This is a genomic window from Streptomyces sp. NPDC001231, from assembly GCF_042896885.1.
Taxonomy (GTDB): Bacteria; Actinomycetota; Actinomycetes; order Streptomycetales; family Streptomycetaceae; genus Streptomyces.
Window position 1 is genome coordinate 1 of record NZ_JBIAXS010000023.1, and the last position, 56893, is coordinate 56893.

General features: G+C 71.2%; 50 protein-coding genes and 1 pseudogene (1 of these 51 cut by a window edge). 33 read left to right on the plus strand and 18 right to left on the minus strand.

The window, feature by feature from the left end:
* Nucleotides 1-197 precede the first annotated feature (197 nt).
* Nucleotides 198-545 (plus strand): DUF6204 family protein, encoded by a 348-nt coding sequence (locus tag ACFY3J_RS25865; protein WP_141356765.1) that lies wholly within the window; start codon nucleotides 198-200, stop codon nucleotides 543-545.
* On the opposite strand, the gene ACFY3J_RS25870 is transcribed toward ACFY3J_RS25865, so the two are convergent.
* From ACFY3J_RS25870 to ACFY3J_RS25920, 11 genes are all read right to left on the minus strand, one after another.
* Nucleotides 523-1068, minus strand: a complete 546-nt coding sequence (locus ACFY3J_RS25870; protein WP_384185003.1) for a GNAT family N-acetyltransferase — start codon at nucleotides 1066-1068, stop codon at nucleotides 523-525. The genes ACFY3J_RS25865 and ACFY3J_RS25870 overlap by 23 nt on opposite strands.
* 41 nt (nucleotides 1069-1109) lie before the next feature.
* Nucleotides 1110-2033: an LD-carboxypeptidase gene (locus ACFY3J_RS25875; RefSeq protein WP_384185000.1), complete on the minus strand. Its 924-nt coding sequence runs from the start codon at nucleotides 2031-2033 to the stop codon at nucleotides 1110-1112.
* Nucleotides 2030-3982: an LpqB family beta-propeller domain-containing protein gene (locus ACFY3J_RS25880; protein WP_384184998.1), complete on the minus strand. Its 1953-nt coding sequence runs from the start codon at nucleotides 3980-3982 to the stop codon at nucleotides 2030-2032. Before ACFY3J_RS25880 ends, ACFY3J_RS25875 begins: the two co-directional genes overlap by 4 nt.
* Nucleotides 3983-3998: 16 nt before the next feature.
* A complete protein-coding gene (locus ACFY3J_RS25885) occupies nucleotides 3999-5303 on the minus strand; it encodes a M20/M25/M40 family metallo-hydrolase (protein WP_384184995.1) in 1305 nt (434 codons plus the stop codon).
* On the minus strand, nucleotides 5296-6129 hold the full coding sequence (locus ACFY3J_RS25890; protein ID WP_384184993.1) for a M55 family metallopeptidase: 834 nt from the start codon (nucleotides 6127-6129) through the stop codon (nucleotides 5296-5298). Before ACFY3J_RS25890 ends, ACFY3J_RS25885 begins: the two co-directional genes overlap by 8 nt.
* A gap of 151 nt (nucleotides 6130-6280) precedes the next feature.
* Nucleotides 6281-7414, minus strand: a complete 1134-nt coding sequence (locus ACFY3J_RS25895) for a glycosyltransferase (RefSeq protein ID WP_390841832.1) — start codon at nucleotides 7412-7414, stop codon at nucleotides 6281-6283.
* Nucleotides 7411-10287 carry a CDP-glycerol glycerophosphotransferase family protein gene (locus ACFY3J_RS25900; protein WP_390841833.1) on the minus strand — a complete coding sequence of 959 codons (2877 nt, stop codon included), beginning with the start codon at nucleotides 10285-10287 and terminating at the stop codon, nucleotides 7411-7413. Before ACFY3J_RS25900 ends, ACFY3J_RS25895 begins: the two co-directional genes overlap by 4 nt.
* Before the next feature lie 153 nt (nucleotides 10288-10440).
* Complete coding sequence (locus tag ACFY3J_RS25905) at nucleotides 10441-11166, minus strand: class I SAM-dependent methyltransferase (RefSeq protein ID WP_390841834.1); 726 nt, start codon at nucleotides 11164-11166, stop codon at nucleotides 10441-10443.
* Nucleotides 11167-11313: 147 nt separating this feature from the next.
* Entirely contained in the window at nucleotides 11314-13812 is a 2499-nt protein-coding gene (locus ACFY3J_RS25910) for a SpoIIE family protein phosphatase (RefSeq protein WP_384184981.1), read from the minus strand.
* 150 nt (nucleotides 13813-13962) lie between these two features.
* The gene (locus tag ACFY3J_RS25915) at nucleotides 13963-16353 is read right to left on the minus strand and encodes an MFS transporter (protein WP_384184978.1); all 2391 of its coding nucleotides are present in this window, start codon (nucleotides 16351-16353) and stop codon (nucleotides 13963-13965) included.
* A gap of 157 nt (nucleotides 16354-16510) precedes the next feature.
* Nucleotides 16511-16954 (minus strand): SRPBCC family protein, encoded by a 444-nt coding sequence (locus ACFY3J_RS25920; RefSeq protein ID WP_390841835.1) that lies wholly within the window; start codon nucleotides 16952-16954, stop codon nucleotides 16511-16513.
* Between the two features lie 205 nt (nucleotides 16955-17159).
* Here ACFY3J_RS25920 and ACFY3J_RS25925 point away from each other — a divergent pair, with 205 nt between their 5' ends.
* From ACFY3J_RS25925 to ACFY3J_RS25935, 3 genes are all read left to right on the plus strand, one after another.
* Complete coding sequence (locus tag ACFY3J_RS25925) at nucleotides 17160-18215, plus strand: Rv2578c family radical SAM protein (protein ID WP_384184972.1); 1056 nt, start codon at nucleotides 17160-17162, stop codon at nucleotides 18213-18215.
* 134 nt (nucleotides 18216-18349) lie between these two features.
* Nucleotides 18350-19945, plus strand: coding sequence for an alpha/beta hydrolase (locus ACFY3J_RS25930; RefSeq protein ID WP_390841836.1), 1596 nt, complete (start codon nucleotides 18350-18352; stop codon nucleotides 19943-19945).
* Between the two features lie 101 nt (nucleotides 19946-20046).
* Nucleotides 20047-20445, plus strand: coding sequence for a RidA family protein (locus ACFY3J_RS25935; RefSeq protein WP_390841837.1), 399 nt, complete (start codon nucleotides 20047-20049; stop codon nucleotides 20443-20445).
* Between the two features lie 93 nt (nucleotides 20446-20538).
* Here the strand turns inward: ACFY3J_RS25935 and ACFY3J_RS25940 are convergent, their stop codons facing one another.
* The gene (locus tag ACFY3J_RS25940) at nucleotides 20539-21114 is read right to left on the minus strand and encodes an adenylosuccinate lyase (protein ID WP_384184963.1); all 576 of its coding nucleotides are present in this window, start codon (nucleotides 21112-21114) and stop codon (nucleotides 20539-20541) included.
* Between the two features lie 374 nt (nucleotides 21115-21488).
* On the opposite strand from ACFY3J_RS25940, the gene ACFY3J_RS25945 reads away from it, so the two are divergent.
* The 9 genes from ACFY3J_RS25945 (at nucleotide 21489) to pssA (ending at nucleotide 32600) form a co-directional block, all read left to right on the plus strand.
* Nucleotides 21489-23294: a 3-hydroxyacyl-CoA dehydrogenase family protein gene (locus ACFY3J_RS25945; protein ID WP_390841838.1), complete on the plus strand. Its 1806-nt coding sequence runs from the start codon at nucleotides 21489-21491 to the stop codon at nucleotides 23292-23294.
* A gap of 136 nt (nucleotides 23295-23430) precedes the next feature.
* Nucleotides 23431-24249: a TetR family transcriptional regulator gene (locus ACFY3J_RS25950; protein WP_384184957.1), complete on the plus strand. Its 819-nt coding sequence runs from the start codon at nucleotides 23431-23433 to the stop codon at nucleotides 24247-24249.
* A 475-nt stretch (nucleotides 24250-24724) separates the two neighbouring features.
* On the plus strand, nucleotides 24725-26068 hold the full coding sequence (gene ccrA, locus ACFY3J_RS25955; protein WP_390841839.1) for a crotonyl-CoA carboxylase/reductase: 1344 nt from the start codon (nucleotides 24725-24727) through the stop codon (nucleotides 26066-26068).
* Between the two features lie 9 nt (nucleotides 26069-26077).
* On the plus strand, nucleotides 26078-28126 hold the full coding sequence (locus ACFY3J_RS25960) for a protein meaA (RefSeq protein ID WP_384184951.1): 2049 nt from the start codon (nucleotides 26078-26080) through the stop codon (nucleotides 28124-28126).
* Nucleotides 28123-29148: an HpcH/HpaI aldolase/citrate lyase family protein gene (locus ACFY3J_RS25965; protein WP_390841840.1), complete on the plus strand. Its 1026-nt coding sequence runs from the start codon at nucleotides 28123-28125 to the stop codon at nucleotides 29146-29148. The genes ACFY3J_RS25960 and ACFY3J_RS25965 overlap by 4 nt, the downstream gene beginning before the upstream one ends.
* Nucleotides 29149-29153: 5 nt before the next feature.
* On the plus strand, nucleotides 29154-29723 hold the full coding sequence (locus ACFY3J_RS25970) for a MaoC family dehydratase (protein ID WP_384184944.1): 570 nt from the start codon (nucleotides 29154-29156) through the stop codon (nucleotides 29721-29723).
* 3 nt (nucleotides 29724-29726) lie between these two features.
* Entirely contained in the window at nucleotides 29727-30932 is a 1206-nt protein-coding gene (locus tag ACFY3J_RS25975) for an acyl-CoA dehydrogenase family protein (protein ID WP_384184941.1), read from the plus strand.
* 170 nt (nucleotides 30933-31102) lie between these two features.
* Nucleotides 31103-31759, plus strand: a complete 657-nt coding sequence (locus ACFY3J_RS25980) for a phosphatidylserine decarboxylase (RefSeq protein ID WP_281156604.1) — start codon at nucleotides 31103-31105, stop codon at nucleotides 31757-31759.
* A gap of 22 nt (nucleotides 31760-31781) precedes the next feature.
* On the plus strand, nucleotides 31782-32600 hold the full coding sequence (gene pssA / locus ACFY3J_RS25985) for a CDP-diacylglycerol--serine O-phosphatidyltransferase (protein ID WP_100566767.1): 819 nt from the start codon (nucleotides 31782-31784) through the stop codon (nucleotides 32598-32600).
* Between the two features lie 624 nt (nucleotides 32601-33224).
* Here the strand turns inward: pssA and ACFY3J_RS25990 are convergent.
* Nucleotides 33225-34367, minus strand: coding sequence for a glycerate kinase (locus ACFY3J_RS25990; RefSeq protein WP_390841874.1), 1143 nt, complete (start codon nucleotides 34365-34367; stop codon nucleotides 33225-33227).
* Nucleotides 34368-34571: 204 nt separating this feature from the next.
* Here ACFY3J_RS25990 and ACFY3J_RS25995 point away from each other — a divergent pair, with 204 nt between their 5' ends.
* From ACFY3J_RS25995 to ACFY3J_RS26010, 4 genes are all read left to right on the plus strand, one after another.
* Nucleotides 34572-35654: an ADP-ribosylglycohydrolase family protein gene (locus ACFY3J_RS25995; protein WP_384184936.1), complete on the plus strand. Its 1083-nt coding sequence runs from the start codon at nucleotides 34572-34574 to the stop codon at nucleotides 35652-35654.
* Between the two features lie 204 nt (nucleotides 35655-35858).
* A complete protein-coding gene (locus tag ACFY3J_RS26000) occupies nucleotides 35859-36401 on the plus strand; it encodes a DUF3558 family protein (protein WP_390841841.1) in 543 nt (180 codons plus the stop codon).
* Nucleotides 36402-36492: 91 nt separating this feature from the next.
* Nucleotides 36493-36984, plus strand: a complete 492-nt coding sequence (locus tag ACFY3J_RS26005) for an NUDIX domain-containing protein (RefSeq protein ID WP_390841842.1) — start codon at nucleotides 36493-36495, stop codon at nucleotides 36982-36984.
* Nucleotides 36985-37147: 163 nt separating this feature from the next.
* Nucleotides 37148-37693, plus strand: a complete 546-nt coding sequence (locus ACFY3J_RS26010; protein ID WP_390841843.1) for a recombinase family protein — start codon at nucleotides 37148-37150, stop codon at nucleotides 37691-37693.
* A gap of 44 nt (nucleotides 37694-37737) precedes the next feature.
* Here the strand turns inward: ACFY3J_RS26010 and ACFY3J_RS26015 are convergent, their stop codons facing one another.
* A complete protein-coding gene (locus ACFY3J_RS26015) occupies nucleotides 37738-38046 on the minus strand; it encodes a hypothetical protein (RefSeq protein WP_384184929.1) in 309 nt (102 codons plus the stop codon).
* A gap of 126 nt (nucleotides 38047-38172) precedes the next feature.
* Nucleotides 38173-38898: a DUF4241 domain-containing protein gene (locus ACFY3J_RS26020; protein WP_390841844.1), complete on the minus strand. Its 726-nt coding sequence runs from the start codon at nucleotides 38896-38898 to the stop codon at nucleotides 38173-38175.
* 723 nt (nucleotides 38899-39621) lie between these two features.
* Here ACFY3J_RS26020 and ACFY3J_RS26025 point away from each other — a divergent pair.
* From ACFY3J_RS26025 to ACFY3J_RS26045, 5 genes and pseudogenes are all read left to right on the plus strand, one after another.
* Entirely contained in the window at nucleotides 39622-40107 is a 486-nt protein-coding gene (locus tag ACFY3J_RS26025; protein WP_384184923.1) for a MarR family winged helix-turn-helix transcriptional regulator, read from the plus strand.
* Nucleotides 40108-40202: 95 nt separating this feature from the next.
* The gene (locus tag ACFY3J_RS26030; protein WP_384184920.1) at nucleotides 40203-41732 is read left to right on the plus strand and encodes an MFS transporter; all 1530 of its coding nucleotides are present in this window, start codon (nucleotides 40203-40205) and stop codon (nucleotides 41730-41732) included.
* Nucleotides 41733-41774: 42 nt separating this feature from the next.
* Complete coding sequence (locus ACFY3J_RS26035) at nucleotides 41775-41969, plus strand: hypothetical protein (protein ID WP_384184917.1); 195 nt, start codon at nucleotides 41775-41777, stop codon at nucleotides 41967-41969.
* A gap of 127 nt (nucleotides 41970-42096) precedes the next feature.
* Nucleotides 42097-42302, plus strand: a pseudogene (locus ACFY3J_RS26040) (transposase family protein); the annotation flags it as partial.
* 332 nt (nucleotides 42303-42634) lie between these two features.
* Complete coding sequence (locus tag ACFY3J_RS26045) at nucleotides 42635-43168, plus strand: GNAT family N-acetyltransferase (RefSeq protein WP_376407329.1); 534 nt, start codon at nucleotides 42635-42637, stop codon at nucleotides 43166-43168.
* Between the two features lie 486 nt (nucleotides 43169-43654).
* Here ACFY3J_RS26045 and ACFY3J_RS26050 read toward each other — a convergent pair whose 3' ends face one another.
* The gene (locus ACFY3J_RS26050) at nucleotides 43655-44392 is read right to left on the minus strand and encodes a VOC family protein (RefSeq protein ID WP_390841845.1); all 738 of its coding nucleotides are present in this window, start codon (nucleotides 44390-44392) and stop codon (nucleotides 43655-43657) included.
* Nucleotides 44393-44800: 408 nt separating this feature from the next.
* On the opposite strand from ACFY3J_RS26050, the gene ACFY3J_RS26055 reads away from it, so the two are divergent.
* Nucleotides 44801-45553, plus strand: coding sequence for an NAD-dependent deacetylase (locus ACFY3J_RS26055; protein ID WP_384184908.1), 753 nt, complete (start codon nucleotides 44801-44803; stop codon nucleotides 45551-45553).
* On the opposite strand, the gene ACFY3J_RS26060 is transcribed toward ACFY3J_RS26055, so the two are convergent.
* Both ACFY3J_RS26060 and ACFY3J_RS26065 read right to left on the minus strand, forming a co-directional pair.
* A complete protein-coding gene (locus tag ACFY3J_RS26060; RefSeq protein WP_384184905.1) occupies nucleotides 45550-46032 on the minus strand; it encodes a methylated-DNA--[protein]-cysteine S-methyltransferase in 483 nt (160 codons plus the stop codon). The two genes, ACFY3J_RS26055 and ACFY3J_RS26060, sit on opposite strands and share 4 nt — an antisense overlap.
* A 12-nt stretch (nucleotides 46033-46044) precedes the next feature.
* Nucleotides 46045-47550, minus strand: coding sequence for an AlkA N-terminal domain-containing protein (locus ACFY3J_RS26065; protein WP_390841846.1), 1506 nt, complete (start codon nucleotides 47548-47550; stop codon nucleotides 46045-46047).
* Between the two features lie 155 nt (nucleotides 47551-47705).
* Between ACFY3J_RS26065 and ACFY3J_RS26070 the strand changes: the two genes are divergently transcribed.
* From ACFY3J_RS26070 to pqqE, 10 genes are all read left to right on the plus strand, one after another.
* Nucleotides 47706-48287 carry a DUF488 family protein gene (locus ACFY3J_RS26070; protein ID WP_390841847.1) on the plus strand — a complete coding sequence of 194 codons (582 nt, stop codon included), beginning with the start codon at nucleotides 47706-47708 and terminating at the stop codon, nucleotides 48285-48287.
* A 53-nt stretch (nucleotides 48288-48340) separates the two neighbouring features.
* Nucleotides 48341-49735: a LytTR family transcriptional regulator DNA-binding domain-containing protein gene (locus ACFY3J_RS26075; protein ID WP_390841848.1), complete on the plus strand. Its 1395-nt coding sequence runs from the start codon at nucleotides 48341-48343 to the stop codon at nucleotides 49733-49735.
* 72 nt (nucleotides 49736-49807) lie between these two features.
* Entirely contained in the window at nucleotides 49808-51958 is a 2151-nt protein-coding gene (gene katG / locus ACFY3J_RS26080) for a catalase/peroxidase HPI (protein ID WP_390841875.1), read from the plus strand.
* 197 nt (nucleotides 51959-52155) lie between these two features.
* Nucleotides 52156-52617, plus strand: coding sequence for an MSMEG_3727 family PQQ-associated protein (locus ACFY3J_RS26085; protein WP_384184894.1), 462 nt, complete (start codon nucleotides 52156-52158; stop codon nucleotides 52615-52617).
* A 19-nt stretch (nucleotides 52618-52636) separates the two neighbouring features.
* Complete coding sequence (locus ACFY3J_RS26090) at nucleotides 52637-54337, plus strand: PQQ-dependent dehydrogenase, methanol/ethanol family (protein WP_384184891.1); 1701 nt, start codon at nucleotides 52637-52639, stop codon at nucleotides 54335-54337.
* 46 nt (nucleotides 54338-54383) lie between these two features.
* A complete protein-coding gene (gene pqqA / locus ACFY3J_RS26095) occupies nucleotides 54384-54497 on the plus strand; it encodes a pyrroloquinoline quinone precursor peptide PqqA (protein ID WP_384184888.1) in 114 nt (37 codons plus the stop codon).
* Between the two features lie 127 nt (nucleotides 54498-54624).
* Nucleotides 54625-55509 (plus strand): pyrroloquinoline quinone biosynthesis protein PqqB, encoded by an 885-nt coding sequence (gene pqqB / locus ACFY3J_RS26100; protein ID WP_390841849.1) that lies wholly within the window; start codon nucleotides 54625-54627, stop codon nucleotides 55507-55509.
* A gap of 4 nt (nucleotides 55510-55513) precedes the next feature.
* Entirely contained in the window at nucleotides 55514-56212 is a 699-nt protein-coding gene (gene pqqC, locus ACFY3J_RS26105) for a pyrroloquinoline-quinone synthase PqqC (protein ID WP_384184883.1), read from the plus strand.
* 5 nt (nucleotides 56213-56217) lie between these two features.
* Nucleotides 56218-56547 carry a pyrroloquinoline quinone biosynthesis peptide chaperone PqqD gene (gene pqqD / locus ACFY3J_RS26110; RefSeq protein ID WP_384184880.1) on the plus strand — a complete coding sequence of 110 codons (330 nt, stop codon included), beginning with the start codon at nucleotides 56218-56220 and terminating at the stop codon, nucleotides 56545-56547.
* Nucleotides 56540-56893, plus strand: the start of a protein-coding gene (gene pqqE, locus ACFY3J_RS26115) for a pyrroloquinoline quinone biosynthesis protein PqqE (RefSeq protein WP_384184878.1). The gene runs 771 nt beyond the window's last position; the window shows 354 of its 1125 coding nt (coding positions 1-354); its start codon is at nucleotides 56540-56542; the stop codon falls past the right edge of the window. The genes pqqD and pqqE overlap by 8 nt, the downstream gene beginning before the upstream one ends.

Sequence of the window (56893 nt, forward strand, 5' to 3'; positions counted from 1 at the left end):
CGTGAAAGGGAGGTCGTCGTCATGTCCGGCAGATTCCCATGTGGGTGAACCACTCGATCCCCGAACGATCACCGAAGGTTTAATTTCAAGCTGAGCGGGCGCGGCGATATTCCGTGGTCGGCGCGTCGCGGGCGCCGTAGAGTCGGCCGGTCGAACCCTGTGGCCCCTGGCCGAGCGTGGAGAAGTACGGAGATCCGATGAGCGAGCAGCACACCTACCGGGTGATCGTCCGGGGCACCTGGGACGCACTGACCGACGAGGCCCGGGAACGGCTGCGCGCGGAGGCGGACGAGCACGGCATGCTCAGCATGCGGTTCACCGAGGAGGGCTCGCTGTCTTACGAGCCGTCCCCGCTGAAGCACTTCTCGATGCGCTACGTCGTGGTGTGCGACGCGGAGGACGGCGAGGAGATGGCGGCCGCGATCGCGGAGGACCGCGCGGAGACCGCCCTGCGCGGCCTCGGATACGGCTTTCGCGACCTGCGGTCGACCGTCACGGACCTGGACACCATGAAGGTCAACTTCAAGCGCGCATCTCGGCGGTGAGCGCCCACCGCTCGTGGTCGCGCCAGGCCCCGTCGATGAAGAGCATGTCCGGCGAGAAGCCCTCCAGGCGGAAGCCGCAGGCGCGCGCCAGCGCGATCGAGGCGGTGTTGAGCGGCTGCACGTTGATCTCCAGCCGGTGCAGCCGCATCGGGCCGAAGGCGTACCCGATGACGAGGTCGAGGCCCTCGCGCATCAGGCCGCGCCCGGCGGCATGCGCGAAGGCGCCGTAACCGAGCGCTCCCGACCGGAAGGCGCCGTGCACGATGTTGTTGACGTTCACGAACCCGGCGAGGGCGCCCGCGTCCATCTCGCAGACCAGGAAGCCGGCCCTCGCCGGGTCCTCGATCAGCCGCCGGGCGTAGGCGGCGTACGCCTCGGCGGTGGCCGGCGGGAAGAGCCACGGGTGGTGCAGGTCCTCGCTCTCCCGGACCCGGGCGGTGAACTCGGCGCCGTCCTCCCGGGTGAAGGGGCGGATGCCCACGCGGGGCCCCTCGGCGAGGAAGCGGGCTGCGGTGTGCGGCATGCCGTCACCCTACGCGCGGCACCCGCCCGGCCGCGGCGCGGTCAGCGCAGGGCGGGCTCGTCGAGCGTCAACGTCCCCTCGTCGGCGTCGAGTTCGGCCGCGACACCGAAGGGAACCGTCAACGCGCCCTCGCAGTGCCCGAAGCCGAACTCCTCGGCGACGGGCACCCCGAGTCCGCCGAGCCGGTCGGCGAGCAGGGCCCGCACCCGGTCCGGGGTCTCGCAGTCCTTCCAGGAGCCGAGCAGCACCCCGCGCACCCCGTCGAGCCAGCCGGCCCGCAGCAGCTGGGTGAGGTAGCGGTCCAGGCGGTAGGCCTCCTCGCCCACGTCCTCCAGGCACAGCAGACCGCCGGCCGCGCCGGGCCGCGCGTGCGGTGTGCCGAGGTCGGCGGCGAGCAGGGCCAGACAGCCGCCGAGGGTGACGCCCCGGGCCCGCCCGGGGACCAGGGCCGGTCCGCCGGAGACGATCGTGCGGACCGTCTCGGGCGCGAACAGGGTCGCTCGCAGATGCCGCTGCGCCCGGTCGTTCTTGACGAAGTCGACACCGGCGGCCATCGGCCCGTGCAGCGTGACCAGGCCCAGGCGGGTGGCGAACGCCTCGTGCAGCGCGGTGATGTCGCTGAAGCCGACGAACACCTTCGGGCCGGCCGCCCGCATGGCCTCCCAGTCGAGCAGGTCCACCATGCGCTGCGCGCCGTAGCCGCCGCGGGCGCACAGCACCGCGTCCACGGACGGATCGCACCAGGCGCCCTGGAGGTCGGCGGCGCGGTCGCGGTCCGTACCCGCCAGGTAGTCGAACGTGCCGTGCCGGGCCGTCACGTGCGGTGCCACCACCGGATCCAGGTCCCAGCCGCGCAGCACGTCCAGGCCCGCCTGCAACCGCTCCTCGGGCACGGGCCCGCTGGGCGCGACGACGGCCACGCGGGCGCCGGGGGCGAGCCGGGTGGGGCGGACGAGTTCCTTCACGTGCCGAGCTCCAGGGTGGGGATGCCGGCCGGGTCCAGGCCGAAGACCTGAGCGTACAGCGACAGCTCCGCCTCCAGTGCCCGCACCATGGTGTCGGCCCGGCGGAAGCCGTGCCCCTCGCCCTCGAACGCGATGTACGCGTGCGGCACCTGCCGGCCGGCCAGCCGGGCGAGGAACCGCTCGCACTGGGTCGGCGGGCAGATCACGTCGTCCAGGCCCTGGAGCAGCAGGAAGGGCGCCGTGATCCGGTGGGCGTGCTCGGCGGGCGAGCGCTCGGCGTACCGGCCGGGCACCTCGGCGAGCGGCCCGACCAGGGACTCCAGGTACTGCGACTCGAAGTCGTGGGTCTCCCCGGTGCCCCAGGCGGTCAGGTCGAGGATCGGGTAGCTGATCGTGCCGCAGGCGTACACGTCGGTCGTGGTCAGGGAGGCCGCCGTGGTCCAGCCGCCCGCGCTGCCGCCCCGGATCGCCAGCCGGGCGCGGTCGGCGGTGCCCTCGTCGGCGAGGGCGAGCGCGACGGCCGCGCAGTCCTCGACGTCGACGACGCCCCACTGCTCGCGCAGCCGGTTGCGGTACTCGCGGCCGTGCCCGGTGGATCCGCCGTAGTTGACCTCGGCGACCCCGATGCCGCGCGAGGTGAAGTAGGCGATCTCCAGGTCGAGCACGAGAGGCGTCCGGCTGGTGGGTCCGCCGTGCGCCCACACGACGTACGGGGGCAGCTCACCGGCGGGCGCCACGCAGTCGGGGTGGTGCGGCGGATAGATGTGGGCGTGGACCTCCCGGCCGTCCGGCCCGGTGAAGGTGCGGATCCGCGGCTCGGGGTAGTAGGCGGGGTCGACCGGGTCGTCGTGGGCGGCGCCGATCACCCGCGTCCGGCCCGTGCGGGTGTCCAGCTCGACGACCTCGTACGCGCTGCGGGGACTGGCGGCGACCGCGACGACCCGGTCGCCGTGCGCCGCCGGTGCCGCGTCGAACTCCGTCCAGGGGCCCGCCGTGTCGACGACCTCGCCCGTCTCCGGGTCGAGTACGCCGAGGGCGGTGGCGCCGCGACCGTGCACGACCGCGATCAGACCGCTGTCCAGGGGCGCGAACCAGCGCTGGCCCAGCCTCCACAGCGGGCCGCCGAACTCCTCCTCGCGGCAGCACAGGGGCTCACCGTCGCGGTAGAGGTTCCACCAGCCGCTGCGGTCGCTCGCGTACAGCAGCGAGCCGTCGGCGGCCCAGTCCGCCTGGGCGATGGACTCCTCGGGGCCGCCGGCCACCGTGCGGGGCGCGCCGAACGAGCCGTCGGCGCGCACCTGAGCCACCAGCAGCTCCGTGCCGTCCCACGGCATCCTCGGGTGGTCCCAGGCCAGCCAGGCCGCCCGCCGTCCGTCGGGCGAGAGCCGGGGGCCGGTCACGAACCGGTGCCGGTCGTCGGAGAGTTCGCGCACCGCGGCCCGGTCCCCGGCCGCCGACCCGTCCAGCGGTACGGCGGCCAGGACGCGCCGTACGTCGGTGGGCGCCTCCCCGGTGAACTCCTCCAGCACGCACCACACCTCGCCATGTTCCAGGCGCAGTTGGGGTTCGGCCCAGCGCAGTCCGCCGCCCACCGCCGAGAGCGGGGTGAGCGGGCGCGGCTCGCCGCCGGGTTCGTACCGGTACAGGCGCTGGTCGGCGAAGTTCACGAACACCAGCAGCGGCACGCCGTCCACGACGGCTCCCGCCCAGGGCCGGCCGCCGTACTCGATGACGCGGCTGCGCACGTTCCACGGCTCGGGCAGCACCGTGGACTGCGAGCCGTCGGCGTGCCGCCGTACCAGCGCCCGGCGTCCGCCCTCGGCGGGCCGAGGCTCGGTCCACCACACCTCGTCGCCGACGAATCCCGGGAACTCCGGCCTGCCGTCGTGCGCGGCGGCGAGCGCCGCGTCGATGGGCGAGGGCCAGGAACCGCAGGGCAGGGTGCGCATGTTTTCCCCCATCGACTCAGGCGGTCCGCAGGAAGCGGTCCAGGACGCGGACGCCGAAGTGCAGCGCCTCGACGGGGACGCGCTCGTCGACTCCGTGGAACAGGGCGTTGTAGTCGAAGCCCTCGGGCAGCTTCAGCGGCGAGAACCCGTACCCGGTGATGCCCAGCCGGGAGAACTGCTTGGCGTCGGTGCCGCCGGGCATGCAGAACGGCACGACATGGCCCTCGGGCGCGAACTCCCCGACGGCGGCCCGCATCGCCGCGAAGGCCGGCGAGCCGACCGGCGACTGGAGCGCCACCTCGCGGTGCAGGAACTCCCAGTCCACGTCCGGGCCGGTCAGTTCGTCGAGGGTGGCGCGGAACTCCTCCTCGCCGCCGGGCAGATACCGCCCGTCGACATGGGCGACGGCCTCCCCCGGGATCACGTTGACCTTGTAACCCGCCTCGAACATGGTGGGGTTGGCGCTGTTGCGCAGCGTCGCCTCGACCAGCCGGGCGGCCGGCCCCAGCTTGTCCACCAGCGCGTCCACGTCCCGCAGGTCCTCCTCGATGCCGTACAGGGCGGCGAGTTCGGTGAGGGCCGCGCGCACGGTCGGGGTGAGCCGCACGGGCCACTTGTGGGCGCCGATCCGGGCGATCGCCGCGGCGAGCCGGGTCACCGCGTTCTCCCCGTTGACCCGGGAGCCGTGGCCCGCCCGTCCGCGTGCGGAGAGCCGCAGCCAGGCGGTGCCGCGCTCACCGGCGGCGATCGGGTAGATCTGCCGCCCGGTGCCGTCGTGGAAGGTGTACGCCCCCGATTCGCTGACGCCCTCGGTGCAGCCCTCGAACAGACCCGCGTGCCGCTCGGCGAGGAACCCGGCGCCGTCCTCGGCGCTCGCCTCCTCGTCGGCGGTGAAGGCGATCACCACGTCCCGCCGCGGCCGCAGCCCCTGCCGGGCCCAGGCGCGGACCACGGCGAGGATCATCGCGTCCATGTTCTTCATGTCGATCGCGCCCCGGCCCCACACGACCCCGTCGCGGACCTCGCCGGAGAACGGGTGCACGCTCCAGTCCTCGGCACGGGCCGGCACCACGTCCAGGTGACCGTGCACCAGCAGCGCGTCCGCCGACGGGTCGGTGCCCTCGATCCGCGCCACGACGTTGGTCCGCCCCGGGGTGCGCTCCAGGAGCACCGGTTCCAGGCCCGCCCCGGCGAGCCGCTCGGCGGCGTACTCGGCCGCCGGACGCTCCCGGCAGTCGCCGCCGCCCCGGTTGGTGGTGTCGATGCGGATCAGGTCGGACGTGAAGCCGACGACCTCGTCCAGCGCCTGCGCGTCAGCCATACTGCTCCTCGATCGCGGACGAGGCGATCGTGGTGACCGCCTTGAAGGTGCGGATTGCCTCGTGCATGGTGGCGCTGGTGTAGGCCACCTTGCGCTCACCGATCCGGTTCACTCCCGGCACGACGGTGCAGGCCATGGCGAGGTGCTCGGCGTCGAACTCGACCGCTACGGTGAACGGGCCTCCCCTGTACGGTTCGTGACGGACCGCCAGCCCGGCCGCCTGCTTGGCCGCCGCGCGGATGTCGGCGGCGGTGCGGGCCGGCGTACGGCACACGGCCGCGTACCGCGACACATGGTCCTTCACCGCGACCTTGAGCGCCCCTGGCGCGTACCCGAGGGCGTCCTCGCAGGCCACGTCGTCCCCGGTGACCAGCACCACCGGCACCCCGTACTCGGCGACCACATGGGCGTTGAGCAGCCCCTCGCTGGCCCGTACGTCGTTCAGCCACACCCCCGTGATGGAGTTGGCGAGATAGGTGTGGGCGAGGACGCCCTCCATGCCGGCGCCCGCGTGATAGCCGACGAAGGCGATGCCGTCCACGTCACCGTGCTGCACGCCCTCCACCATGGACAGCGACTTGTGCCGTCCGGTGAGCATCTGCGCCCGCTCGTCCAGCCGCTCGAGCAGCAGGTTGCGCATGGTCCAGTGCGCCTCGTTCACGAGGACCTCGTCGGCGCCCCCGTCGAAGAAGCCGCGTACGGCCGCGTCGACGTCCGAGGTGAACATCGCCCGGCACCGCTCCCACTGCGGCGTTCCCGGCAGCACGTCGGCAGGCCAGGTGACACCGGTCGCGCCCTCCATGTCGGCGCTGATGAGGATCTTCATGGAGCGTCACGTTACGCGCCGATCAGCGAACCGGCTACGGAGAGGCGGTGAAAGCCGGCGGGTGGGCGAACGGCGGGGACACACCCCTCTCGCCTCCGGCGCCCCGGGCACCGGGGGATGCCGGGGGCGGGCGTGACGGGCGGTGCGGCCCTCAGCGTTCCAGGAAGTCGAAGAGGTCTTCCCAGCTCTGGGTGATGACGTCCGGGTCGAACCGGTGGGCGCTGCGCAGGGCCTCGTCGCCCATCGTGTCGCGCAGCCGCTCGTCGGCCATCAGGCGCACAAGGTGACGGGCGAGTTCGGAGGTGTTGCCGGGGCGGGCGAGCAGGCCGTTCTCCTCGTGGGCGACGATCTCGCGGACGCCGGGCGCGCAGTCGAACGCCACGCACGGCACGCCGGTCGCCATGGCTTCCAGCAGGACCAGCGGGAAGCCCTCGCCACGCGAGGCCTGGACGAAGACGGAGGAGGCGCGCAACGCGCCGGGCACGTCGTCGGTCTGCCCGGCGAAGTCGACGGAGTCCTCCAGGCCGAGTTCCGCGCACTGCCGCTTGAGCTCCGCCTCTGCCTCTCCCCTGCCGTAGATGCGCAGGGTCCAGCCGGGCTGCTTCGGCACGGCCTCGGCCCAGGCGTCCAGGAGCATGTCGACGCCCTTCTCATGGGAGAGCCGGCCGACGTTCACGACGACCTTCTCGGTGCGTGGCGAGGGGGAGTCGGGCACGATGGACAGCGGGTTGGGCATGAAGCCGACGTTGTTCATGCCCTCGACCCCCCAGCGGTCGGCGTCCTCCCGGGTGAGTGCCAGCAGCCGGTCGACGTCCTTGAAGTACTTCTTCACGCGCGCGAAGCGGGACGACTTGCGGGACGTCTCGTAGGACTCGTGGGTCATGCCGATGATGCGGTGCCCGGCGGTGTCCGCGAGGGCCACCCACTCCATCGCCCACACCTGGGGGACGATGATCATCGCGCCGGGCCGGGCGTCCTGGAACAGCGACGAGAGCCGGCTCGCGGCGGTCCGCATGTGGGTCTCGTGGCGGCGCAGCGCCGGGTCGAAGCGGCCGAGCAGGCGGCGCGGCCTGGGCCGGCCCGGCGGACGCCGGGCGTACAGCGTCACGGTCCGGAACGGCGGCTGGTCGCCGAGGGCCATCGGATGGTTGGGCGGGGCGATGCCGACGACGGTGACCCGGTGTCCGCGCCCGGCCAGCAGCCCGGCCATCTGGATCTGCCAGCGGCACACACCGCCGAGTTCGTTGACCTCGTTGGCCACGAAGAAGATGTCGCGCTCGGTCATCGGGTCTCTCCTGCGGGGCCGAAGAACCGGTCCACGATCTGCGCCGCGGCGTCGCCGCGGTCGTACTCGCCGTACTTGTCCACGAACTCCTTCAGCCGTGCCTCGTATTTCGACTGCACGGTGCTCAGGTCGCCGATCACCGCGAACAGTTCGCCGTCGGTGCGTGTGACGGGGCCCGGTGCCTCGGCGAGCAGGTCGAAGTAGGTGCCGCGGGTGTCCTGGGCGTACTCCTCCCAGTCGTGGGCGTGGAACACGATGGGACGCCGGAGCAGCGCGTAGTCGAACATCACCGACGAATAGTCGGTGATCAGGCAGTCGGCGAGCAGCAGCAGCGGGGTGATGTCCGGTTCGGCGCTGACGTTGATCACGCGTCCCGCGACCGACGGCGGCAGGGTGAGCTGGTTCAGGTAGTGCGCTCGGACGAGGAGGGTGTGGTCGTCGCCGAAGCGGGCGGCGAAGTCCTCGATGTCGAAGGGGAACTCGAAGTCCCGTACGCGGCCGTCGGGATGGGTGCGGAACGTCGGCGCGTACAGCAGCACCCGCCGGTCCGGGGCGAGGCCCAGCCGCTCGGCCAGCCGCTGTGCGTCGGCGGGCAGCGGTGCCCCCTCACGGACCCGCACCAGGGCGTCGTTGCGCGGGTAGCCGGTGCGCAGCAGCTTCTCCTCGGGGATGCGGTAGGCGCGGGCGAGGGTGCGCACGTCGTGCTCGCCGCGGACCACGAAGTGGTCGAAGCGGTCCAGCGCCTGCTGGTAGGAGCGCTGCTCCGGCTCGGACAGCATCCGGTAGGTGGGCTCGTCGAAACCCATCCGCTTCAGCGCCGAGCCGTGCCAGGTCTGGATGTACGTCGTCCCGGGGCGTTTGGCGAGCCGCAGCGGGTAGCCCTGGTTGTCGATCCAGAACTCCGCCTGGGCGAGCGCCTTGAGGTAGCGCCAGGACCAGCGGCGCACGAGCTCCACGTCCTGCGGGAAGCCCGTGGGGCGCTCGCCGGCGTACGACCAGATCGGGGTGATCGGCGTCTTGCGGCGGCGCAGTTCCTCGAAGATGGCGCGCGGGCTGTCGCTGTACTGCTTGCCGAGGTGGCTCTCGAAGACGACCGTGCCCTTGCGGACGGGCAGCCTGCGCAGCATGCGGTCGTAGACCTGGAGCTTGCGGGTGCCGGAGTTCAGGTCGCGGCGCACGGCCCGCAGCGTGCGGTAGGCGCGCTTGGCGGCCCGCGCGGGGCGCCCGTGCAGATTGCGCTCCACGGCGGCGCGGCCGGTGCGGGCGAGCCGGCCCTGCTGGGTGAGCCGGAAGGCCAGGTGGCCCTTGGCGGACACCTGCGCCTCGACCCGGTCGGCCATGAGTCGGGTCAGGCGGGGCCGGACGGGCAGGGACTCGGCGTTCTCCAGGTCGACGGCGCCGACGGTGAGCCGGCTGGTGGTGCGCTTGCCGCCGGCGGTCAGGTGCAGCCGGACGTCCCACACGTCGTCGATGATGCCGAGTGGTCTGAGCCGCCGGGCCAGCGGCACCTGGGCCCGCCAGGCGATCACGTCGCCCTCGTGGCGCGGGGCGGGCACCGGGAAGCGGAAGGTCTGGAGGCTGCGGCGGCGGGCCCGGAACTCCAGCTCGGCGCCGAGCTCGGCGCCGGGGTCGATGGTGTGCAGCGGGTTGACGATCTCGCCGGCGAGCACCACGTCGCCGCCGTGGACCGCGTACTCGGTGAGCCGGTTGCGCAGGGCCATCCGGTTCAGCGGCCTGGCGTGGTAGCCGAGGGTCGTGACGTCCAGGACGGCGCGCATGTCGGGGTCGTCGAGGTAGCGGTCGCTCCAGTAGACACGGCCACCCCGCTCGGCCAGCGGTGCGGAGATCTTGTGCCGGTTGATGAGGGTGTCGATGGCCGGCATCAGGTCCGTCCAGTCCTCGCGCAGCAGCAGCTGGGCGCAGATGGCGTGGACGCGGTCGAGCTCGGCGTAGGCGGCCTCGGGGAAGTCCTGGACGTAGCCGCGGGCGAGTTCGGCGAAGCGGTGGCGGTAGTCGTCGTCGAGGAAGGGCAGATCCCGCAGGTACAGCACCAGGTCGTGCTTGAGGAACTTGATGTCCTTGCGCAGCTTCAGCTCGTCCTGGCCCTGGCGGTCCAGGATGGCGTCGATGCGGCGGTGGATCTCGACCCGGTCGGCGAAGTTGCTGATCTCGCCGCGCCGGTTGCTGATCGACTTGACGGCGGTCTTCTGGACGACGTTCCAGTGGTAGACCGTGTTGGGGATGAGGGTGATCCGCTGCGCGGCCAGATAGGCCTGCGCGGAGAAGAGCAGGTCCTCGTAGTGGATGCCCCGGGGGAAGGCGAGCTCGTTGTCGATCAGGAACCGGCGCCGGTAGCACTTGTTGGTCGACAGGGTGTCGAAGACGAACAGGTCCGGCAGCTCGGCGACGGAGTCCAGCGTGCGGGTGCTCTGGTACAGCCAGGGGTACCAGAGCACGCGCTTGTCGTGCCGGCTGTCGGTGTGAACCCGGACACACAGGCCGGAGACGAGGTCGGCGTCGGTGCGGTCGGCGGCCTCGATCATGTTGCGGCAGGCGTTCCGCTCCAGGGTGTCGTCGCTGTCCAGGAACATCACGTACCGGCCGCGGGCCACCTTGACGCCCTGGTTGCGGGGCTCTCCGCAGCCGCCGCTGTTCTCCGGGAGCCGGATCGCCCGCACCCGGTCGGGATGGGCCGCGGCGAGCGCCTGCGCCACCTCGTGGGAGCCGTCCGTCGAGCAGTCGTCGGCGATGACCACCTCGACATTGCGAAGTGTTTGCTCGAGGACGGAACCCACGGCTGTCGGAAGTCGCTCTTCGTCGTTGTAGACGATGACGACGACACTGACGTCCGGCTCCGGCGCGACGATCGACACGGCCACCTCTCGTCTCTGTTCCGTTCGGTCTGCGGGGGGGGTGGGCGTAACCCTACAGCGTGTAGGGACAACTTCGGCCCCCACCCCCTTCAAACTACGCCAATGCGACAATACGCCGTCCCACTGACACGCAGAGCACGACCGCCGAGCCGGTCAGTGGGTGCGGCCCGCCACGAACCACCTCGACGGCAGCTCGATACGGATCCCGTCGGAGGTGAACTCGGTCGTGAACAGGGGCATTTCGCCGCCCGCCAGGACGGTGAGGCCGGCCGAGCGGAGGTACTCCGGCACGGCGGTGTCGGCGACTTCGCCGGGCGTGATGCCATGCCGGAGGACCGGGGCGAGCTTGGGCGGCGGACCTGCGGGGTCCCGCGCGAGCCCGCCAAGTACCAGGCGGGCGGACTCGGACGGTTCGACGAGGAAGACCCGGCCGCGCGTGCCGACGACGGCGGCGATGCCGTCGGCGAGTGCCTGCCGGTCGTCCGGATCGCACTGGTGCAGCACACCCCGCATGTACACGTTTACGTCACCCAGCTCGGCGTGCAGCGTCTCCGCCTCGCTCTTGTCGGTGGCGTCCAGCACCCGGTACGCGGCCCGGCCGGCGCGGTCGCCGCGCCGGGCGTGTTCGACGGCCGCCGTGGCGATGTCGACGCCGACGACGCGCCCGAAGCGCTCGGCGAGGTAACGGGTCTGCGTGCCGTTGCCGCACCCCAGGTCGACCAGGGGCAGCTCCGGGTCGGCCAAGTGCGGTCGGAGCAGCGGCAGATGGAGACCGGCGGTCACCTCGGGCCCGGCGTCCCAGAACACCGACCCCGGCTCCTCGGACACCTCGTTCCAGAACCCCTCCCACGCCTGCCGGTACCGGCTCGTCGCACTCATGCCCAACTCCCCTGCAAGACAGCCTTGTTCCGTCACAACCGACGGGTCCCTCCGGTCTACCGGCCAAGGCCCGCACCCCACAACCACCGGCTGCGAGAGCGGAACCGGGAGCACGGGACCCTCGAACGGCGGCGTGCCGGGGGCGGGTCAGCGGCGAGGCAGGGGGAGTTCGAACCAGACCGTCTTGCCGGTGTTCGTACGGCTCGTGCCCCACTCCCGGGCGAGGGTGCTGACCACCCGCAGGCCCCGGCCGGACGCGTCGGCCGGCCCGGCGCTCAGCAGGGTGGGCAGGTCGTGGTCGTCGTCCTCCACCTCGCACAGCAGGGTGTCGCCACGGACGAGGCGCAGTTCGACGGGTCGGCCGCGGGAGTGCCGTACGGCGTTGGTGACCAGCTCGCTGACCATCAGCTCGGTGGGGTCGGTGAGCCGGGCCAAACCCCACTCGCGCAGGTGCTCACGGACCACGGCGCGGGCCCGGCCCACCTCGGCGGGATCGCGGGCCAGGCGCCACTCGGCGACGTCGTCCGGCTCGATGCCGTTCAGGCGGGCCATCAGCAGCGCCACGTCGTCCTTGCGGCCCCCGCGCGTGTTCAGGGCGCGGATGATCGTGTCGCAGGCGTCGTCCATGGACGCGGCCGGGTGGGCGGCGGACTCGCACAGTGTGGCGAGACCCACACCGATGTCCTCGCCGCGCACCTCGACCAGCCCGTCGGTGCACATCACCAGCCGGTCGCCGGGCCGCACGGGGACGCGTACCGCCTCGAAGGGCACCCCGCCGACGCCGATGGGCGCCCCCGTGGGCAGGTCCAGCAGCTCGCTGCGGCCGTCGCCCGCGCGCACCAGGACGGGCGGGATGTGGCCGGCGTTGGCGAGGTGCACCTCGCCCGCGATCGGGTCGTACACGGCGTACAGGCACGTCGCCAGGTAGGTGTCGCCGAGCCGCTGCGCGAGGTCGTCCAGATTGCGCAACAGTTGGGCGGGCGGCAGGTCGAGCGCGGCCATGGTCTGCACGGCCGTGCGCAACTGACCCATCATCGCGGCCGAGTTCAGTCCGTGCCCCATGACGTCGCCGACGACCAGGGCGGTGCGGGCCCCGGGCAGCTTGACCGAGTCGAACCAGTCGCCGCCGACCCGGCCGAGCAGTGTGCCGGGCAGATAGCGGGTGGCGATGTCGCAGCCCGCCATCCGCGCCGGGATGCTCGGCAGCATGCTGTCCTGGAGGGTCTCGGCGACGCTCTCCTGGTACGTGTACATGCGCGCGTTGTCGAGCACGAGGCCTGCGCGGGCGGCGAGTTCGGCGCCGGTGACCCGGTCCATGTCGTTGAACTCGGCGCGCTCCGGGTGGCGCAGCAGGATCATGAAGCCGAGGACGACGTCGCGCGCCTTGAGCGGTACGACGAGCATCGAGCGGTGGGTGATCAGCGGCCGGATGTCGCGCTTCTCGAACTGCGAGGCGATGGCGTGGCCCATCTCCTCGCTGATCCGCGGCACGAGCACGGGCTCGCCGGAGGTCATGCACTGGAAGAACGGCGTGTGTGCCGGGAACGGCATGGCCTCGCCGACCGGCACGACGTCGTCCCAGCGGCCCGGTTCGTCGTTGTGCTCGACGGCCACCCGGTGCCACATGGTCCTGGTGTCCGGCACGCCCTCCGGGAACCCCTCCCCGGCGACGACCTGTTCGCGCAGATAGGTGCCGGCGACGTCGGTGAAGCGCGGGACGACGGCCCGGCTGACCTCGACGATGGTCCGCGCGAGGTCGAGCGAGGTGCCGATCCTGCCGCTGACCTCGTTGAGGAACTCCAGGCGCTCGCGCACGGCGGCGTACTCGAGGTCCTCGCCCTCGTCGTCGGCCGCTTCCCCCGGTGAGAGCAGTCCCCGGGCCGCCGCCCGCGTGGCCCGCTCGCGGCGCGCCCTGCGCTCGACGCGCCGCGGCACACCCCAGTCGGGGGTGACGGGCACCCGGTCGTTCCGGCTGAACTCCAGTACCGGATAGCCCAGTTCGAGCATCTGCGCGACGATGCGGGCGCTCTCGCCGACGCTCATGCTGGGCAGGATCTCGGGCAGCCGGCGCGCGAGTTCGTCGGCGCCGGGGAAGTCGGTGTGCAGGGCGAAGGCCGGCGCGATGCGTTCGAACGCGCCCGCCTCCCCGGCCCGGTCCGCGTCTGCGTGCACGTCCCCGTGCCCGTCGCCGTGGCGCAGCCCGTCCGCGTCGGCGGCGAGCACGAGGAGCCGCTCCCGCCCCGGGCCGACCAGCGGGTACGCCCACCACAGGACGTCCACCCGGTCCCTTTCCGGCCCGGCGAGCCGGGCCCGGCCGGCGGCCGGGTAGGACAGCCGCCCGTCCAGCGAGGACTCCAGACCGGGCCCGAGCCCGTCATAGCCGTCGTGGGACCGGTAGGGAGCGCCGTCCGCCTCGTCGGGCAGGGCGCCGGAGACGGGCAGCAGGTCGGACACCGGCCTGCCGATCGCCTCTTCCTTGGCTCTGCCGAGCAGTCGCCCCGCACCCCTGCTCCAGTGCGACACCAGGCCGTCGTGGTCGACCACGACCACGGCCAGTGGGATCCGTCCGGCCGGGACGTCCGCCGCCACCGCGCGGCCACCGGCTCCGCGGCCCGCAGGTACGTCCCTTTCGGTGCCACGGTCCATGACCCCAGGCCCCTCTCCCCACGGCTCCCCAAGATCTGTTCCCCCGGGGACCACGGTACGGGGACGGCCCGTCACGATGTGCGGCAACAAGCGAATTGGCGTCAGGGGGGAGCCCACCGGTGCGCGGTGCGCTCCCCCCTGACGAGCTGCTCAGTCCTCGTGCCCGAGCTGGAGATCCCGTTCCGTGCGTCCTCCGCCCGCCACCTGGAGCACCGTGGCGACGGGCGGGTAGCCGGCCGCGATCACGGTGTACTCGCCGGAGGACAGATCGACGAACCGGAACGTCCCGTCGGGTCCGGTGGTGAGCGTGTCGACGACGTTGCCCGCGGCGTCGAGGAGGGTGACGCGCGCGTCCTCGACGGGCCGCCCGCCGCTGGCCCGGACGGTCCCGCGCAGCACGGCCCCGCCCGCGAGCTCGACGTCCTGGCGGGTCTCCCGCGCGGCCTGCACGCTGACCGGCAGCGCGGCCGGGCGGAAGGCGGGGGCGCTGGCGGCGAGGGTGTACTCCCCGGCGACGAGTTCGGTGATGGCGTAGCCGCCCTCGCGCCCGCTGCGGGTGCTGGCGACGACCTCGCCGTGCACATTGGTCAGGGTGACGGTGGCGTCTCGCACGGGGCTGCCGTCGGCGGTGCGCACGGTGCCCGTGAGGCGCCCTGCGCCGCCGAGGACGACGTCGAGTTCGACGGGCCGCTCGCCGACGGTCACGGAGACGGCCTGAGGCTGGTGCCCGCCGGCCGCGGCGATCAGGACGTACGAGCCGGTGCCCGGCGTGGACAGCGCGTACCGCCCGTCGTCGCCGCTCGCGCCCCGGCCGATCTGCTGTCCCGCGACGTCGATCAGGGTGAGCGCCGCGCGGGGCACGACCGTGCCGTCCGGATGCTGCACGGTGCCGCAGACGGGCACGCCGGCGGCGAAGGGTGAACGGGCCTGCGGCACGGTGGGGTTCAAGGGCGCGGTCTCCGGGTCGGTCACGTGGGCGTTGTGGGACACCAGTGGTTTCTCCTTGAGGAAGAAGGCGATGAGCAGGCCGAGGACGAGCACCGGCACCAGGTAGAGGAAGATCCGCGGCATGGCGTCCGCGTACGCCCCCACGTAGGCGTCGCGCAGGGCGGGCGGCAGTGCCCGCACGGCCTGCGGGGTGATCGACTCGGGGTCGGGGAGGGCGGCACCCGCGCGCGTGGGGACACGGTCGCGCAGGGCGTCGGTGAGCCGGCCGGCGAACAGGGTGCCGAAGACGGCGGCGCCCACGCTGCCGCCGATCTGCCGGAAGTAGTTGTTGGCGCTGGTCGCCGTGCCGAGGTCGGCGGGGCGCACCGAGTTCTGCACGGCGAGCACCAGCACCGGCATCACCAGGCCGATCCCGGCGCCGAGTACGGCCATCCAGACGCTGTACTGGAGCCGCGACGTGTCGACTTCGAGCCGGGACAGCAGCCACATGCCGAGGGCGGACAGGGCGCTGCCGAGGACGGGGTAGATCCGGTAGCGGCCGGTGTGGCTGATGAGCTGCCCGGAGACGATGGACGCGCCCACGATGCCGCCCATCATGGGCAGCATCAGCAGTCCGGACTCGGTGGCCGAGGCGCCGTCGACCATCTGGAGGAAGGTGGGCAGGTAGCTGGCCGCCCCGAACAGCGCGACGCCGACGACGAGTCCGACCAGGCCGCTGACGTTGAACACGGAGTCGCGGAACAGCCTGAGCGGGATGAGGGGCTCGGCGGCGAAGCGCTCGGCGACGACGAAGAGCGCGGTGGCGGCGACGGCGCCCGCGCCCAGCCCCAGGATGACCCGTGAACCCCAGGCGTACTCGGTGCCGCCCCAGCTGGTCAGCAGCACCAGGCAGGTGGAGGCGGCGGTCAGCAGCAGGGCGCCCGGCACGTCGAACCGGGCCTTCACCCGTGGTCTGGGCAGCTTCAGCACGACGGTGATCACGGCCAGGGTGACCAGGCCGAACGGCACGTTGATGTAGAAGCACCACCGCCAGGACAGGTGGTCGGTGAAGTAGCCGCCGAGCAGCGGCCCGGCGACGGAGGCGAGGCCGAAGGCCGCGCCGATCAGTCCCATGAACCGGCCGCGCTGCCGGGGCGGCACGATGTCCGCGATGATGGCCTGCACACCGATCATCAGTCCGCCCGCGCCGACGCCCTGCACGGCGCGGAAGGCGATGAGCTGGTCCATGGTCTGCGCCCGTCCGGCGAGCGCGGAGCCAGCGACGAAGACGGCGATGGCGAACTGGAAGACGCCCTTGCGGCCGATCAGGTCGCCGAGCTTGCCGTAGACGGGCAGGCCGACGGTGGCGGTGAGCAGGTAGGCGGTGATCGCCCAGGACATCCGGTCCAGGCCGTGCAGCTCGCCGACGACCTTCGGCAGCGCGGTGGCGACGATCATCTGGTCGAGCGCGGCCAGCAGCAGCGCGAGCATCAGCCCGACGAAGACCAGCCGCACCCGGCGGGGGCCGAGCCGCGGGGCGGGGGCCGGCGGCGGGGCGGGGATTCTGGGGGGCGCCGCGACCGGCTCGTCCTGCACCAGAGTGATCCCGCCCACGTACCGCTCCCTCGTCGCACCTGCCGCACGATTGCCGCGCAATGCGACAACTGTGGGCAAGGCGACGAGTTACGGCGGGCCTCCGGTCCGGGGGGAGATCCACTCGAACCGGTGAGATGTCAACGACGCCCGTCGGCAGAGGAGTTGCTCCAGAAGGCTACTTCTCGACCTCGGTGGCGAGCTTGGCGAGCATCGCGTCGTAGATCCGGGCGAGGCCCTTGGGGGCGAACGTCCTCTCGAAGAAGCCGCCGATGCCCCCGGCCCCCTTCCAGGTGGTGGTGACCACGACGCGGGACTTGCCCTCGCCGGCCGGGGTGACGCGCCAGACGGTGACCATGGAGGAGTTGCGGTCCTTCTCGACCAGCTCGCCGTCGGTGGGCTCGGACACCTCCATCAGGCAGTCGCGGACCCGCTTGCTCGTGGCCTGGAGCTTCCAGTGGACGAGGGTGCCCTCGCCGTCGCCGCCCTCGCGCACCTCGTACTCGCTGAAGTGCTCGGGCAGCACCTTCGGGCGGGTGCCGCTGTAGTCGGCGACCGCGTCGAACACCGTCTCCGCGTCGGCGGCGACGACCCGCTCCGTAGTGGCCTCGACCTGCGCCATGGCTTCCTCCAGGACATCCGTTCTCAGGCTTGGGGCAAGCCAATCACCCCGCCGCCCGGGGCCCCAAATCGGAGCCCCGGCAAGTGATCGAACACGGCACAGCGGGCGATCGGAAAAGGCGTCCGTGCGGTCACCCGCACGATCAAGGGAACATGTGTTCTATTCTGTGGTGAGCACTACCGGTGAGCACTACCGAGGAGGCGCCATGCGCTGGGACAACCTCACCGTGGACCCGGGGAACTCCGGGGACTCCGGTCACAGCCGGGCCGACGCCGCGCTCTTCGGGGCGGACGCGGTCACCACACGTACCTTCGACACTCCCGAGTTCCGCGGGATCACCTTCCACGAGATCCGGGCCCGCTCGATCATCAACCGGGTGCCGGGTGCCTCGCGCATGCCCTTCGAGTGGACGGTCAATCCGTACCGCGGCTGTACGCACGCGTGCGTGTACTGCTTCGCGCGCAAGACGCACAGCTATCTGGACCTCGACACGGGCATCGGCTTCGACACGCAGATCGTGGTCAAGGTGAACGCCCCGGAGCTGCTGCGCCGCCAGCTGGCCTCGCGCCGCTGGCACGGCGAGCACATCGCCATGGGCACGAACGTGGACTGCTACCAGCGGGCCGAGGGCCGCTACCGGCTGATGCCGGGCATCCTGAGCGCGCTGCGCGACCACGCGAACCCCTTCTCGATCCTGACCAAGGGCACGCTGATCCTGCGCGACCTGGACCTGCTCACCCAGGCGGCCGAGGTCACCGACGTGGGCGTCTGCGTCTCGGTGGGCTTCACCGACACCGAGCTGTGGCGCACCGTCGAGCCGGGCACCCCCGCGCCCGAGCGGCGCCTGGACGTCGTACGCACCCTCGGGGAGCACGGCATCGGCTGCGGGGTGCTGATGGCGCCGGTGATCCCGTTCCTGAGCGACCGGCCGGCTCAACTGCGGGACACCGTAAGGGAGATCGCGGCAGCCGGGGCCACCTCCGTCACCCCGCTGGTGCTGCATCTGCGGCCCGGCGCCCGCGAGTGGTTCATGGCCTGGCTCGAACAGCACCACCCACACCTCGTGCGCCGCTACGAGCGGCTGTACGCCGAGGGCGCCTACGCCCCCAAGTGGTACCAGCGCCGGATCACCCGTCAGGTGCACGAGCTGGCACGGGAGTACGGGATCGGCCCGGCGCGCGCGGGAGCGGCCCGCCGCATCCAGCCGGCCGGGCCGACGCCGCCCCCGATGCCCGAACCGACTCAACTCACGCTGATTTGAGATCGTTCGAGCGCATCACCCGGCCCAATTGGGTCAAGAATTGTCAGAACGCGTTCTTCCGCTAGTTCTTTCCGGGACGATGCGGCGAGTACCGCGAGACCGCGGTCCGCAGCCTCTCCGTCCTGGGAGGACCAATGAGAAAAAGCGCTGCCGTGCTGTGCGGTGCCGCCGTCGTCATGGCCGGATCCCTCACGGCCGTCCCCGCCGACGCGAGCACGCCGCATCCCGCAGCCGCCGCATCCGCCGCCAAGGTCACCTGGAAGAAGTGCGGCACCACCAGTTATCCGACGCTCCAGTGCGGGTCCTTGAAGGTGCCGCTCGACTACAGACATCCGTCCGGGAAGAAGATCACGCTGGCGCTGTCCCGCGTCCCGCACACCGCCAAGACCTACCAGGGCCCCCTGCTGGTCAACCCCGGCGGTCCCGGCGGCAGCGGCCTCTCGCTCGCCGGTTTCGTCGCCTCCTCCCTGCCCAAGGACGTCGCGGCCCAGTACGACGTCATCGGCTTCGACCCGCGGGGCGTGGGCAGGAGTTCCCCGGCGCTCGACTGCAAGCCGGGTTCCTTCAACCCCGTGCGCCCGGACTCGGTGCCGAGCACGCCCGCGATCGAGAACGCCAACCTCGCGCGCGCGAAGTCCTTCGCCGCCGCCTGCGGCAAGAAGTACGCGAGCGTGCTGCCGCACATCAACACGGTCAACTCGGCGACCGACATGGACGCGATCCGCAAGGCCCTCGGCGCGAAGAAGATCAATTACTTCGGTTACTCCTACGGCACCTATCTCGGCGCGGTGTACGCCAAGCTCTTCCCCGAGCGGGTGCGCCGGCTGGTCCTCGACTCGATCGTGGACCCGACGGGCGTCTGGTACGAGGACAACGTCCGGCAGGACTACGCCTTCGAGGGCCGTCAGCAGGCCTTCATGGCGTGGATCGCGAAGCACGACTCGACCTACAAGCTGGGCACGGACCCGGCGAAGATCGAGGCCAAGTGGTACGCGATGCGGGCGGCGCTCGCCAAGAAGCCCGCGGGCGGCAAGGTCGGCGCCTCCGAACTGGAGGACACCTTCATCCCGGGCGGCTACTACAACGGCTACTGGCCCTACCTCGCCCAGGCGTTCGCGGCGTACGCGAACGACAAGAAGACCGGGCCGCTGGTCGAGGCGTACAAGAACTTCGCCGCCGTGGACGCCTCCGGCGACAACGGCTACAGCGTCTACACCTCCGTCCAGTGCCGTGACACCTCGTGGCCGCGAGACTGGCGGCAGTGGCGCAAGGACAACTGGGCCGTGCACGCCAAGGCGCCGTTCATGACCTGGAACAACGCCTGGTACAACGCGCCCTGCGCCTTCTGGCCGGTCTCCTCCAAGCGCCTGGTGAGCGTCGCCAACAGCAAGCTGCCGCCGGTGCTGCTGTTCCAGGCGACCGACGACGCGGCCACCCCGTACGGGGGCGGTGTCACGGTGCACCGGCTGCTGCGGAACTCCAGCCTGGTGGTGGAGCAGGGCGGCGGCAACCACGGCATCACGCTGAGCGGGAACGCCTGCCTGGACAAGCACCTGGCGACGTACCTGACCAACGGCAAGGTGCCGCGCGGGCACGGCGTCGCGGACGCGGTGTGCCGGCGGCTGCCCGACCCGAAGCCGCTGAGCGCGGCGGCGTCCGCCGCGGCCGCCTCCCCGTCCGGCGCCGCGCGCGGGGCGGCGTTGCACGACCTCGTCCGCTTCCGCGGCTGAGCGGCCGAACCGGCTCCGCCGGGCCGCCGCACGCGGTCTGACGGTCCGTCGGGGGCGGTGACCGGTTCATGGTTGTCGGACGCATGGTCCACCATGGACGCATGAGCGAGCCAACCAGGATTCCCGCCCCCGACGGGGTCGCCCCCGCCGCGCACTACTCCCATGTCGTCATGGGCACCGGCCGTTTCGTCGCGATCTCCGGCCAGGTCGCCCTGGACGAGAACGGCGAGCTCGTGGGCGAGGGCGACCCGGACGCGCAGGCCCGGCAGATCTTCGAGAACCTCCGCCGCTGCCTGGCCGCCGCCGGCGCGACCTTCGACAACGTCGTCAAGTTCACCTACTTCCTCACGGACACGGCCCACCTCCCGGCGATCCGCGCCGCCCGCACGGCCCACCTGGCCGACGACCGCCTGCCCGCCTCCTCGGCCGTCCAGGTCGCGGCCCTGGTCCGCCCCGAGTTCCTGATGGAGGTCGAGGCGTTCGCCGTAGTGCCCGAGTGAGGTGTTCCCGTCGCACCGCCTGGGCGACCCGGGCGAGGTGTTCCCGCGCGCGGCCGCCGGACCCTGCCGCGTGCTCCCGCGGGTCCCGGCCGCTCACCCGGACTTCGGGATGCGGGCCAGGGCGTCGACCGCCGCCTCCGCCAGGGCCGGGTGGGCGAGGGCCTCGGTGAGGACGGGGCGGGCCCGCACGTCGCCCAGCGTGCCCAGGCCCTCCACACAGGCCAGGGCCACCCGGCGGTAGGGGTCGTGCGGGCGGAGCCGGCGTTCCAGCGTGGTGATCAGGGCGGGCACGGACTCGGGGGCCCGCAGCTCCACCAGCAGCCGTACCGGATGCAGCGCGTAGGCGACACGCAGCTCGTTGGTGGCCAGGGCCGCCGCGGCGCGGGCGGTGCGGGGATCGCCGAGCCGGGCCAGCGCGTACGCGGCACCGACGCAGCGCGGCGGGTCGCGGTGGTTCAGCAGCAGCACCAGGGACTCGAAGGCCCGCCGGTCCCCCGCGAGGCCGAGGCGGAACGCGGCCAGCTCCCGGGCCCACAACGGCTGCCCGGGCGCCGTGAGCACCTCGGCCAGCTCGCCCGGGTCCCCGGTGGCCACCAGATGTTCGTACGCCGCCGATCCGCCCGTCTCCTGCCGTAAGCGCTCCGTGAGCGATCGCAACTCTTCGTCCACGAGGGCCAGCCTAGGAGCGTGGCCCGCCACGCGGGACGTACATCACAAACTCAGGGGGGTGGCGCGCTCGTTACCCACCGGTTAGGCTCAGACGAGCGAGACACCCTCTCGCACCCTCTCGCAGTGGCCTGGTGACGCAGCCACCGCGAGTGTTGTCGGTTCGGTACCCCGAGTACCGCAGTACGACCCGGCTTCGGGACAGAGCCGGTCGGCTTCGCCGGCTGCCGGGCGCGCAGGCGCCCGCGGCGAAAGGCACCGGGCCTGTGCGCATTCGGCCCGACAGCACCCGCAACCCCCTCCTTCCGCACCCGTGGCGCCCGTCGGCGCACCCGGGGCGCGTTCCCAGTCGTCACCCTCATTCCTGGAGTCCCGCGATGGCCACTCCCCTCTCCGACATCTCCCTGTCCCCGCTGAAGACGATCGCCGTCGTCGGCCTCGGCACCATGGGCACCGGCATCACCGAGGTCCTGGCCCGCGCGGGCCGCGAGGTCGTCGGCATCGACATCAGCGAGGCGGCGGCCGCCAGGTGCGTCGCCGCCCTGGCGAACTCCACCGCCCGCGCCGTGGAACGCGGACGCCTGACCGACCGGGAGCGCACGGACGCGCTCGCCCGCGTGCGCACCTCCACCGACCTGGCCGCGGCGGCCGACGCCGACCTGGTCATCGAGGTGGCGCCGGAGTCGTACGAGACCAAGCAGCAGATCCTCCGGGAGCTGGACGGCATCGTGCGGCCGGGGGCGATCCTGGCCACCGGCACCAACGCCCTGTCGGTGACCCGCCTGGCCGCCGACTCGGCCCACCCGGAACGGGTGCTCGGCCTGCACTTCTTCAACCCCGCGCAGGCCATGAGGCTGGTCGAGATCGTCTCCTCGGTGCTGACCGCCCCGCAGGCCGTCGAGGCGGTCACCGACCTCGCCCTCGAACTGGGCAAGGAGCCCGTCGCGATCGGCGACCGGCCCGGATTCGTCGCCGACGGGCTGCTGTTCGGCTACCTCAACCAGGCCGCGGCGATGTTCGAGGCAAGGTACGCCACCCGCGAGGACATCGACGCCGCGATGCGGCTCGGCTGCGGACTGCCGATGGGCCCGCTGGCACTGCTCGACCTGATCGGCGTCGACACCGCGCGCACGGTCCTGGAGGCCATGTACGCCGAGTCGCGCGACCGGCTGCACGCCCCCGCGCCGATCCTGAAGCAGCTCAGCGAGGCCGGTCTGACGGGCCGCAAGGCGGGCCGCGGCTTCTACACCTACGAGGCCCCGGGCAGCGGCACCGTCGTGCGGGACGCGCTGACCCCGCCGGCCGGTGACGTCCTCGCCCCCGGCCGCCCCGTGCGCTCCGTCGGCGTCGCCGGCTCGGGCACCATGGCCTCCGGCATCGCCGAGGTGTTCGCGAAGGCCGGGTACGAGGTCGTGCTGGCCGCCCGCAGCGCGGAGAAGGCGCAGGCCGCCAAGGCCCGTATCGGCAAGTCGCTTTCACGCTCCGTCGACAAGGGCCGGCTGACCGCCGAGGCCGCCGCGCAGACCCTGGACCGGATCACGGCGACCGGCACCCTCGACGACTTCGCCGAGGTGGACCTCGCCGTCGAGGCCGTCGCCGAGGACCTGTCGGTCAAGCAGCAGCTGTTCGCGGCGCTGGACAAGGTCTGCAAGCCGGGCGCGATCCTGGCCACCACCACCTCCTCGCTTCCCGTGGTCGCCTGCGCCCGCGCCACCTCGCGCCCGCACGAGGTGATCGGCATGCACTTCTTCAACCCGGCGCCCGCGATGAAGCTGGTCGAGGTCGTCCGCACGGTGCTGACGGAGGACGACGTCCACGCGACGGTCCGCGAGGTCTGCGTCAGGATCAAGAAGCACGCCGTCGACTGCGGGGACCGGGCGGGCTTCATCGTCAACGCCCTGCTGTTCCCGTACCTCAACAACGCGATCAAGATGGTGCAGGAGCACTACGCGTCCCTGGACGACATCGACGCGGCGATGAAGCTCGGCGGCGGCTACCCCATGGGCCCGTTCGAACTGCTCGACGTCGTCGGCCTGGACGTCTCGCTGGCCATCGAGAGGGTCCTGCACCGCGAGTTCCGCGACCCGGGCCTGGCCCCGGCACCGCTCCTGGAGCATCTGGTGGCCGCGGGCTGCCTCGGCCGCAAGACCGGCCGTGGCTTCCGCGAATATGCCCGGCACTGACCGGTCCGGCGACCGGTTCACGGACGGGCGGGAGTGGGGCGGCCTGCTGGAACCGGCGGCCGCTACCCCGTCCACCGAGGACGGGGGAACCCGGGGACGTGCGCACCGGGCTGCGCGGATGCAGTACGTTCGGGTCATGCCCCAGCCCGCCAAGTCCACACGTACACCCGCCACGACCGACGCGCCGGAGAGCGCCGCCGGCTCCCGCGCGGCCGCCCAACGGCTCAAGATGCGCCGGGAGCTGGCGGCCGCCGCGATGGAGCTGTTCGCGACCAAGGGGTACGAGGCGACCACGGTCGACGAGATCGCCGCGGCGGCCGGGGTCGCCCGCCGCACCTTCTTCCGGCACTTCCGCTCCAAGGAAGAGGCCATCTTCCCCGACCACGACGACACCCTGATCCGCGCCGAGGCCGTCCTCAACGCGGCCCCCGCGCACGAGCACCCGCTCGACACGGTGTGCCGGGGCATCAAGGAAGTCATGAAGATGTACGCGGCGCAGCCGGAGATCTCGGTCGCCCGCTACAAGCTGACCCGCGAGGTGCCCACGCTGCGCGAGGCGGAGATCGCCTCAGTGGCCCGCTACGAGCGCCTGTTCACGCGTTATCTGCTGGGCCACTTCGACGAACGCGTGCACGCCGACGACGCCAACGACGACCCGCTGCTCGCGGAGGTCGCCGCCTCGGCCGTGGTCACCGCACACAACCACGTGCTGCGGCGCTGGCTGCGGGCCGACGGCCAGGGAGACGTCGAGGCGCAGCTCGACCACGCCTTCGCGATCGTGCGCAAGACGTTCGGCACCGGGATCGGGGCCGGCCGCGCCGCGGCGCCCGCGTCCGACGCCGGGCCCTCGGCCGCGGTGTCCCAGCAGGGCGAGGTACTGGTGGCGGTCGCCCGCACCGACGCCCCGCTGGAAGAGGTCATGCGGACCATCGAGGAGGCGCTGAAAGCGCGCTGAAGGACCTCGCGACGGGCGGCGAGAGCCGCGTACCGCCTCGCGACCACGAGAGCCGCGTAACTGACGGCCACCCCACGGGGTGGCCGTTTTTGCATGTCGGAGTCCCTTTTCGCCCGTCTCGGCGGCCCCGTTCGATCGATCATCGCTCATTTGTTGCGTAAAGTTTTCGTCTGAGCGAGAATTCTGGCACTCAGTGCCTTGCCAGGTGACACGCGGTGTCATACGTTGAAGGTGTCCGGGCGGCCGGCGCGCGGAGAACCGCACGCACGCCGGCTGTCCCAGCAAGCCGATGGCGGCTCGCACGCCCGGACGCCTGCGTCACAGGCAACCTCCCGCGCCACAAAGCGCTGCCGAAAAGCCCCACCCGCCGAACCGACGGCACCCGGCCGGACCGACGGCCCCCTCACCCCCTCAGCAGCACCGACGTAACCCTCAGCGCCCCTCCCTCAGGGCGCTCGACGCCGGAGGCAACACCGTGACCGTGAAGGACATCCTGGACGCGATCCAGTCGCCGGACTCCACTCCCGCCGACTTCGCCGCCCTGCCACTGCCCGAGTCGTACCGCGCGATCACCGTGCACAAGGACGAGACGGAGATGTTCGACGGGCTCTCCACCCGCGACAAGGACCCGCGCAAGTCCCTACACCTGGACGAGGTGCCACTGCCCGAGCTGGGCCCGGGCGAGGCCCTGGTGGCCGTCATGGCCTCCTCGGTCAACTACAACTCCGTGTGGACCTCGATCTTCGAGCCGCTGTCGACGTTCGGCTTCCTGGAGCGCTACGGCCGCACCAGCGAGCTGGCCAAGCGGCACGACCTGCCGTACCACATCATCGGCTCCGACCTGGCCGGCGTCGTCCTGCGCACCGGCCCCGGCGTCAACGCCTGGCAGCCCGGTGACGAGGTCGTCGCGCACTGCCTGTCCGTCGAACTGGAGTCGAGCGACGGCCACAACGACACGATGCTCGACCCGGAGCAGCGCATCTGGGGCTTCGAGACCAACTTCGGCGGCCTCGCCGAGATCGCGCTCGTCAAGTCCAACCAGCTGATGCCCAAGCCCGGCCATCTGAGCTGGGAGGAGGCCGCCGCCCCCGGCCTGGTGAACTCCACCGCCTACCGCCAGCTGGTCTCCCGCAACGGCGCCGGCATGAAGCAGGGCGACAACGTGCTCATCTGGGGCGCGAGCGGCGGACTCGGCAGCTACGCCACGCAGTTCGCCCTCGCCGGCGGCGCGACCCCCGTCTGCGTCGTCTCCAGCGAGCAGAAGGCGGACCTCTGCCGCGCCATGGGCGCCGAGGCGATCATCGACCGCACCGCCGAGGGCTACCGGTTCTGGAAGGACGAGCACACCCAGGACCCCAAGGAGTGGAAGCGCTTCGGCAAGCGCATCCGCGAACTCACCGGTGGCGAGGACGTCGACATCGTCTTCGAGCACCCCGGCCGCGAGACCTTCGGCGCGAGCGTGTACGTCACCCGCAAGGGAGGGACCATCGTCACCTGCGCCTCCACCACGGGCTACACCCACGAGTACGACAACCGCTACCTGTGGATGTCCCTGAAGCGCATCATCGGCTCCCACTTCGCCAACTACCGCGAGGCCTGGGAGGCCAACCGCCTGATCGCCAAGGGCAGGATCCACCCGACGCTGTCCCGGGTCTACTCCCTGGAGGACACCGGGCAGGCGGCGTACGACGTGCACCGCAACCTGCACCAGGGCAAGGTCGGCGTGCTGTGCCTGGCGCCCGAGGAGGGCCTGGGCGTGCGCGACGAGGAGATGCGCGCCGAGCACATCGACGCCATCAACCGCTTCCGGAACGTCTGAGAGGCGCACATGAGTGAGCGTCAGACACCGCGGGCGCACGCGGACAGAGACCGGCCGTGGCTCATGCGCACCTACGCCGGCCACTCCACGGCCGAGGCCTCCAACGAGCTGTACCGGCGCAACCTCGCCAAGGGCCAGACCGGTCTGTCGGTGGCGTTCGACCTGCCGACGCAGACCGGCTACGACCCCGACCACGTGCTCGCCCGCGGCGAGGTCGGCCGGGTCGGTGTGCCGGTCGCGCACCTCGGCGACATGCGCCGGCTGTTCCAGGACATCCCCCTGGAGCAGACGAACACCTCGATGACGATCAACGCCACGGCCATGTGGCTGCTGGCGCTGTACCAGGTCGTCGCGGAGGAGCAGGGCGCGGACATCACCAAGCTCCAGGGCACGACCCAGAACGACATCGTCAAGGAGTACCTGTCCCGCGGCACCCATGTCTTCCCGCCGGGCCCGAGCCTCCGGCTGACCACGGACATGATCGCGTACACGGTCTCCCACATGCCCAAGTGGAACCCGATCAACATCTGCAGCTACCACCTCCAGGAAGCCGGCGCCACGCCGGTGCAGGAGATCGCGTACGCGATGTCCACCGCGATCGCCGTCCTGGACGCGGTGCGCGACAGCGGCCAGGTGCCGCGGGAGCGCATGGGCGATGTCGTCGGCCGCATCTCCTTCTTCGTGAACGCGGGCGTCCGCTTCGTCGAGGAGATGTGCAAGATGCGGGCGTTCGGCCGCGTCTGGGACCGGATCACCCGCGAGCGGTACGGCATCGAGGACCCCAGGCACCGCCGCTTCCGCTACGGCGTCCAGGTCAACTCCCTCGGCCTGACCGAGGCGCAGCCGGAGAACAACGTCCAGCGGATCGTCCTGGAGATGCTGGCCGTCACCCTCTCCAAGGACGCACGCGCGCGCGCCGTGCAGCTGCCGGCCTGGAACGAGGCCCTCGGCCTGCCCCGGCCCTGGGACCAGCAGTGGTCGCTGCGCATCCAGCAGGTGCTGGCGTACGAGTCCGACCTGCTGGAGTACGAGGACATCTTCGAGGGCTCGAAGGTGATCGAGGCGAAGGTGGCGGAGCTGGTCGAGGCGGTCCTCGCCGAGATCGAGCACATCCAGGAGCTGGGCGGCGCGATGGCCGCCGTGGAGTCCGGTTACCTGAAGTCGCAGCTGGTTGCCTCGCACGCCGAGCGCCGGGCCCGGATCGAGTCGGGCCGGGAGAAGATCGTCGGCGTCAACATATTCGAGGGCACCGAGCCGAACCCGCTCACCGCCGATCTGGACACCGCGATCCAGACGGTCGACCCGGCGGTCGAGGCCCGTGTGACCGCCTCGCTCCGGCACTGGCGCGACACCCGCTACCAGCCGCCGTTCAACCACCCGCGCCCCTGCAAGGCGCTGGAGCGGCTGAAGGATGCGGCCAAGGGCACCGGCAACCTCATGGAGGCCACGCTGGAGTGCGCCCGCTCGGGTGTCACGACCGGCGAGTGGGCCGGGGCCCTGCGCGAGGTGTTCGGCGAGTTCCGGGCGCCGACCGGGGTGTCCTCCGCTCCGGTGGCCGTGACCGCCGAGGAGGGCTCGGCCCTGTCCGAGGTGCGGCGCAAGGTGGACGCCACCGCCCGAGACCTGGGCGTGGGCAAGCTGCGCTTCCTGGTCGGCAAGCCGGGCCTGGACGGGCACTCCAACGGCGCCGAGCAGATCGCCGTACGGGCCCGCGACGCCGGGTTCGAGGTGGTCTACCAGGGCATCCGGCTCACCCCCGAGCAGATCGTGGACGCGGCCCTCGCCGAGGACGTGCACGCGGTCGGCCTGTCCATCCTGTCCGGCTCGCACGCCCAGCTGGTGCCGGACGTGCTGGAGCGGCTGCGCCAGGCCGGCGCGGCCGACATCCCGGTGATCGCCGGCGGGATCATTCCGAACGGTGACGCCGAGCAGCTCAGGGCCGCGGGAGTGGCCGCGGTCTTCACCCCGAAGGACTTCGACATCACCGGGATCATCGGCCGTATCGTCGACGAGATCCGGAAAGCGAACAAGCTCGACCCCCTGGAGGTCCCCGCATGACCGCCCGCCCGTCGCCCGCCACCACCCCTTCAGCGAGCGGCTCCGCCGCGCCCCTTCCCGTTCCCCAGGTCGACCGCCTACGTCCGCGGCGCTCCTGCCTGGCCGTACCGGGCTCGAACCCCCGTTTCCTGGAGAAGGCGCAGGGCCTGCCCGCCGACCAGGTGTTCCTCGACCTGGAGGACGCCTGCGCGCCGCTCGCCAAGCCGGAGGCGCGGCACACCATCGTCAAGTTCCTCAACGAGGGCGACTGGACGGGCAAGACCAGGGTGGTCCGGGTCAACGACTGGACGACCGAGTGGACGTACCGGGACGTCGTGACGGTGGTCGAGGGCGCGGGCCAGAACCTGGACTGCATCATGCTGCCGAAGGTGCAGGACGCCCAGCAGGTCGTCGCGCTCGACCTGCTGCTGACGCAGATCGAGAAGACCATGGGCTTCGAGGTGGGCCGCATCGGCATCGAGGCGCAGATCGAGAACGCGCGGGGCCTGAACAACGTCAACGAGATCGCGCAGGCCTCCGGGCGTATCGAGACGATCATCTTCGGCCCGGCCGACTTCATGGCGTCCATCAACATGAAGTCGCTCGTCGTGGGCGAGCAGCCGCCCGGCTACCCGGCGGACGCCTACCACTACATCCTGATGAAGATCCTGATGGCCGCGCGCGCCAACGACCTCCAGGCGATCGACGGCCCCTACCTTCAGATCCGCAACGTCGACGGCTTCCGCGAGGTGGCGGGGCGGGCCGCCGCCCTCGGCTTCGACGGCAAGTGGGTGCTGCACCCCGGCCAGGTGGAGGCCGCCAACGAGGTCTTCTCGCCGTCCCAGGAGGACTACGACCACGCGGAGCTGATCCTGGACGCGTACGAGTACTGCACGTCCGAGGCGGGCGGCAAGAAGGGCTCGGCGATGCTCGGCGACGAGATGATCGACGAGGCCAGCCGCAAGATGGCGCTGGTCGTCGCGGGCAAGGGCCGCGCGGCGGGCATGCGGCGCACCAGCACGTTCGAGATCCCGGAGGGCTGAGCGGCATGCAGTTCGGACGGACCTTCGAGGAGTTCGAGGTCGGGGCGGTCTACAAGCACTGGCCGGGCAAGACGGTCACGGAGTACGACGACCACCTGTTCTGCCTCCTGACCATGAACCACCACCCGCTCCACATGGACGCCAACTACGCCGAGAAGACGACCGACTTCGGCAAGAACGTCGTCGTGGGCAACTACATCTACTCCCTGCTGCTCGGCATGTCCGTCCCGGACGTCTCCGGCAAGGCCATCGCCAACCTGGAGATCGAGTCGCTCAAGCACGTGGCTCCGACCTTCCACGGCGACACGATCTACGGCGAGACGACCGTGCTCGACAAGTGGCCGTCGAAGTCGAAGAGCGACCGCGGCATCGTCCACGTCGAGACCAGGGGCTACAAGCAGGACGGCACGCTGGTGTGCACCTTCCGGCGCAAGGTGATGGTGCCGACCGAGACGTACACCAAGGAGCGCGGCGGCGAACAGCCGGGCCGCCCGCCCGTCTCCCACCACCACCCTCAAACGACGCCCCTGCGGGGCGGCACACCCAATTCGGAACCCAGGGAGCAGGGGAAGTAGGCCATGGCCCGACTCGCCCAGACCGCCGGTCTGACGGACGTGCAGCAGGAGATCGTCTCCACCGTCCGGGACTTTGTCGACAAGGAGATCATCCCGGTCGCGACCGAGCTGGAGCACCGCGACGAGTACCCGCAAGCGATCGTGGACGGCCTGAGGGAACTGGGCCTGTTCGGTCTGATGATCCCCGAGGAGTACGGGGGCCTGGGCGAGTCGCTGCTGACGTACGCGCTGTGCGTGGAGGAGATCGCCCGCGGCTGGATGTCGGTGTCCGGCATCATCAACACGCACTTCATCGTCGCGTACATGCTCAAGCAGCACGGCACGCAGGAGCAGAAGGACCACTTCCTGCCCCGAATGGCGGCCGGCGACGTCCGCGGCGCCTTCTCGATGTCGGAGCCGGGCCTGGGCTCCGATGTGTCGGCGATCACGTCGAAGGCGGTGAAGGACGGCGACGAGTACGTCCTGACCGGCCAGAAGATGTGGCTGACGAACGGCGGTACGTCGTCACTCGTGGCGGTCCTGGTCAAAAGTGACGAGGGCCACCCCGAGGGCACCGCGCCCCACAAGTCCATGACGACCTTCCTGGTGGAGAAGGAGCCCGGCTTCGGCGAGGTCCGCCCCGGACTGACCATCCCCGGCAAGATCGACAAGATGGGCTACAAGGGCGTCGACACCACCGAGCTGATCATGGACGGGCTGCGCGTCCCGGCCGACCGGGTGCTCGGCGGCGTCACCGGCCGCGGCTTCTACCAGATGATGGACGGCGTCGAGGTCGGCCGCGTGAACGTGGCGGCCCGGGGCTGCGGCGTCGCCCAGCGCGCCTTCGAGCTGGGTGTGGCCTACGCCCAGCAGCGCCACACCTTCGGCAAGCCGATCGCCCAGCACCAGGCCATCCAGTTCAAGCTGGCGGAGATGGCCACCAAGGTCGAGGCCGCCCACGCCATGATGGTGAACGCGGCCCGCAAGAAGGACTCGGGCGAGCGCAACGACCTCGAGGCCGGCATGGCGAAGTACCTGGCCTCCGAGTACTGCAAGGAGGTCGTGGAGGACGCCTTCCGCATCCACGGCGGCTACGGCTTCTCCAAGGAGTACGAGATCGAGCGCCTGTACCGTGAGGCACCCATGCTGCTCATCGGTGAAGGCACCGCCGAGATCCAGAAAATGATCATCGGTCGCAGGCTGCTCGAAGAGTATCGGTTCCAGGGCTGAATGTCCGGCTACGGGGTGTTTTCTCCGAGAAGAAGATCACACCCCGTCAGCGGTGTTCGGCTGCCGACTCGGCAGCTCGGCTTACCCAGTTGTGGCCCTTAACCGCTACGATCGCGGAAAGCCGCCGTCCCCCGTCGAAAGCGCGGCATCATCCGCTACGAAGGTCATCCATGCCCCACAGCCAAACCTCTGCACATCGTGACAGCCTGGCCGGCGTACGCCTTGCGCGCGGAGCATCGCCGTGGCTTCTTCCGACCGTCGCCACCGCAGCCGTCAGCCTTCTCCGCGCCCGCCGCTCGGGTGCCGCCAAGGCCGTAGCCGTTCCCGCCACCGCGCTGGCGGCGGGGATGCTGTGGTTCTTCCGCGACCCCGAGCGCGAGATCGCCCAGGGCCGGGTCATCTCGCCCGCCGACGGTGTGGTGCAGAGCATCATGCCGTGGAAGGACGGCCGCACCCGCGTCGCGATCTTCATGAGCCCGCTGAACGTCCATGTCAACCGCGCCCCGCTCTCCGGCACGGTCACCTCGGTCGAGCACGTCCCCGGCGGGTTCGTTCCGGCTTTCAACAAGGAGAGCGAGAACAACGAGCGGGTCGTCTGGCACTTCGACACCGAGCTCGGCGACATCGAGATGGTCCAGATCGCCGGCGCGGTGGCACGCCGCATCGTCCCCTACATCCCGTCCGGCACCAAGGTCGAGCAGGGCGAGCGGATCGGTCTGATCCGTTTCGGTTCGCGCGTCGACCTGTACCTGCCCGAGGGTGTGGACGTCGCGGTCGAGGTCGGCCAGAAGACCGTGGCTGGGGTGACTCGCATTGACCGTCATTGATCCCGAGACCCAGGCCGGCTGGGTGCCGGAGGCGGACGAGGTGGACGAAGAGGAGGAGATGCCCCTCTCGTTGCGCCTGTCGATAGCGGACACCCTCACCCTGGGCAACGCGACCTGCGGCTTCATGGCGGTGTACTTCACCACCACCGGCATCCTGATCCCGCACCTGACCGGCAACGACGAGTCGGCGGGCATGGCCCGGCACAGCGCCGCCACGGCGGTCATCCTGATGCTGTGCGCGGCGGTCTTCGACCTGTTCGACGGCCTGGTCGCCAGGAAGCTGCGCTCCTCCCCCATGGGCGCGGAGCTGGACAACCTCTCCGACCTGATCAGCTTCGGCCTGGCCCCGGCGTACTTCGTCCTCGTCTACGGCATGGTCGCGGACGACGCCCACCAGAGGGTGGCGGCCCTCGGTGCGATCGTGGTGCTGCTGGCGGTGGTCCTCCGGCTCGCGAGATTCTCCTGCGTGACGCTGAAGGACGGCATGTTCCAGGGCATGCCCTCCCCCTTCGGCGCGCTGACGGTCGTTTCGATCGTCCTCCTCGAGCTGCCCTTCGTGGCCACGCTGCTGGCCATCCTCGGCACCGCGTGGCTGATGGTGAGCCGCGTGGAGTACCCGAAGCCGAGGGGCCGCCTGGCGGTGGCCATGCTGTCCTGGATCGTCCTGTCCATGGGCCTCCTGGCAGCCTGGGCCTTCGACGCCCCGAGCGGCCAGCTCCTCCTCCAGACCGGCTGCGCCCTGCAACTGGTCATGGGCGCGGTGATCCCCCTGTTCGCCACGGCCCGCCGAGTGAACAACTTCCGCGACAACCGCCGCGAGGCACGGGCGGCCCAGCCGTAGCGCTCCGCTGTCGGCCGCCGATTGGGAAGGGCCCCGAACCGTGAGGTTCGGGGCCCTTCCCATGTCCCCGTGTCACGGGACACCGCCGGGCTTCCGGGGGGCCGGGACCGTGGGGCGGAGCGGGGCACGAGGGCGCGGGGAGGCGTCGAGTACCCCGGTGGGGGTGCAGGTGCAGGGGGCGCATCCCTGCAGGTGCAGGGGGGCGCGTTCCAGCCGGGCGGCGAGGGCACGTCTCAGCCGGGGCCGCTCGGCCGCTCGGCCGCAGCCTGGGTGGGGCGGGGTGCAGGGGCGCAAGGGGCGATGCCAGCCGAGACGCAGGGCAGGGTCTGAGGCGGAGCCCCGGCGGGGTGCTGGGGCAGAGCCCCGCCGGGGTCTGGGGCGGAGCCCCAGGAGGCGGTCACCTGAGCCCCACCGAGTCGGGCGGGCGGGTGGGCAAGACCCCCGGGGCGGAGCCCCGGCAGGGTCTGGGGCGGAGCCCCGGCAGGGTCTGGGGCGGAGCCCCAGGGGAACGGTCACCTCACCCCCACCGAGCCGGGCAGGCCGCCGGGGGCTGGGGCGGAGCCCCAGAGAACGCCCCCCCACACCCACCCAGCCGGGCAGGCCCCCGTGGGCAAAGACCGACCGTCACCCCAGACAGTCGCGCCCGATCCGCTCAGCCACCTGCTCAAGGATCCGCCCCGCATCCGCAATGCACTTCGCCACGTCCGGCTCGACCTCGGTCAGGGCATACGCCCGCCGGATCCCGGCACGCTCCAGAACCTCCGGCTCCAGCGCCAGCCGCCCACAGACCGCGACGACATCCTTCCCCGCCGCCCGCGCCGCCGCCGCGACCCCGGCCGGAGCCTTCCCGTGCAGCGTCTGCTCGTCCAGGGAGCCCTCACCGGTGATCACCAGCGAGGCCCGCTCCAGCGCGGGGGCGAACCCCAGCACATCGAGCATGACCTCGATCCCCGCCCGGAACCGCGCCCCGAGCAGCATCGCCCCGAACCCGATGCCACCCGCCGCACCCGCCCCCGGCGACGCCGCGTACTCGACCGCCCGGTTTCCGACCCCGCCCACACCCTCCAGCACCTTCGCGAAGTGCGCGAGCGCAGCGTCCAGCGTCGACACGTCCTCCGCCGAGGCCCCCTTCTGCGGCCCGTAGACCGCCGGCGCGCCCTTCGGCCCGGTCAGCGGATTGTCGACGTCGCTCGCGAGCACCAGCTCCACCGCGGCGAGCCGCGGGTCGAGCCCGGACAGGTCCGCCCGGACGAGTTCCGCCAGTCCCCCGCCGCCGGGCGGTATCGGCTCCCCGTCCGCGTCCAGGAACCGCGCCCCGAGCGCGGCCAGCATCCCCGCGCCCCCGTCCGTCGTCGCGCTCCCGCCGACGCCGAACACGATCGTGCGCGCCCCCGCGTCCAGCGCGGCCCGCAGCAGCTCCCCGGAGCCGTACGTGGACGCCGTGAGCGGCGCGAACACACCGGCCGGCAGCCGCTGCAACCCGCTGGCCTCGGCCATCTCCACGACCGCCGTGTCGCCGCGCAGCGCGAACGCGGCCGTCACCTCGTCCCCGAGGGGACCCGCGACCCGTACCTCCCGGCGCTCGAACCCGGCCGCGACCGCCGCGTCCACGGTCCCGTCGCCGCCGTCGGCGACGGGCAGCGCCTCCACCTCCACGTCCGGCACGACCCGGCGCAACCCGGCCGTCACGCGCTCGGCGACCTGCACGGCCGTCAGCGAGCCCTTGAACTTGTCCGCGGCAACCAGCACCCTCCGGGTGCCTCGCACTGCAGCGTCCGCCACCTTGACATCCCCTTGCTCTCCGGGGCCCCGCACGTCAGGGCCAGTCGCGCCGCTGCGACCTTAACCGGCGACCGCCCCCGCCGTCATGCCCCGCCCGGACCCTGAGAATCCCCTGACGTGCTCGTGAACCCCGAGGACGTACCCGTGAACCCCGAGCGGCTGCCGCCGGAATCCGGTAGACCGGTTCCCATGACCGCTGTGGACACCGCCGTGGACACCGGACCAGCGCTGGCCGACCGTATCCTCGGCGGCTGGCTGGGCCGGATCGCCGGCAACATGCTCGGCAAGCCGGTGGAGCAGGGCGACGTGTGGACGCGCGACCGCATCGACCGCTACCTGCGCGCGGCCGACGCGCTGCCGCTCACCGACTATCTGCCCGAGCCGGCAGGCGACGACGGCCCGCCGCTGCGCCCCGAGTGGCCAAGCTGCGTCCGCGGCCGCATCCACGGCAGCTGCCGGGACGACGACGTCGACTACACGATCCTGGGCCTCGACCTCCTGGAGACGCACGGCTTCGGCTTCACCACCGAGCAGGTCGGCGAGCTGTGGCTGCGGCGCCTGCCGTACCTTCAGACGTTCACCGCGGAGCGGGCCGCGTACCGCAATCTCGCGAACGGGCTCAAGCCGCCCCTGACGGCCACGTACGACAACCCGTACCAGGAGTGGATCGGCGCCCTGATCCGCGCCGACATCCACGGCTGGACCAGTCCCGGCGACCCGCGCCGCGCCGCCTCGCTGGCCCGCCGCGACGCGGTGCTGTCGCACACCGGCAACGGCGTCTACGGCGCCATGTGGGCGGCGGCACTGATCGCGGCGGCCTTCACCGCGCCCACCGTCCGCGCCGCCGTCGACATCGCGCTGACGGTGATCCCGGCCGGCAGCCGCCTGGCCCGCACGGTGCGCCGGGCCCTCGCCCTGCACGAGACCGGCCTGCCCTGGGAGGACGCGCTCGACACGCTCGCGGAGGAGACCGCCGGTCTCGGCTGGATCCACGCCGTGCCGAACGCCGCCGTCATCACGTCCGGCCTGCTCTACGGCGGGGGCGACTTCACCCGCACCATCGCGCTGACCGTCCGCGCCGGCCTGGACACCGACTCCAACGGCGCGACGGCCGGCTCGGTGGCCGGCGTCATGACGGGCGCGGCGGCCGTCCCCGCCCAGTGGAAGGACCCCCTCCAGGACACGGTCCGCAGCGCGGTCTTCGGCTTCGACGGCGCCCACGTCGGCGACCTGGCCGAGCGCACCCTGCGTCTGGCCCTCCTCGACCCCTGACACGACCGCATCCGCGGCACCCGCTTCCCGCCGACTCCTGTCACGGCATGGTGCGTTCCGTCCGCCCTCCTCACACTTCTCCACAACACGAACACACCGCGGTCACCAATCCGCACCACACCCGGACTCTCGCCCCGCGGTCCGGGATCCTGGTCCGGCAACGGCCCCACCAGCCCTGACGGTCGGCAGAAACCAGGAGACACCATGACTCTCATCCGTGTGCGCCGAGGCTCGGCACTGCTGTCCACGACCCTGCTCGCGGTCCTCGGCCTGGCCGGCTGCGGCGGCTCCGACGAGAAGGCGCCCACCGCCGGCTCCGCGCCTTCCGCGACCGCTTCACAGGAGGGAGCCGCCCCCTCCGCCCCGCCGAAGAAGGCCCCGGCGAACCCGTGCGCGCTCATCTCTCTTCAGGAGGCCCAGGAGCTGGGAGGCACGTCCGTCGAGGGGGAGAAGAGCGAGGACACCGCGGGCGGCTGCAGATACACCCACGAGGGTGTACCGATCGCGTCCACCATCCAGGGGGACGAGGCCCGGCAGTTCATGGACGACATGCTCCGGGCAGCCGACCGCAAGCCGCTCACCGGCATCGGCGACGAGGCGACCGCCTACGACGACAAGGACCACGGAACGTTCGGGCTCCTGTTCCGCACGTCGGGCACCTGGGTCGCGATGACCGTGGTGGCGGACCGGGCCGACAACGACCGGCGCCTGGAGGAGCTGGCCCGCAAGGTCGCCGCCCGGATGTGACCACGCCGGACGCCGGTCCCGGTGCCCCGGGCGCGGGACCGGCGACGCGGTGCGTCGCACCGGCTGACACGAGGCTCGTTACCCTTCTTGGATGACCACCGCGGACTACGCCACGTACATCGCCGGCCTTCCCCGGGTCCTCGCCGCTGCCGCCTGCGTCTTCCGTGACGCGGAGGGCCAGGTGCTTCTCGTCGAGCCGAACTACCGGGACGGATGGACGCTGCCCGGCGGCACCGTCGAGTCCGACGACGGGGAGACTCCGCGCCAGGGCGCGCGCCGCGAGACGCTGGAGGAGATCGGGCTCGACCGCGAGCCGGGGCGGCTGCTCGTCGTGGACTGGGTGCCCGGCACCGCACGGCCGCCGCTGGTGGCGTACCTCTACGACGGCGGGGTCCTCACCGACGACGACCTCAAGGCGATCCACCTCCAGGAGGAGGAGCTGCTGTCCTGGCGCCTGGTCGCCCGCGACGAACTCGCCGCCCACCTCCCGGGCGCCCTGGGCCGCCGCGTCCGGACCGCACTAGACGTCCTGAACGACGGCACGGGCACGGCGGAACTGGAGAACGGCCACCGCGCCGGATGACCACCGGATGACTCCCGTCCGGACACAGGCGAACATCCGTTCGCCCACCCCGCCCCTCCGCCCTACCCCCGCTCCCATGGCCAAACCCCTCGTCGCCATCCTCAGCGGAGCCGGCATCTCCACCGAACAGAGCATGGGCGGAAGAAACCTCGCGCCATGACCGATGACCTGGTACAGCGAGCGCACCGGGGTGACCTGGAAGGACAGAACTAAGCAGCGTTCGTGGTGTCCGGCCACGGGCCGGGACATCAAGAGCCGGGAAGAGCAGGAGAAGGACGCCCGCCGGTTCGTCGAGAGCCGCGGAGGCCGGCACGTCTACACGTACGAGGAACCCGACACATCGGCGTGGAAGCGCAAGAGAGTACGGCAGCCGGACGGAACGATCTCCTACCGCGTGATACGCCCAGCGTTCGAGGGGGCGCTGGAAGACCTGAAGCGCGGAACGACGCCCGACGGCCAGCGCCTGGACGGCCTGATCGTCTACGACATCGACCGTCTGACGCGCGACAACCGGCATCTTGAAGACGCCATCGAGGTGGTGGAGAACTTCCGCCGCCCGATCATCGACATCACCGGCACCCTCGACCTCCTCACCGACAACGGCCGGACGGTCGCGCGTCTGCTGGTGACCGTGGCCAACAAGTCGAGCGCCGACACAGCCCGACGAGTTCGACGCGAGCACCAAGCGTTGCAGTGGGCAAGGGTCTGATCACCTGGGACGTGAATGTCGACTCCACCGTTTGCCGGGCCCAATCACAGCCAACCGGCCCAACCGAAGGTCAGGAGATAAGCGCGCATGACTGCGGCCAGCCCACGGCGCCCGCCACGGACAACCGCGAAAAGGGCGACGGCGAACCAGGCCGCGACCGCTCCACCGACCATCAGAGCCCACTGGGCGCCGCCAACGGCAGCGAACAAGGCCACGATGAAGACCGTAATGGCGAGCCCGGCATGGGCACCGCCGGTACTCACACGGAGCATCTCGCGCACGACCCGACGGTCCTCGGCGAGGACCCGCTCGTACGCGTTCAGCTCTCGGCCCGCACCGTCCTGCTCCTGCATACCCCGCTCCACAAGCCCCCTCACACAGCCTGGCCCAAGCTGAAACCGGCATTCGTACAGACGCTCCCACCCGCCACACCGTTGCCTATGAGCGACTTCCGAAACACGACCCAGGTGGTCGCCGCGTCAAGCTTTGGCACCAGGCATGCCGCTGGTTACAACGATCGTGGCCACGTCTCCGGTCTTGGTGCGGCCCAGCCAGACGACGCCGCCCGACTCTGCCGTGAACGTGACCAGATCGGCTCGTTGCGACTCGTCGCTGACTCGCTCACACCAGCCGGGCAGCTGTTCAGAGTCGCGCGGCACCGGCCCGCCGTCCACATACGCGCGAAACGGCGCAGTCAAGGCCGTCCACGCGCCGGCGTCGGCGAAGCAGCCCACATTGGCGTCGGAGTCGAAGCGGATCTGCTCGCCCGGCTGGAGCCGGTCGATTTCGTCGTCGATACCCAGGCCCATCTCCCACCCGACCACGGGGTCGTCACTGATGCACAAGCGGGTCGCGGCGCACGCAACGCCGTCGAAGTGCTCCCCGAAGAATTCGTACGGCCCCGCCGTCCACGCGATCTCCACCCTGTAGCTGCCCGGGGGAATTCGCACCGCCAGCTCCCGTGGAGGCCTCGCCGGTAGTCCTCGCTCGTACTCCCGGACTTCGTCGTCATGCCACGGCGCGTCCACGACAAGACGGCCGCTGGGTATGCGAATGGCGGTCACTTCTTCAATCCCCGTGACCACGACAGGCGTTGTCGGATCGTCGTACACCGTCCCCAGGTGCTCCCCGGGCGTGAACGCCGTCTCCAGGTACCAGGCGGCCTCCGCCCCGGCTGCCAGCCGGGCGTCCCCGATCCACTCCATGCCCCATCCCTCCGTCGCCGCCCGACGGGGCGGTCAACCCGAAAAGGTACGTGGGCTCAGTGACATCGGCAGTTCGCACATCGACCCACGGAAGGTGACGGCGACCAGGTCAGCTCGCCGTGGTGCTGCCGCGGCGTCGAATGCGCCAGCAGGTCTCGGTGGTAGGCAGCCAGGCGCAGGTCAGCACCGGTTGGCGCCACCTGAGCAGAGAGTGGGGAGATTCAAATGTCCCCACCGACGGACGCCACGGCGCCGACATCGGGTATCCGACCGCTTGGGAGCCTTTCGCGCGTGTTCTCCATCCACGCCCACCCGACGGCTTCTGCACTCTCACGCACCGTCAGCGGTCCGCCTCCCCCAGTCCAGCCGACCGCTCTTCTCGGATGACTTCGCGCAACTGAGCAATGCTGTCGGCGATTCCGGCCGCTATGAGTACGGCCCCGGGGTGTGTCCGGAGCCGACGTAACGCCAATGAGCCCCTTCCATCCTCAGTCCGAGCTGGCCAGATGCAGGGTCAGGACGGCTTGGACGGGGCGGTGATCCGGTTGGTTCACCTTCGCCAGGACAAAACGCTCTTTCAGTGGGGGTTTGGGCCGTTCGGCACTGACTTCTCAGGGTGACGCTGCCCGGACCTTGTGCCTGTGACCGTCCGGTTATGCCTGCCAGAACAAATCATCTGAGAGTAGACCATCTGCTTTCAGCCGACCCCCGTAGCATGTAAGCATGCCCAATACCACGCCCTCCGCTCCCGAGATGGATCTGATGTTCCTGCTCTCCTGGGCGAGCCACGCGCTCGCGACCGAGCAGACGGCGGCCCTGTCCGGTCTGGGGATCACGCCACGCGCGTACTGCGTGCTCTACAAGGCGCTGCCGGGCAACCTCACGCAGCGACGCCTTGCGGAGATCTGCGGGCTCGACAAGTCGACGATGGTGGTCACGGTCGACGAACTGGAGAAGGCGGGACTGGCCGAGCGCAGGCCGTCGAGCACCGACCGCCGGGTGCGCATCATCCACGTCACCCCGAAGGGCATGGAGATGATCGCGGAGGCGAACCAGATCGTCGCGCAGGTCCAGCGCGATGTGCTGTCCGCCCTGCCGCAGGGCCAGCGTGAGGGGTTCACGAACGGCCTCGCGGCGCTGGTCGAGGGCCGCCTGTCCACGCTCACCCCGTCCGAGCGGCCGCCGCGGCGCCCCTCGGTCAGGTCTTGAGTGCGGCAGGTTCCGAGTTCGACCATGAAAAGACCGTCTTAATCTAGACGATCTGCTAGTGTCGCTTCTGATGTCATGACACAGGAGGCGACGGCATGTCCGGGACCGCTCCCACGACCAGCAGGGCGCGCTGGCTCGCGTTCGGTGTGCTCTGCTCCGTGCAGCTGATGGTCATCATCGACACGAGCATCGTGAACGTGGCTCTGCCGTCGATCCAGTCCGAGCTCGGTTTCACGCAGCCGGGGCTCGGCTGGGTCACCAACGCCTACACGATCGCCTTCGGTGGTCTGCTCCTGCTGTCCGGCCGCCTCGGCGACCTGATCGGCCGCAAGCGGATGTTCATCGCCGGGCTCGTCGTGTTCACCGCTTCCTCGGCGTTATGCGGTCTGGCCGGCAACCAGGAGATGCTGATCGCCGGGCGCTTCCTTCAGGGTGCGGGAGCCGCGATGGCGGCGGCGGTCGTGATGGGCATCGTGATCACGGCCTTCCGGGATCCCAAGGAGCTGGGCAAGGCGATCGCCGCGTTCAGCTTCGTCGGGGCCGCCGGCGGCTCCATCGGCGTACTGGCCGGTGGTGTGCTCACCGAGGGCATCAGCTGGCACTGGGTGTTCTTCATCAATGTGCCGATCGGTGTAGCGGCCGCGATTCTGGCTGTGCCGCTCGTCCAGGCGGACCAGGGGCTCGGGCTCAGGGAAGGGGTCGACCTGCCCGGCTCCGTCATGGTGACCTTCGGTCTCATGACCGGCGTGTACACGATCGTCAAGGTGCCCGAGTACGGCTGGGGCTCCGCCCACACGATCGGCGTCGGCGCGCTCTCGGCCGTTCTGCTGGCCGCGTTCGTCGTGCGCCAGGCCACCGCGGCCAAGCCGCTCGTGCCGCTGAAGCTCTTCAGGTCCCGCAACCTCTCCGGGGCCAACCTGGTGCAACTGCTCCTTGTCGCGGGCATGTTCGGCTTCAACTTCCTCGGCACGCTGTACCTGCAGCAGGTGCTCGGCTACACGCCGGTCGAGGCGAGCCTCGCCTTCCTGCCGCTCGCGGTCGCCCTCGCCGTGGTGTCGATGGGCTTCTCGGCCAAGCTCAACATCCGGTTCGGTCCGCGCAACGTCCTGCTGGCCGGCCTCGTGCTCATCGCGGCCGCCCTGTTCCTGGCCGCGCGGGCACCGCAGAACGCGGACTACGTCGTGGACGTCCTGCCGATGGCCCTGCTGCTCGGCGGCGGCGCGGGTCTCACGATGCCGGCGGTCATGGCCCTGGCCATGTCGGTCGCCACGCCGAGCGATGCCGGCCTCGCCTCCGGTGTCGCGGGCACGGCCGGGATGATGGGTGGTGCGCTCGGCCTCGCCGTACTCACCGCCCTGTCGTCCAGCCGCAGGCAGAACCTCATCAGCGAGGGCCAGAACCCGACGACCGCCTTGAACGGCGGCTTCCACATGGCCTTTCTCGTCTCGGCCGGCCTCGTCGCCGTGGCCGCGCTCATCGGATACCTCGTCCTGGAGAACACCCCCATGCCGTCCGGTCCGCCCGCGCCCCCGCCCGGCGCCGAGGAGGGCGTCCAGCACGAGGCCCAGCACGACGCCAGCGAGAGCGACGGAAAGCCGTCGACGGCAGAAGGCCTCCGGTCCTGACACTCCCGGAGAATCCCGGGGATCAGCCATTTCCTCTTCGGCGTGTTCGAGGAACAGTCCGGAGCGAGCACGCAGAGCAAGGCCCGGTGGGCGGGCGCGTTCCAGGTCACCGTTCCCGCTGCGGCCGTTGAGCTGGGGGTCACCGTCGTCGCCGCCTGTGCCGAGTCCGCCGCCCTGGTCGCCCCCGTCCTCATACGGCCCGTACCCGCGACCAGATCGTCGCCCGATGGTTTTTGACGGCCTCCCACCAGTTGGGGGCGAGATGCCAGGATCCCGGCGTTCGCCCTGCTCGTTCATTCGTCGGCTGAGGTCGGCGACGAGCCAGAAGCAGGCGAACACCGCCCCTGTCGGTCACGGAGTTCCCGGTGCCGTTCACGACGTCCGCGCAGCGCGGGAGCACAGCGTCCTCGGTGCATCAACTGCTGGGCGGACAAGGGCTATCAGGGCCCCGGCCCCGCCGTCCGTGTCCCCTACCGAGACCGACGGGAGTCCCTCTCCACCGGCCAGCAGGCCGTCAACCGATCTCAGGCAAAGATCCGCGCCCTCGTCGAATCTGCCATCGCCGCCGTAAGCCGTCCTCACCCTCCAGCTCACCGGCTCAAACCGAGGTCGGAAAAGGCTCAAGGCCTGACCGCCGATTAGCGCTAAGGTGATGGCGCTGTCTGAAATTGGCTCTGGCCGCGATTCCGTGCATGATCTCGGTGCTGCGGCAGGCTGCCGCCGAATCGGTCTCACCTCTCGTCCGCGCTGCCGAAGTGGCACGTGGTCTGCCCGGCCGTCGGCCCGATGTTTCACCCCGTCATGGTGTGCGGTGCAGGCTTTGACACCTTGTGGTTCCGCAGCGGCAGCGCGGGCGAGCGCCGGATTACCGATGAGGCCCTTGCCTTCGGCAGGATGAGCGCATGACCGAGATCCGCACACCCCGCCTCCTCCTCCGTATCTGGCACGACGACGACCTCGCGCCCATGGCGGACATCAATGCGGACCCACGGGTCATGCGCTGGATCGACGACGGCTCGGTGCGCGACCTGGACCACACGGCCGAGGACATCGAGCGGTGGGAGGAGGAGTGGGACGAGGAGGGCTTCGGACTCTTCGCCGTCGAGTTGCTGGCCTCGGGCGAGCTGATCGGCTTCACGGGACTGTCCGTGCCCGAGTTCCTGCCGGAGGTGATGCCCGCCGTGGCGATCAGCTGGCGGATCGGCTCACAGTTCTGGGGCCAGGGATACGCGTCCGAAGCCGCCCACGCCACGCTGGAGTTCGCTCTCCAGGACCGCGGCCTGGACCGCGTCATCAGCATCAACCGGGTGGGTGACAACGCCTCCGAGAACGTCATCCGCAAGCTCGGCATGGCGCCCGAGCGGGAGACGACACACCCTGTGTACGGCTACCCGCTGCGCGTTCACGCCATCGACCTCACCGAGTTCCAGGCGTGAGCCGGCCGAGCCGTCGATCATCACAAGGCAGCCAGCCCTGTCCACACGTCCCCGAGGGCGTTGATCGCGACGGTACGGACACCCCAGGGGCGGATGGCGTCTTCCCTTCGCTGACCTGCGCATTCACGGAACTGCGGCCAGAGCCTTGAAAACGGCCACCCCCTGATCGGGAGTTATCCCACACCTGCTCGATGGATCTCCCCAGCCATGAGGCACCTGACCTGCGACCGGGCGCCACAAGGGCGGCCGCCCGATGGACAGCCAGTTCCAGGGGGTGGGGCGGACTGTCCATGGTGGCCGAAGGCCAGCGCGTAGCGCCGCCGTAGGCGCCGGGGCCGTACGGGCGCCGCCGACGACTACGGCCCGCTCGTGGCCTTCCTGGCGTCCAATGACGCGCGCTGGATCACCGGGGACACCATCCCCGTCTTCGGCGGCATGCGCTGACGCCACGCGGTCTCCGCCGCTGGCCGGAGCCGTTGCTCAAGGTCAGCGAGGGGTGAGGAGGCAGAACTCGTTGCTTTCCGGGTCGGCCAGAACCGTCCAGGAGATTGCGGACTGGTCGATACCAGGGTCGGTGGCACCCAGGGCGCGCAGTCGGGCTTCCTCTGCTGCCAGGTCGTCACCGGGGTAGGGGCAGACGTCGAGGTGGACGCGGTTCCACACGCTCTTGGTGTCGGGGGTGCGGAGGAACTCCAGGTAGGGGCCGACGCCTTTGGCGGAACGCATGGCCGCGTGGTCGTCGGTGACCTCGTGCAGCGTCCAGTCCATCGCCTCGCCCCAGAACCGGGCCATCTCTCGTGGGTCGGTGCAGTCGACCACCACCGCGGCGATCGGCCCGGTGTCCTGGTAGATCGGACGGGGCTCCAGGACGCAGAACTCATTGCCCTCCGGGTCGGCCATGACCGTCCAGGGGACGTTGCCCTGACCCACGTCGGCGAGCGTCGCGCCGAGATCCTTCAGGCGCGCGACCAACTCGGCCTGATGGGCGGTCGAGGTGGTGGCCAGATCAAGGTGGACCCGGTTCTTCACCGTTTTGGGTTCCGGGCGGGCGACGATGTCAATGCAGACGGCCACGGGGTTGGGGGAGACGAAGCCCACGGGTTCGAGGTTGGTCACGCCGGGTCCCTCGCTGTCGACACCCCAACCGAGTGCCTCCGCCCAGAACCGGCCGAGCACGGAGTCGTCCAGGGCCTTCATATTGATCTGCACGAGTCTTGTTGCCATGCCGCAGATCCTAGAAGCAGCCGCCGACCCTGGCCGCCGCGATCAGACATGTGCTCGACCCGGTACCGACCATGGTCGCCCTCGCCGAGACTGTGCGAGTCCTTGTGAACGAAGGCGACGCCCGACCACGCCGCCTGCATCCGACCGACCAGTGGCACGGAGCCCGAACTCCGACGGCTCGCTGACGCCACTGGCCGATCGGATGCTGCTCAAGCCCCGCGCCCCTGACCGGCCGGCTCGGCCGGCACACTCCACGGGCGGGCGGCCCCGGCCGGCAACGTGCGCGACGCTCGCTGAAGCCACCCACTCTGTTGAACTCCGGACACCGCGGTGCGCGACTGGGTCGCTCGCCCAGCCAGGGCCGGGTATTCGTTCGCCTCGAGCGGGCAGGCGTCCTACTCTCGGCACATGAACGGGCCACTCGTCGCCATCCTCAGCGGTGCAGGCATCTCCACTGATTCCGGAATCCCTGATTATCGCGGCCCGAACGGGCTGTGGCGGCGGGATCCCGAGGCCGAGAAGCTCGTGACGTACGAGTACTACATGGGCGATCCGGAGATCCGGCGACGTTCCTGGCAGATGCGGCGGAAGAACCGCGCGCTCACGGCCGAGCCGAACGCCGCGCACCGGGCCGTGGCCGATCTGGAGCGGGCCGGGGTGCCGGTCAGGGTGATCACACAGAACGTCGACGGGCTGCACCAACTCGCCGGGATGCCCGCACGCAAGGTGCTGGAGCTGCACGGCAGCGTGCGGAGTGTGGTGTGCACGCGGTGCGGGGCGCGCGGGCCGATGGAGGACGCCCTGGAACGAGTGGCGGCCGGAGAGGAGGATCCGCCGTGCCGGGAGTGCGGCGGGATCCTGAAGTCGGCCACCGTGATGTTCGGCGAGCGCCTCGACCCGGCGGTCCTCGGCGAGGCGGTCGCCATCACCAAGGCATGCCAGGTGTTCATCGCGGTCGGCACCAGCCTCCAGGTCCAGCCCGCCGCCGGACTCGCCGGCGTGGCCGCCGACCACGGGGCACGGCTGGTCATCGTCAACGCCGAGCCGACACCGTACGACGACATCGCCGACGAGATCGTGCGGGAGCCGATCGGCACGGCGCTGCCCGCGCTGCTGCGCGGGCTGCGTGACGGCTCGCACAGCGGCTGGAAGAGCGACTAGAAGAGGGCCGTTCCCCGTTCGAAGTCCAGCAGGCGCCGCTTTCTGGGCAGGCCGCCGCCGTAGCCGGTGAGGCTGCCGCCCGCGCCGATCACTCGGTGGCAGGGGACGATGATGCCGATGGGGTTCTTGCCGTTGGCGAGGCCGACCGCGCGGGAGGCGCCCGGGTTGCCGAGTGCGGTGGCGAGTTCGCCGTAGGAACGGGTCTCGCCGTAGGGGATCTTCCGCAGCTGGTCCCAGACCGTGCGCTGGAACGGGGTGCCGTGCAGGCGCAGCGGGACGGTGAACTCCTTCAGTTCGCCCGTGAAGTAGGCCTCCAGCTGGTCGACGGCCTCGCCGAAGGGGCCGTCGTCGGGCTCTCCGAAGGACTCCTCGGGCGGACGGTGGCGCTGGTCGGTCATGTACAGGCCGCACAGGACGCCGTCGTCGGCGACGAGGGTGAGCAGGTCGTAGGGGCTGTCGATCACGGTGTGCTGCTTCATGGCGGAACGTCCTCAGACGGGAAGGAAGTTGATCGGGTGGCTGTCGGTAGCCCACAGGTACTGCACGGCGTACGCCCGCCAGGGCCGCCAGGCCGCCGCGCGGGCGGTGAGCGCGGCCGGGGTGGACGGCAGGCCGAGTTCCCGTGCGGCGCGCCGGATGCCGAGGTCGGTGGGGAGGAAGGCGTCCGGGTCGCCCAGGGCGCGCATGGCGATGACATCGGCGGTCCAGGGGCCGAATCCGGGGAGTGCCAGGAGGCGGGCGCGAGTATCCTCCCAGTCGCTCTCCACGCCCAAGTGGAGTGTTCCGTCTGCGAGTTGACCGGCCAGGGTGAGCAGTGTCGTACGCCGGGTACGGGGCATCGCCAGCGACTCGGGGTCGAGGGCGGCCAGTGCCTCGGGGGCGGGGAAGAGGTGGGTGAGGCCGCCTTCGGGATCGTCGACGGGCTCGCCGTGTACGGCGGCCAGGCGGCCTGCGTGGGTGCGGGCGGCGGCCGTGGAGACCTGCTGGCCGAGCACGGCCCGCAGCGCGAACTCGCCCTCGTCCACGGTGCGCGGCACGCGCCGGCCGGGGGCCTTGTCGACCAGGGGCGCGAGGAACGGGTCGGTGCGCAGTTGGTCGTCGATGGCGACCGGGTCGGCGTCCAGGTCGAGCATGCGCCGGCAGCGGCTGATGGCGACCGGAAGGTCCCGCAGGTCGCCGAGGGTGAGGCGGGAGGCGATGTGGTCCGGCTTCGGGGTCAGCGTGGCGATCCCATGGCCGTAGGGCAGGCGCAGGGTCCTGCGGTAGGCGCCGTCGCGCCACTCCTCGACTCCGGGTACGGCGGTCGCCGCGAGGTGACCGAAGAGGTTGTCCGGGTTGAGCGGGGCGCGGAACGGCAGGCGCAGGGAGAGGGCGCCGGGGGTGCCCGGGGCGCCGGCGTGCCTGCCGGGCACGGTGGGTCGCCCGGGGGCGCGGGTGCGCAGTCCACTGGGCGACAGGGCGAACACCTCGCGCACGGTGTCGTTGAAGGTGCGGATCGAGGAGAAGCCGGCGGCGAAGGCGATCTCCGCCATCGGCAGGGCGGTGGTCTCGATCAGCAGCCGGGCGGTCTGGGCGCGCTGGGCGCGGGCGAGCGCGAGCGGTCCGGCGCCGAGTTCGGCGCGGAGCTGGCGTTCGATCTGACGGGTGCTGTAGCCGAGGCGGGCGGCGAGTCCGGGCACGCCCTCGCGGTCGACGACTCCGTCGGCGATCAGCCGCATGGCGCGGGCCACGGCGTCGGCGCGCTGGTTCCACTCCGGTGAGCCGGGGCTGGTGTCGGGGCGGCAGCGCTTGCAGGCCCGGAAGCCGGCCTGCTGGCAGGCGGCCGCGCTCGGGTAGAAGGTCATGTTCTCCGGCTTGGGCGGCACCACCGGGCAGCTGGGCCGGCAGTAGATGCGGGTGGTCAGGACGGCGGTGAAGAACCAGCCGTCGAACCGCGCGTCCTTGGACTGGACGGCGCGCACACAGCGCTCCCGATGGGTGTGCATCCCTTTCTGCATGCGTCCAGCATCCAGCACCGGGCGGCCCGGGGCTGGCGGGAATCCGACATCGCCCTCGTGTGTCCTGGGTCCGTGGCGATCGACCCGTGGAGGTCGTCCTCGCCGCAGGACGAGGTCCTCCGGCGCTCCGGAGGCATGAAGACGATCCTGAAGGCATGGAGCAGCAGCCGCTCGTCACCTTCGGACACGGTACGGCGGACCGCGAACGCCTCACGGAGCTGATCCGCGAGGCGGGGATCGCCGCCGTGGTGGACGTCAGGACCGCGCCCGGAAGCCGCCACAACCCGGACGTGGGCCGGGAGAGGCTGCTGCGGTGGCTGCCCGGGCGCGGGACCGCCTACCGCTGGGAACCGCGACTGGGCGGATTCCGCACAGTGCCTCCGGACTCGCCGGACACCGTCTGGCGCAACGAGGCCTTCCGCGGTTACGCCGCACACACGCGCACGGGCGAGTTCCTCGACGCGATCGCCCAGCTCCTCGACGAGGCCGCGCGGCGGCGGACGGCAGTCATGTGCGCGGAGGCGGTCTGGTGGCGCTGCCACCGCCGTGTCATCGCCGACTTCGTGGTGCTCGCCCGCGGACGGCCCGTCGTGCATCTGATGCACGACGGCCGGCTCGTCCCCCATCGGCTCGGCGAGGGGGTACGTCTGCGCGAGGACGGACTACTCGTCTACGACGGTCGGCGGTCCTCGGACGGGCCCGAAGAGGGGCGTGCACAGCCCGACGACGGAACCTAGGGTGGGGGATGCAGGTCTGTGGGGTGGGGAGGGACCAAGGACGGTTCTGAACCATGAGGGATGTACATCGGCTCGAGCCCGTCTCGGCGAACCTGGGCAGCGGCGCCGTGCTGGCGGCGTGGGAACGGTTCGTGCAGGGCGAGGACCATGTCCCGGACGTCCGGCCCCTGGTGGCGATCTCCTGGCATCGCTGCCGGGAGCAGTACCGGGTGGATCCCCACCTCACGCGGGCCCCGGTGGCCGTCGCGGAGCCCGACCACACGCCCGAGCACGACGTCGTGTTCGCCGAGCTGGGTTTTCGTGCCGCCTCCGTCGCCCATGAGGTGGGCAGCCTCGGTGGCGTCGTCACCGTCACCGACGCCACCGGCAGGGTCCTGGCCGAGTGGGGTGACCAGACCACGCTCGCCCGGGCCGGCGAGTCCAATCTGGCGCCCTGGTTCTGCTGGTCCGAGTGCGCGGTCGGCACGAACGGCATGGGCACGGCGCTGGAGACGCACGGACCGGTACCGATCAGGGGCGCGGAGCACTGGTGCCAGGCGTTCCACGACTGGGTCTGCGCGGGCGTCGCGGTGCGTGACGTGGTGACCAAGGACCCGATCGCGGTCATGAGCATCTGCTGCTGGCGCAGTCCGCTGCCCGCGTCCGCGAGCGGCTGGCTGGCGAACGCGGTCACCATGACCCAGTACCCGTTGAAGAGGCGCGCCCGGGACAGCGGCGCCGAGCTGGTCGCGGCCTGCACGCAGGCCAGGGCGCGCTCCGGTGCGGCGCTCGCCGCGGTGGACACCGCGGGCAAGGTGGTGATCGCCGACGACATGGCGAGCGTGCTCCTGGGCGTCCCCGCCTGCACCCCGGCGGTCGACCCCACATTGCGCTGGAAGCCCGGGCTGCCAGAGCTGATCGCGGCCGCCCGGTACGCCACCGGGCAGGCGGCCCACAATCCCGAATGGGTCGGCTCGACGCAGATCTTCGCCCATCTCGCCGACGAGCCGACGTCGATCGGCATCCGGCCCGTCTTCTCGTCGGGGCGCCTGATCGGGCACCTGGTCTCCTTCGGTGCCTCCGACGGGGCACAGGTGCCGCAGTTGGAGGGGCCCGAGCATCCTCGGCCGCTGCCGCGCCGGCTGGTCGCGGTGCGCGACAACCGGCTGGTGCTGCTGCGGCTGCCGGAAGTCTCCTTCGCCGAGTCGCGGGGCAACGACGTGTGGCTCTCCACCGATCAGGGGCGGCTGCGGGCCGCCTCCGTGAGTCTGGACAGGCTCGACAGTGAGCTGGCGGATGCCGGCTTCCTGCGGGTGCACCGCCGGTATGTGGTCAACCTCGGCCGCATCCGGGAGATCGAGCGCGGGCTCAAGGGCGAGCTGTCCCTGGTCATGGACGGCCGGAACAACGAGATGGTGCCGGTCTCCCGGCGGAACGCGCCGGCCGTGCGTCGCGCGCTGGACCTCTGAGTCCCCCGGCACAACCGCTGTTCCCGGAAGGAGGTTCCCGTGACGGACAGTCGGGACGCCGTTGCCGGCGCGATGAACCCCGGGGGCGCGAGCAACCGCGACTGGTGGCCGCACCGGCTCGACCTGGCGGTCCTCCGGAAGCACCCCGCCATGGCCGACCCCATGGGCGAGGGCTTCGACTACGCCGCGGAGTTCCGGACGCTGGACCTCGACGCCCTGGCGCGGGATGTCGACGAGGTGCTGACGACGTCGCAGGAGTGGTGGCCGGCCGACTTCGGCCACTACGGGCCGCTCGTGATCCGGATGGTGTGGCATTGCGCCGGGACGTACCGGGTCGACGACGGCCGCGGTGGCGCGGGCGCCGGCATGCAGCGTTTCGCGCCGCTGAACAGCTGGCCGGACAACCGCAACCTCGACAAGGCGCGCCGGCTGCTCTGGCCGGTGAAGAAGAAGTACGGCCGCAAGATCTCCTGGCCGGACCTGATGGTCTTCGCGGGCAACCGCGCCCTGGAGACGATGGGCTTCACGACCTTCGGCTTCGCCGGCGGCCGGACGGAGGTCTGGGAGCCCGACGAGGACGTCTACTGGGGTCCCGAGCGCGCCTGGCTCGGCGACGAACGCCACGGCGGCGTCCGGAAGCTGGAGAGCCCGCTGGCCGCCGACCAGATGGGCCTCATCTACGTCAACCCGGAGGGTCCGAACACCGTCCCGGACCCGCTCACCGCCGCCCGGGACATCCGCGAGACGTTCCGGCGCATGGGGATGAACGACGAGGAGACCGTCGCGCTGATCGCGGGCGGCCACACGTTCGGCAAGACCCACGGCGCGGCCGACCCGGACACCCACCTCGGCCCCGAGCCCGAGCGCGCCCCGCTCGAACAGCAGGGCCTGGGCTGGAAGAGCGGCTACGGCACCGGAAAGGGAGCGGACGCCATCTCCAGCGGGCTGGAGGGCACGTGGACACCCACCCCGACGAGGTGGGACAACGGCTTCCTCGAGACCCTGTTCGGCTACGAGTGGGAACTGGAGCTGAGCCCCGGCGGTCTGTGGCAGTGGATCCCGAGGGACGGCGGCGGGGCCGGCACCGTGCCGGACGCCCACGACCCGTCGGCGACCCACGCCCCGACGATCCTGACGACGGACCTCGCGCTGCGGTCGGATCCGGTCTACGAGCCGATCGCGCGGCGCTTCCTGGAGCACCCGGACCAGCTCGCGGACGCGTTCGCCCGCTCCTGGTTCAAGCTGACGCACCTCGACATGGGCCCGATCCGGCGCTACCTCGGGCCGCTGGTCCCCCGGGAGATCCTGCGCTGGCAGGACCCGGTCCCCGCCGTGGACCACGAGCTGGTCGGGGCGGCGGACGTCGCCGCGCTCAAGAGCCGGATCCTCGCCTCCGGGCTGTCGGTCTCCCAGCTCGTCTCGACGGCGTGGGCGTCTGCCTCGACGTTCCGCGTCAGCGACAAGCGGGGCGGGGCGAACGGCGCGCGCGTCCGTCTGGAGCCGCAGCGGAACTGGGAGGTCAACGACCCCGACACGCTGGCACGGGTGCTGCGCGCCCTGGAGGGGATCCAGGAATCCTTCAACAGCGCCCAGACCGGGGACAAGAGGATCTCGCTGGCCGACCTCATCGTGCTCGGCGGAGCCGCCGCCGTCGAGCAGGCCGCCAGGACCTCCGGCCATGAGGTCCAGGTCCCCTTCGCACCGGGGCGCACGGACGCCGCCCAGGAGTGGACGGACGCGGAGTCCTTCGCCCCGCTGGAGCCGGCCGCGGACGGGTTCCGCAACTACCGCGGCAAGGGCGATCGGCTGCTGTCGGAGCACTCGCTGGTCGACCGTGCGAACCTGCTGGACCTGAGCGCGCCCGAGATGACCGTCCTCGTGGGTGGCCTGCGGGTGCTGGGCGCCAACCATCGGCAGTCGCCGCTGGGTGTCTTCACCTCGGCGCCCGGGTCGCTGACCAACGACTTCTTCGTGAATCTGCTCGACATGGGCACGGTATGGAGCCCGACGTCCGCGACCGGGGAAACCTTCGAGGGCCGCGACCGCGCCACCGGCGAGGTGAAGTGGACCGGCAGTCGCGTCGACCTCGTCTTCGGCTCGAACTCCGAGCTGCGTGCCCTCGCGGAGGTCTACGCGAGCGACGACGCGCGGGAGAGGTTCGTGCGGGACTTCGTCGCCGCGTGGGACAAGGTCATGAACCTCGATCGGTACGACCTCGCCTGATTCCTCCGCCCCTCCCGACGGCGGCACTTCGGGTACGAACGGTGGCTGGTCGCGGACGAACGGCATGCGCCGCCCGGTGTGATTCCTCCGGCGTAGCGTGCTTGTTGATAACCAATTTTTTTACCCTTTTCGGCGCGAATTTATAAATTCGTGAACTCAAGGTCCCTTCGGTTTCGGGTGAGGAGAGTGAAGCCCCGATGACGACCGCGCAGGAACGATCCAACCTCCTCGACACGATCGGGTTGGCCGGGCAGAACAAGGCAGCGCTGGGGCAAGTGCTGGGAACCGGAAGCATTGGGCAGGCCACCGTGAGGCCGGACGGCCGCATGGAGGCCACCATTCGCATTCACCCGGACGAGCTGGCCTGGGATCCCTCGATTCTGGTCATGCCCCATGGAGGCGATATCGAGCTCGAACTCGTCAATGACGACCGGAACACGCACTGTGCGCTCCTGCCCAGCAATGGCGACCGGAAATTCATCTGGCTGGTGAACCATTCGCGGGGACGGGCGGCCCTCAACCTCGACGGACCGGGCTACTACTGGTTCGGCTCGCCCACGGGCAATGACGAGGGCCGGGGTCTGACCGGGGCCATCGTCGTCATGGGGGACGCTCCGCCGGAGGCCCGCCTCGACCGCCCCGAACAGCCGCGGCCGTAGGAAGAAGGAGGTGGAGCACATGGCCGTCGAGTACGTGGACGCGGGCTGGGCCGTCGACCAGGGAAGCCTGAGCGGCAAGGTCGCGGGCGGGGACATCGCGCCGCCCGTGGTGGCCGACGTCGACTACGAACGCCTGCTCAACGCCCGCGAGGAGCCACAGAACTGGCTCACCTACTACGGCGCCTACGACGGGCAGCGGTACAGCCCGCTGGACCAGATCAACACGGAGAGCGTCAGGCGCATGGTCCCCGCGTGGGTCTTCCAGGCCGGCACGACCGGACTGATCGCGGGCGCGTCGACCTACTCCTTCGAGGCCGCCCCGATCGTCGTCGACGGGGTCATGTTCCTCTCCGGCTGGGACGGCTGGGTCTGGGCCCTCGACGCGAAGAAGGGTGTGGAGATCTGGCGGTACAAGCACGCGGTCCCCTTCGACGTCTCCCTGTGCTGCGGGAACGTCAACCGCGGGGTCGCCGTGGCGCAGGGGAAGGTCTTCTTCGTCACCGCGAACGCCCGTGTACTCGCGCTCGACGCCACCACCGGCAAGCGGGTCTGGGACAGGACCTACGGAGACGTCCGCGCCGGAGAGAGCGCCACCCTCGCCCCGCTGGTCGTGAAGAACCTGCTCATCGTCGGCAGTTCCGGCGGCGAGTTCGGCGTACGGGGCCACCTCGACGCGTTCGACCTCGAGACCGGCGAGCACCAGTGGCGCTGCTACACGGTGCCGAAGCCCGGGGAGCCCGGCTCGGAGACCTGGCCCGCCGACGGCGAGGCCTGGGCCCGGGGCGGGGCGAACTGCTGGGTCACCGGCACCTTCGACCCGGAGACCAACCTGCTGTACGTCGGCACCGGCAACCCGGCGCCCGACTTCGACGGGGCCGTCCGCGAGGGGGACAACCTCTTCACCGACTGCATCATCGCCGTCGACGTGGACAGCGGTCAGATCCGCTGGCACTACCAGTGCACCCCGCACGACGTGTGGGACTACGACAGCATCGCCGAGTGCATCCTGTTCGAGCGGGACGGACGCAAACTGCTCGGCCACTTCGACAAGAACGGCTACTTCTTCGTCCTCGACCGCACGAACGGCGAGAGGGTCGGGATCACCCCCTTCGTGGACCGCATCACCTGGGGAGCGATCACGAGGGACGGCCAGGTGACGGCGAAGGCGTACCCGGACAAGGAGGGAGTGCCGGTCCACTTCTACCCGGGCCCGGCCGGTGCCAAGGAATGGACGCACGCGGCCTACAGCCCGAAGACCGGGCTCTTCTACGTCCCGGTCCAGGACACCGGAGCCACGGCCACCCGGCAGCGCCGGGAGTTCAAGGAGAGCATTCCGTACTGGGGCGCGGGCGTTCAGGTGGACATCGAGGACATGGCCGGGTCCATCAGCGCGTTCGACGCGAGCGGCGAGGAGAAGTGGCGGTGGCGCAACGAACTCCCGATGTGCGCCTCGGTGCTGGCCACCGGCGGCGACCTGGTGTTCGCCGGTGAGGCCTCCGGGGAGTTCAACGCGCTCGACGCCCGCACCGGGGAACTGCTGTGGCAGTTCCAGTGCGGAAGCGGCCACCACAGCAGCCCGACCACCTACATGGTCGACGGCAGGCAGTACATCGCCGTGCCCGTCGGCTGGGGCGGATGGGCCGAGGGATTCCTCCCCGGCATGCTCGGCGCGGGGCACGGAAGCGCCCTGATGGTCTTCGCCCTCCCGGAATCGCCGTAGCGCGGGACCGGAACCTGCCCCGTTCGGGCAGAGAGGAGGTGAATCCATGGAGTCTCAGCTCGAAGTGCTGGAAGCGCTCGAAGTGTGGGAGACGCCCGAGTTCGAGGAGATCGCGGTCGCGGCCGAGGTGACCATGTACGTGGCCCGGATGGAGGACTAGCGGACTGACGGACCGGCGGACGCGGGACGGCGCCGGACCCGGTCCGGCGCCCCCCGACAGCTCGGTACGGCCAGGGACGACCGGGCCGGCGACGGGCCCGGACCGCTTCGACGAACGGAGTGCCGGCGTGTTGCTGCGCGTGCTGGGCTCGGCGGCGGGGGGCGGCTCCCCGCAGTGGAACTGCGGCTGCCCGGTGTGCGCCGCGGTCCGCTCCCGGGGTCTCGCGCGCACCCAGTCGTCGGTCGCGGTCAGCGCCGACGGCCGCCGGTGGTTCCTCGTCAACGCCTCACCCGACGTGCGCGCCCAGATCGAGGCCTTCCCCGGACTGCACCCGCGCGACGACCGGACGACGCCGCTGGAGGCGGTGCTGCTCACCGACGCCGAGCTGGACCACACGCTGGGCCTGCTGCTGTTGCGCGAGGCCCGCGCCCTGCGGCTGTACGCCACGCCGGCGGTGCGCGAGACCCTGTGCGTCGGCTCGGGAATCCTGCGCACGCTCGAACGCTACTGCCCGGTCGAGTGGCGGGCGGTGACCCCCGGCGCCTGCCTGGCCCTGGCGGACGGGTTGTCCTGCCGGGCGTTCGACGTGCCCACCGGCAAACGCGACCGGTTCGGAACCGGGCAGGACCACGGCCGCGTAGTGGGCTACCGGCTGACCGACGAGCGCAGCGGCGGGACGCTGGTGTACCTGCCGGGGGTGCAGTCGCTGGCGCCGGCGGTGCGCGGGGAGATCGAGGGCTGCGCATGCCTGCTGATCGACGGGACCTGCTGGCGCGACGACGAACTCGTACGGCTCGGCCTGGCCGGCAGGACGTCCAGGGAGATGGGCCATCTGCCCATCGACGGCCCGGACGGCAGCCTGGCGCAGCTCCCGTCGCTGGGCGTGCGGCGGACGGTCTTCGTGCACATGAACAACACCAACCCGATCCTCCTGGAGGACACTCCCGAGCGTCGTATCGTGGAGAAGAGCGGCATGGAAGTGGCCACGGACGGCCTAGAGGTCCAGGTGTAGCGCCGTGACGACAACGACCACGAGAACCGGCGCCGACGGCTTCGTCGAGGCGTTGCGGGCCCACTCGCGGCGATACCACGACCAGCACCCGTTCCACGTCCGGATGAACGCCGGCCGGCTGAGCCGCCGGCAGGTCCGGGGCTGGGTGGCCAACCGCTTCTACTACCAGGAGAACATCCCCCGCAAGGACGCCGCGATCCTCTCCAACTGCCCCGACCTGGAGGTCCGGCGCCGCTGGATCCGGCGGATCACCGACCACGACGGCACCGCCGCCGGCGAGGGCGGCATCGAGGCGTGGCTGCGCCTCGGCGAGGCCGCGGGGCTGACCCGCGAGGAGGTCCGGGACCACCGGCACCTGGTGCCCGGGGTGCGGTTCGCCGTCGACGCCTACGTGAACTTCGCCCGGACCCGCCCGTGGGTGGAGGCGGTGGCGTCCTCGCTCACCGAGCTGTTCGCGCCCGATCTGATGGCGGCGCGGCTGGCCGCGTTCGAGCGGTGGTACCCGTGGATCGACCCCGAGGGCCTCGCCTACTTCCGTGCCCGGCTGGAGCAGGCGCCCCGCGACTGCGAGCACGCCCTCGAGGTGGTCACGGCGCACTGCCTCTCCGCCGAGTCCCAGGCACGCGCCGTCGACGCGCTGTCGTTCAAGTGCGACGTCCTGTGGAGCCTGATGGACGCCGTCGACCAGGCCTACCCGGAGTGACCACCATGGACCCGACCCCTACCGGAACGACCCGGACCACATCCGGGACCCGCCCCTTCGTCGAGGTGGCCGGCACGGACCGGCCCCGCCTGGCGCGCCATGTCCGGCTGGCCTACTCCCGGACCAGGCAGCGTCCGGTCCTGCTGCACCCCGAGACGGTGGTGGTGCTGAACGGCAGCGGCGCGGAGATCCTCAAGCTGTGCGACGGGCGGCGCACCGTGGCCGAGATCATGGCCGAGCTGGGCACGCGCTACGAGTCCGTCCCCGACGACGAGGTGCGGCGGTTCCTGGCCCGGCTCGTCGCCCGGCGCTGGGTGGAGCTCGCCGATGGATAGCCCGTTCGGGTTGCTCGCCGAGCTCACCTACCGCTGCCCGCTGGCCTGCCCGTACTGCTCCAACCCACTGAACCTGGGCGACTACCGGGACGAGCTGGCCACCGACGAGTGGCGGCGGGTGCTGGCCGAGGCCGGCGACCTCGGGGTGCTCCAGTGCCACCTGTCCGGCGGGGAACCGCTGCTGCGGCGCGACCTGGTGGAGATCGTGGCGGACGCCCACGACCTGGGCCTCTACACCAACCTCATCACCAGCGCCGTCGGGTTCTCTCGGCCGAGGGCCGAGCGGCTGCGGGCCGCCGGACTGGACCACGTGCAGGTCAGCATCCAGGCCGACGAACCGGCCGTG

Excerpts from the sequence above, each read along its gene's own strand:
- pqqD (WP_384184880.1), top strand. The coding sequence starts at position 56,218 with ATGGACCCGACCCCTACCGGAACGACCCGGACCACATCCGGGACCCGC.
- ACFY3J_RS25945 (WP_390841838.1), top strand. The coding sequence starts at position 21,489 with ATGGCCACTCCCCTCTCCGACATCTCCCTGTCCCCGCTGAAGACGATC.
- ACFY3J_RS26045 (WP_376407329.1), top strand. The coding sequence starts at position 42,635 with ATGACCGAGATCCGCACACCCCGCCTCCTCCTCCGTATCTGGCACGAC.
- ACFY3J_RS26000 (WP_390841841.1), top strand. The coding sequence starts at position 35,859 with ATGACTCTCATCCGTGTGCGCCGAGGCTCGGCACTGCTGTCCACGACC.
- ACFY3J_RS26050 (WP_390841845.1), bottom strand. The coding sequence starts at position 44,392 with ATGGCAACAAGACTCGTGCAGATCAATATGAAGGCCCTGGACGACTCC.
- ACFY3J_RS26020 (WP_390841844.1), bottom strand. The coding sequence starts at position 38,898 with ATGGAGTGGATCGGGGACGCCCGGCTGGCAGCCGGGGCGGAGGCCGCC.
- ACFY3J_RS25925 (WP_384184972.1), top strand. The coding sequence starts at position 17,160 with ATGCGCTGGGACAACCTCACCGTGGACCCGGGGAACTCCGGGGACTCC.
- ACFY3J_RS26055 (WP_384184908.1), top strand. The coding sequence starts at position 44,801 with ATGAACGGGCCACTCGTCGCCATCCTCAGCGGTGCAGGCATCTCCACT.
- ACFY3J_RS25865 (WP_141356765.1), top strand. The coding sequence starts at position 198 with ATGAGCGAGCAGCACACCTACCGGGTGATCGTCCGGGGCACCTGGGAC.
- ACFY3J_RS25870 (WP_384185003.1), bottom strand. The coding sequence starts at position 1,068 with ATGCCGCACACCGCAGCCCGCTTCCTCGCCGAGGGGCCCCGCGTGGGC.
- ACFY3J_RS25970 (WP_384184944.1), top strand. The coding sequence starts at position 29,154 with ATGCAGTTCGGACGGACCTTCGAGGAGTTCGAGGTCGGGGCGGTCTAC.
- ACFY3J_RS25885 (WP_384184995.1), bottom strand. The coding sequence starts at position 5,303 with ATGGCTGACGCGCAGGCGCTGGACGAGGTCGTCGGCTTCACGTCCGAC.
- ACFY3J_RS26090 (WP_384184891.1), top strand. The coding sequence starts at position 52,637 with ATGGCCGTCGAGTACGTGGACGCGGGCTGGGCCGTCGACCAGGGAAGC.
- ACFY3J_RS25880 (WP_384184998.1), bottom strand. The coding sequence starts at position 3,982 with ATGCGCACCCTGCCCTGCGGTTCCTGGCCCTCGCCCATCGACGCGGCG.
- katG (WP_390841875.1), top strand. The coding sequence starts at position 49,808 with ATGAACCCCGGGGGCGCGAGCAACCGCGACTGGTGGCCGCACCGGCTC.
- ACFY3J_RS25890 (WP_384184993.1), bottom strand. The coding sequence starts at position 6,129 with ATGAAGATCCTCATCAGCGCCGACATGGAGGGCGCGACCGGTGTCACC.
- pqqA (WP_384184888.1), top strand. The coding sequence starts at position 54,384 with ATGGAGTCTCAGCTCGAAGTGCTGGAAGCGCTCGAAGTGTGGGAGACG.
- ACFY3J_RS26075 (WP_390841848.1), top strand. The coding sequence starts at position 48,341 with ATGAGGGATGTACATCGGCTCGAGCCCGTCTCGGCGAACCTGGGCAGC.
- ACFY3J_RS25950 (WP_384184957.1), top strand. The coding sequence starts at position 23,431 with ATGCCCCAGCCCGCCAAGTCCACACGTACACCCGCCACGACCGACGCG.
- ACFY3J_RS25975 (WP_384184941.1), top strand. The coding sequence starts at position 29,727 with ATGGCCCGACTCGCCCAGACCGCCGGTCTGACGGACGTGCAGCAGGAG.
- ACFY3J_RS25995 (WP_384184936.1), top strand. The coding sequence starts at position 34,572 with ATGACCGCTGTGGACACCGCCGTGGACACCGGACCAGCGCTGGCCGAC.
- ACFY3J_RS25965 (WP_390841840.1), top strand. The coding sequence starts at position 28,123 with ATGACCGCCCGCCCGTCGCCCGCCACCACCCCTTCAGCGAGCGGCTCC.
- ACFY3J_RS25930 (WP_390841836.1), top strand. The coding sequence starts at position 18,350 with ATGAGAAAAAGCGCTGCCGTGCTGTGCGGTGCCGCCGTCGTCATGGCC.
- ACFY3J_RS25980 (WP_281156604.1), top strand. The coding sequence starts at position 31,103 with ATGCCCCACAGCCAAACCTCTGCACATCGTGACAGCCTGGCCGGCGTA.
- ACFY3J_RS25895 (WP_390841832.1), bottom strand. The coding sequence starts at position 7,414 with ATGACCGAGCGCGACATCTTCTTCGTGGCCAACGAGGTCAACGAACTC.
- ACFY3J_RS26070 (WP_390841847.1), top strand. The coding sequence starts at position 47,706 with ATGGAGCAGCAGCCGCTCGTCACCTTCGGACACGGTACGGCGGACCGC.
- ACFY3J_RS26015 (WP_384184929.1), bottom strand. The coding sequence starts at position 38,046 with ATGCAGGAGCAGGACGGTGCGGGCCGAGAGCTGAACGCGTACGAGCGG.
- ACFY3J_RS25910 (WP_384184981.1), bottom strand. The coding sequence starts at position 13,812 with ATGGACCGTGGCACCGAAAGGGACGTACCTGCGGGCCGCGGAGCCGGT.
- ACFY3J_RS26025 (WP_384184923.1), top strand. The coding sequence starts at position 39,622 with ATGCCCAATACCACGCCCTCCGCTCCCGAGATGGATCTGATGTTCCTG.
- ACFY3J_RS26085 (WP_384184894.1), top strand. The coding sequence starts at position 52,156 with ATGACGACCGCGCAGGAACGATCCAACCTCCTCGACACGATCGGGTTG.
- ACFY3J_RS26010 (WP_390841843.1), top strand. The coding sequence starts at position 37,148 with ATGACCTGGTACAGCGAGCGCACCGGGGTGACCTGGAAGGACAGAACT.
- ACFY3J_RS26030 (WP_384184920.1), top strand. The coding sequence starts at position 40,203 with ATGTCCGGGACCGCTCCCACGACCAGCAGGGCGCGCTGGCTCGCGTTC.
- ACFY3J_RS26065 (WP_390841846.1), bottom strand. The coding sequence starts at position 47,550 with ATGCAGAAAGGGATGCACACCCATCGGGAGCGCTGTGTGCGCGCCGTC.
- ACFY3J_RS26060 (WP_384184905.1), bottom strand. The coding sequence starts at position 46,032 with ATGAAGCAGCACACCGTGATCGACAGCCCCTACGACCTGCTCACCCTC.
- ACFY3J_RS25935 (WP_390841837.1), top strand. The coding sequence starts at position 20,047 with ATGAGCGAGCCAACCAGGATTCCCGCCCCCGACGGGGTCGCCCCCGCC.
- ACFY3J_RS26005 (WP_390841842.1), top strand. The coding sequence starts at position 36,493 with ATGACCACCGCGGACTACGCCACGTACATCGCCGGCCTTCCCCGGGTC.
- ACFY3J_RS25960 (WP_384184951.1), top strand. The coding sequence starts at position 26,078 with ATGAGTGAGCGTCAGACACCGCGGGCGCACGCGGACAGAGACCGGCCG.
- ACFY3J_RS25920 (WP_390841835.1), bottom strand. The coding sequence starts at position 16,954 with ATGGCGCAGGTCGAGGCCACTACGGAGCGGGTCGTCGCCGCCGACGCG.
- ACFY3J_RS25905 (WP_390841834.1), bottom strand. The coding sequence starts at position 11,166 with ATGAGTGCGACGAGCCGGTACCGGCAGGCGTGGGAGGGGTTCTGGAAC.